The following is a 57,671-nucleotide window of genomic DNA, read 5'->3' on the forward strand; positions in this document are numbered from 1 at the left end:
GCGCCACGGCCTGGAACGAAAAACGCAAACTGGCAAGGGAGCTTTGAGATGAAAACAATCGCCAGATTTTTACCCGGTGATGCCATCATTCGTCTGCAATGCGTGATTATTGTGGTCGTCGCCCTGGTTTTCACAGCCCTGCTCGGCAGTCGTTTCTTCAGCGTCGCTAACTTCCAGTCGATTGGCTCACAGCTGCCAATCCTCGGCATGCTGGCCCTCGGGATGGGCATGACCATGCTGACTGGCGGCATTAACCTGTCGATTATTGCCGGGGCGAACGCCTGCTCGCTGGTGATGGCGGCGATTATCGTCACCCATCCGGATAACCCGCTGTTTCTGGTACTGGCGCTGCTGGCAGGCGCTGCCGTGGCGGTGGCCATCGGCACGCTCAACGGCGCGCTGATTGCCTGGGTCGGGGTCTCGCCTATTCTCGCCACGCTCGGCACGATGACGCTTATCTCCGGGCTGAATATTCTGCTTTCCAACGGGACGGTGATTTCCGGTTTCCCGACAGCCATTCAGTACCTTGGTAACGCCACGATTGCCGGTATTCCGGTGGCGCTACTGCTCTTTTTCCTGGTGGCAATCCTGCTGTGGGTGCTGCTGGAACACACCACGCTTGGGCGCAGCCTGTATCTCGTTGGTTCCAATGAACAGGCTACCCGCTACAGCGGCGTGAATACCGTACGGGTACAAATTTCGGTGTACGTGATTTCTGCCCTGCTCGGCTGGGTCGCCGCCATTTTGATGATGGCGAAATTCAACTCGGCTAAAGCCGGATACGGTGAGTCCTACCTGCTGGTCACCATCCTTGCCTCCGTCCTCGGCGGTATCAACCCGGATGGCGGCTTCGGGCGCATTATCAGCCTGGTGCTGGCACTGATTGTGCTGCAAATGCTGGAAAGCGGCCTTAACTTGCTGGGGGTCAGCAGCTATCTGACGATGGCGCTGTGGGGCGCGGTGCTGATCCTCTTTATCGCATTACAGAATCGTAAAGCCTGATTTCAGGAGAAAAAATTATGGCAAGTTACTTTATTGGTGTGGATGTCGGAACCGGAAGCGCCCGTGCTGGCGTGTTTGATCTCAACGGCAGAATGGTCGGCCAGGCCAGTCGGGCCATCGAGATTTACCGTCCGCAGGCCGATTTTGTTGAGCAGTCTTCCGATAACATCTGGCAGGCAGTGTGTAACGCGGTTCGCGATGCGATTAACCAGTCGGATATCAACCCTATCCAGGTGAAAGGTCTGGGCTTTGACGCGACCTGTTCACTGGTGGTGCTGGACAAAGAAGGTAAACCGCTGACCATCAGCCCGTCCGGGCGCAGCGAACAGAACATCATTGTGTGGATGGATCACCGCGCCATTACCCAGGCCGAACGCATCAACGCTCTGCATCATCGGGTGCTGGACTACGTTGGCGGTATTATCTCCCCGGAAATGCAGACGCCAAAACTGCTGTGGCTGAAGCAACATATGCCCAACACCTGGGCCAATGCGGGATACTACTTTGACCTGCCCGATTTCCTGACCTGGCGCGCAACGGGCGATGACACGCGCTCATTGTGTTCGACGGTGTGTAAATGGACCTATATGGGCCATGAAGACAAATGGGATGCCAGCTATTTCCGCCAGATTGGGCTGGAAGATTTGCTGGAGCATGATGCCGCCAAAATTGGTCGCTACGTGAAAACCATGGGCGAACCGCTCGGTCACGGGCTATCTGCGCGCGCCGCCAGCGAAATGGGGCTGATTCCGGGGACCGCTGTCAGCGTCTCGATCATTGATGCCCACGCCGGTACCCTCGGCACGCTCGGGGCAAGCGGTGTTTCCGGCGAGGTGGCGGATTTTGACCGTCGTATCGCGCTGATTGGCGGCACTTCCACTGGACACATGGCGATTTCCAAAGAGCCGCGTTTTATCGGTGGCGTCTGGGGTCCTTACTACTCAGCCGTGCTGCCAGAATACTGGCTCAACGAAGGTGGACAGTCGGCAACCGGGGCGTTAATCGACCACGTTATTCAGTCGCATCCTTGCTACGAAACCCTGCTGGCGCAGGCTAAATCTCAGGGGCAGACCATTTACGAAGTGCTGAATGCGCTGTTGCGTAAAATGGCCGGTGAGCCGGAAGATATCGCATTTTTAACCCGCGATATGCACATCCTGCCCTATTTCCACGGCAACCGCTCGCCGCGCGCTAACCCAACGCTCACGGGCGCAATCACCGGACTGAAACTGTCACGTACGCCGGAGGATATGGCGCTACAGTACCTTGCGACCATCCAGGCCATTGCGCTGGGAACCCGCCATATCATTGAAACGATGAATCAAAGCGGCTACACCATCGATACGATAATGGCCAGCGGCGGCGGGACGAAAAACCCAATCTTCGTTCAGGAACATGCCAACGCCACCGGCTGCGCGATGCTGCTGCCTGAAGAGAGCGAAGCCATGCTGCTGGGTGGCGCCATGATGGGAACTATCGCCGCGGGCGTTTTCGAAACCTTCCCGGAAGCGATGTTGGCGATGAGCCGGATTGGTAAAACGGTTACCCCGCAAACAAATCGCATTAAGCAGTACTACGATCGCAAATATCGGGTATTCCACGAGATGTATCAGGATCATATGAAATACCGCCAGTTGATGCAGGAGGACGCATGAGCGACTCCTGGTCTCAGGCCACCGGCGTATTTCAGCTCTATAGCGATGCCCTGGCGGGTCTGGGGCAGCATCTGACTGAACCGCTCTGGCAGTCGCTGATGGCGGAACTGCGCGGTTGTCAGGGAAAAATCGTCGTTACCGGCGTCGGCACCTCCGGCATTGCGGCGCGTAAAGTCGCGCATATGCTCGCCTGCGTGGAGCGCCCGGCGATTTATCTCAATGCCACCGATGCGGCGCACGGCGATCTGGGTTTTTTACGCGCCGACGACCTGGTTATTATGCTGTCACGCGGGGGCAATTCGGATGAACTTACCCGGCTGCTGCCTGGGCTGGCGGCGAGAAATGTGCCGATCCTGAGCGTGACGGAAAACGCTGATTCGGCCATCGCTAAAGCGTCGAGGCTGGTGATTTCCACCGGCGTCCAGCGTGAGGCCGACCCGCTGAACATGCTGGCGACGACCTCAATTCTGCTGGTACTGGCGATCTTTGACGCCGCCTGCGCCGGTTTGATGAGTGAAAGCGGCTACTCAAAGGAGACACTGCTGGCAGTGCATCCCGGCGGCGATGTGGGATTAACGCTGAGCCGTGGGCAGGCGTGATGGAGAACATGTAATTCCGGCTCAGGGTTCCGTTCACCTCAACGCTCTGACTTTCAGCTATATCCTTTTTGCTGTTCAAACATGTTCAAACATGTTCAAATAAAAATACAGATGGTCAGGCGTGGCTGGTCCGGCTGAAAATTGCCGACGTGTTTCCGTAAGGCCGGGAGAGCCAGCATGGATGCTGGCTCAGGGCGCGCTTTACAGGGACGTTACATCGCGCCCGCCCCGGTAGCCTGGAGGAATAAGCGGAGGGAACCGCGGAGCGGCAATTTTCCCGCCGGGAGCCGGGATTGTTAAGGGTGCGGCGATAGCACCCTTAACACGTTCACTGGCGTTCAGTGTACAGAAAAGCGATGAACATGAGGTGAACGGAACCTTTCTCTGCGATAGCATGTTTATACCTCCCTCCGCCGCATTCCCCCCTCTGGCATTTTTTATATCCCAACTAAAGATAAAACAGTGAAAAAGCGGATTAACGCGCTGCGTTCCACTACCGCTATCTGTTCCGCACGTTAAAAATTCTGTGACGCTCCCCAGCATTCCTGGCGTAAAGCTTTCCATTCCTCAAATCTATGCGCAAACTTTAACTATTCTTATCAAACATACTCACGGGAGATTCTACAGATGATGTCAACGCTCGCCCCGCCATCTGTACTTTCCGCTCCCCAACGCCGTTGCCAGGTGCTGCTGACGCTTTTTCTGCCGGGGCAGATAGCTACCGCGCAGACCTTCAGCAGTCTCAATGGCGTCGATGATGCCACCGTTCAGGAGGATATCATTGGCGCGGGGCTTGAAATCCAGCGTTATCATCGGCTCGCCATTATTTCCGCCCAGAATGGCGGCTATGCGATCGAAGGCGCCCCGCTGAACCAGCGTCTGTGCCTGTTGCATTGGCTGCGCCGTGGCCTGCGGATCTGCCCGACCTTTATCGCCCAACATTTCACACCCGCATTGAAAATGGCGCTGAAACAGCAGGGCATAGCGCGCACGTTGTATGATGACACCAATCTGCATGCGCTGATTAACCTCTGCTCCCGACGCTTGCAAAAGCCCTTTGAGTGTCGTGATATCCAGTTCCTGCGGCTGTTTTTACAATACTGCCTGCTGCAACATCACGCGGGGATCACCCCGGAGTTTAATCCACTCCAGCAGCGCTGGGCGCAATCCTGCGCGGAGTACGCTCTGGCTGAGGAGATCGCCCGCCACTGGCAACGTCACGTCATGCAAAGTGCGCCGCCGGGCGAATCGCTGTTTATGGCATTGCTGTTCTCAATGATTCGCATCCCCGACCCCATCCGCGATAACCACCAGCAGGATCGCCGTCTTCGTCTGGCTATCGCGCGGCTGGTGCTGCGTTTTCGCGAGTATGGCAACGTTCGCTTCAGCGATGAACAAGGGCTGAACGACCAGTTGTATATCCACCTTGCCCAGGCGCTGAACCGCAGTGTGTTTGCTATTGGCATTGATAACACGCTACCGGAAGAGTTCAGCCGACTTTATCCCCGGCTGGTACGCACCACCCGTGAGGCGATACACGGATTCGAAGCGGAATACGATGTGCAGTTTTCAGAAGAAGAGATCGGATTGGTGGCGGTGATTTTCGGTGCCTGGCTGATGCAGGAGAAGGATTTGCACGAAAAGCAGATTATCCTGCTGACCGGCAGTAATGAACAACTCGAAGCGCATATAGAACAGCAGCTACGTGAACTGACGCTATTGCCGCTCAACGTAAAACATATGCCAATGCAGGACTTTCAAAAAGAGGGCGCGCCGCGCGGCGTAACGCTGATCGTCACACCGTACACTACGCCGCTGCCGCTGTTTTCACCGCCGTTGATTCATGCGGATCTGGCGCTGACGTCTCACCAGCAGCAGCAGATCCGCAAAATCCTCGAATCATAACGTCGCAGGCTGCGCCACCACTTTCGGGCGCAGCACGATAGCCGGGAGCGCCACCAGCGCCATCACCCAGAATACGCCGCTGCCCAGGTTCTGGTACAGGTAGCCGGCGAAAACGGTCATGATGGCGATACTGCCGCCCATCGCCACCGCGGAATAGACCGCCTGCAAACGAATCACTTCGCTGCCCTGTCGCGCCGCGATATAGCGCATTGCCGCCAGGTGACAGACGGTGAAGGTACCGCAGTGCAGGATCTGCACCACAATCAACCACGGCAGCTCGGTGCTCCAGCCCATCAGCCCCCAACGCGCCACGCCGCAAACGGCGGAAAGCAACAGCAGATCGCGGGCGCTAAAGCGGCGGAACAACTTGTGACTCAGCGCGAAGATGATCACTTCCGCCACCACGCCCAATGACCATAAATAGCCCACCGCCGAGGCGGAATAACCGGCGGATTGCCAGTAAATGGCGCTAAAACCATAATAGGCGGCATGCGCGCCCTGCAGCAGACTCACGCAGGCAAGAAAACGCCAGCTTTGCGTTATTAACGCGCGCCAGGCGGGCCATCCCGCACTCTCCTGCTGACGGGTTTCACCTGCTGGCTGCACGCTCGGGCGAATCATCATGCCCAGCAGCATCGAGGCGACGCCAAGCGACAGCAGAATAAGGATCACCCGATAGTCAAACAGGCTCACCAGCTTACCGGTCAGCGCAGAGCCAATCACAAAGGCCACGGATCCCCACAGTCGAACCCGCCCATAATCCATGGTTATCTGTTTTTGCCAGGTGTTAGCCAGCGCGTCGGTCAGCGGCACCAACGGTGAGAAAAACAGGTTAAATCCGACCATCACCACCATCAGCCACGCCACGTTGGTCCCCGCCCAGAAAGCCAGCGCAAACACCAACGTCAACAGAGCCAGAATACGTAAAGCGGTAATCAGACGAGAGGGATCGCTCACGCGCGGCGCAATCAGCAAGCTACCGAGAAAACGGGCAATCAGCCCCGCGCCCAACAGTAAACCAATGGTTTCCGGCGTCAGCCCCAGCCCTTCGAGCCAGACGCTCCAGAAAGGCAGAAAAATACCGTAGCTAAAGAAATAGGTGAAATAACCGAGCGCCAGCCAGCGCGTGGAATGCAAAGCCATGAATCCCTCCCGTTTGGAGACGGTAGTCTGGCGATAAACTCTGGCTGGCGCAAGAGACCATTAACAGGCAGATAACATGATTTTCGCCCTATTCGATGCAAATTTGCATCGCAAAATGACAGCGTTCTTCCTGCGCTAAAACCTGCAATCCCGGCTGCCCCTGCATGTGGTGGGCATTCACCGGATGCGTCTGCGGCTCCAGGCACAGGAATGGTTCACCCGACATTCTGAACAGCATCAACCACGGAGTTTGCGCTAAAATCGTGACTTTCATCACATCACGCTGAATAACGGCCCGCCCGCTCCAGCCAGAATAACCCACATTCAACCAGGCATCTTCACCGTATTGCGCATGCATGAAATCTGCTGCGGGTGGAATATTACTTTGCCAGTCCAGTGGCAGATGCTGTTCCCCCTCCGGCCAGTAGCCGCTGGCGGTGAACTGGGCCGTACTGTGCGTATCAAAGGCGAAAAACGGATGGAACCCGCAGCCATAGATCATCGGTCGTTCCCCACAATGGGTGAGCGTCAATGAAGCATGCAGGCTTGACGCTTCCAGTTGGTAGCAAAGCTGCGCCGTATAGTCGTAACCACAGGGATGCCAACTGCGCAACTGTAGCAAACAACCACTTTGCGTAGCGGTGATAACCTGCCAGCGCTGCAGCCAGCCGTCACCATGCAGGAAGAAGTGTGCATCCGCCTCATGGTGCGGTAGCACAACCTCTTCCCCACGTAACATAAAACGATTGCCCGCCACCCTATTTGCCACCGGTAACATCGGGAACAGGCCGCAATCACCGAGCTGCTGACCATGACCTTCACGTAATATTGCCTGTTGATGTTGTAACGAAACCAGACTCAATAGCGAACCGCCCTGCGGATCTACGCACATCCGTAGATGTGCGTTTTGTAACATCAGCAGAGGGTTCATTAGCGGGCGCTTCGTTGCTGGCTTGATGCGCCAACTTTCGTATGCTGTGCCGCCAGCCGTTCTTCCAGCGCTTCCAGCGTCACGCCTTTGGTTTCCGGCACATTACGCAGAACATAGATAAAGCCCAGCGCACAAATCACACCATAGAGCAGGAAACTTCCCGATGCGCCCAGACTCGCATTCAGCAGTGGGAAGGTATAGGTCAGCAGGAAGCAGGCAATCCACAACGCCAGCGTGCCGAGCGACATCGCTAACCCGCGAACACGGTTGGGGAAAATTTCGGACAGCAGCACCCAGGTTACCGGGGCCAGCGTCAGGGCGTAAATGGCAATCGCCGCCAGCACCAGAACCAAAACCGGCCAGCCCAGAATACCCAACCCGTATGCCCCGGCAATGAGTACGTAGATAACCGTCAGCCCTGATGCACCAAACAGCATCAGTTTACGACGCCCAATTTTGTCCACCAGCGGCAGAGCGGCAAGGGTAAAGACCAGATTGATGATCCCGGTCGCAACGATCGATTTTAACGTGCCGTTGATGTCGAATCCGGCGGAAGCAAATATCTCCTGCGCATAGTTGAAAATAACGTTGATCCCACACCACTGCTGGAACACTGCCAGCACCATGCCAATAATCACTATCGGTTTGATCTGCGGTTGTAACAGTGATGACCACGCGACCTTGTGGTTATCTTTTTGTAGCGTATGTTCAATCTCTTTCAGCGTTTGCCCGGCATATTCCGCCGAACCAATGCGCTGCAGCATGGTGCGCGCACGTTCGGCTTTTCCTGCCTTCACCAACCAGCGCGGCGATTCAGGGACAAAGAACATCAGCACCAGGAATATTACCGCGGGCACTAATTCAGCGCCAAACATCCAGCGCCAGCCCGTCTGACCGTTCCAGCTTTCCACAATCGCCTGCTGCGTAGCGCCTGTGGCGACAGGTTCGGCAATCATCAGGTTGATAAGCTGCGCCGCCAGAACGCCAATCACGATGGTGAGCTGGTTAACGGCAACAAAGCGACCACGCTTTTCCGCCGGGCTGACCTCAGCGATATACAGCGGGCTTAGCGCGGATGCCAGACCAATCCCCACGCCGCCAACGATGCGATAGACAACAAACATGTCAAAATTGCTGGCAACTGCGGTCCCCCAGGCTGAAGCGCTAAATAGGATCGCCGAGAGAATCAGCGGCATCTTTCGGCCAAATTTATCGGCGCACCAGCCGGAAATCAGCGCACCAAAGATACAACCAACCAGCGCCGAGCTCATCGCCCAGCCAGATTGCGCCGGATCGGTAATCGAGAAATAAGCTTCATAGAAGGGCTTTGCCCCGCCGATTACCACCCAGTCATAGCCAAAGAGTAAACCACCGCAGGCGGCAACCAGGCAGATAGTCCAGACGTAACCAATCTTTAAATGTGTCTGCGCGTTATTCATTATGATTCCTCTTTCAGGGAAACGCAGGGGACAGAAGGTTTCGGGTGAGGTTGCCCCCACCCGTTTCGGGTATTACTGGAACAGCCTTACGTTAATGGCGTGACGCAGCAGTAACGCCTTGTCATGCGCCGGATTGAGTTGCAGAAGCTCATCAAGATCGCGCTGGCAAGCAGAACTATTTCCCAGCCCCAGATGCCCAAGCGCATTGATAAACAGGCAGTGTTGCTGGTGTTTTGCTTGTGCTGAGGTATCCAGTACCACCAGATCGGGCAGCGATACGGCAAAGAAATCGACATCCGGGATGTTGTCGCGATGCGACTCAACCCATTGCAGGAAGCTGTTGAACAGAGCGTCCGCCTCTGCATCATCGCCAAGTTTTCTCTGCGCCATCCCCTGCCAGAAGAGATAGTCCACCGGCTGGTCGTTGTAGTAACGTCCGGCATCCAGTGAGCTACCGCCACGTGTGGCATGGGAGAAGTAACGCTGGGATTCCTCGAAATGCCCCTGCTGCTGGGCGCAATAACCCAGCAAATACCAGATGTCATTATCCGTTTGCCCAGGCAGACGCCCCTCCCCAAGGTTTTGCGGGTAGTGCAGCGCCTGTTGCAGTTGCGTGATGGCGGTTTGCGGGTCGCCCGCCTGAACAGCCTCCAGTGCGCGATGCATCTGATTCAGCAGATATTGCCCGGTGGCTTTGCCTTCTCCCCCCTCCCACGGATGAAATACACGCTCACGTAAGATTGCCGCGGCCTCGTCGTAGCGCCCCAATCCATTCCACAGACTAAGCAGTTCCACCGTCAGATCGTCACGATGGAAGACAATATCTTTGCTGGCTTCCAGTCGCTGCAATCGCTGTTCAGCCGGTTGCGCCATCAGCTTTTTGAGATAGTCGAGTTCGAACAGGAAACGGGCATTTTGCGGCTCCAGAGCAACGGCCTGCGACAGATACTGTATCGCCTGCTGTGCATCGTGCTGTTTGTTCCAGGCATAGATCCCCAATAAGCGATGCACTGGGGCAAAATCCGGCTCCTGCGCAAGGGTAAATTGCCAGCAGGAGACCGCCTCGTCATAGCAGCGTTTGCTGTACCAGAAACAGCCGAGCAAATAGCGGGCAAAAGCGCTCTGCTCGAGGGTTTGCAGCATCTGTACTTCATCCAGCGTATTGGGAAAACGGACGCGATTTTGCAGACACTTACGCGCTCGTTCGATGAAAGGTTGCGGATTATCGCTTAACGAAGCGCGCCACAGCATCGGTAGCGTTTCCTGGCTGTCGAGCAGTTCCAGCACGCCACGGGCAGCATCTTTTTGCCCCAGTGCGTTCAGCCAGCCTGCCAGTTCACACGCGTTGGTACCGCGCCGCCCGGTAATCGAGATAAGCGCCTGTGCAGTCGCTTCATCCTGGCAAATAGCCCAGCGCGCATAGTGCAGGGTGTAACTCAGCGGATAATCAACCAGCTGTTGGCGAATGTATTCCAGCGCTTGTGCATTGCGATCAAGCTTAGCCAGCGCCAGCGCTTTCAGTCCCATCGCCAGGTTATTACTGCCGTTAAAGCGCAGGCTCTGCTCGACCTTTTCCAACGCGCCGGCATAGTCCTGACGTTTCATCGCCAGGCGCGCTAACGACCAGAAAGCCGCGTCCCGGCAGTTGCCGCTCCAGCTCGCCTTATAATAATTATCCCAGGCGCTGTCATCGTCGCCCTGGCGTTCCTGCGCGGCAGCCAGCAGCATACTCGCCTCGCCATCACGTGGATTCTTATTGAGCTTGTGCGCCCGTTCCAGCGCCTTGCCCGCACAATGGGCTGCTAATGCCCAGTCCGCGCGGTTTAGCGCCAGCGTCCCCAGCGCCACATTATTGCGATAATCCAGCGGGTCGACCTCCAGCGCGCGGCGGTAATAGTCTTCGGCATAGCGGCTGGCGTGGTTGTACTGCTCCAGATGCTGACCAATAAAATAGAGTTCATCGGTATTAGCAAGCGCTTCTGGCTGAGCTGGCGCGCTGGCCGCCGAGGGTAGTGGTAACTCTTGCGCCAGGTGCTCTTCGTACTGCAAAAGCGTGGAGCCATCGGCGCGAGTGACGGTCATCGTTACCCGGGCATGACCATTGTCAGACACATCGGCTAACCAGCTCTGCCCCGGCTCAAGGGAGAGTGTATTCTCAAAGAACGGCTGTCCGTGTGCCGCAAGCGTAACCTGAACATCGCGTAGCGGCGCTATCGCATAAACGCCCATTGAAAGCTGGCTTCCCTCACGCACCAGCCGAAGCGCCAGTTGCGTGCTGGCGTTTTGCACCATGCCAAGTTCGCTGTAGGGCAGGAAGTTTTGCACGAAAACTTTCTCTTCGTACGGCGCAAGCCAGGTAAAATCCGGTTGGTTATCGGTAAAGACGCCGGTCATCAGTTCGATATACGGACCGTTGTCATCGGTGAGATTACGATCCCAGGCAACGCCAAAGTCGCCGTATCCCCAGGTCCACTGTTTTTTCCCCGGCGAAACATGGTGGTCCGCCACGTGCAGTAATCCACCGCGTTCGCCGTGGTGCCAGGCACCGACAAAGTCATAATCCGATTTTTCCGCCATATAAGAGGTCGGAACGGGTACGTTTTTGTAGCGAGAGATATCCACACCCGCCGAGTAATCCACTTTGTAGTAGGTGCCAGTAGCGATAGGAAACGCTGAAACATCGCGCTTGCCGTGGTCGAATACCGCGGTTACATCCGGCGGAAACACGCTCTGATGATCGTCGCCGCCTTTCACCGCCGGATTCGCCCACCACAGGAAGTGGCGCGGGGTAGCGTTACCGTTAAACACCTTCCCGGTTATTTCGATCAGCGCGCGATCTGGGTACAGTGTGAACCCGGTCATCACCTGTAAACCACGCATGGGTTCAACCTCCCCCATCCACACGGTATATTCGCCCTGCTCGCCCTGCTGCTGCGTAAAATCAACCGGCATAAAGGTGGTTGGACGATGATGCTGCGGCCAGTTGAACTCAATGCCGCCAGAGATCCATGGCCCAAGCAGGCCAACCAACGCAGGTTTCACTACTTCGTTGTAGTAGACGAAATCACGCTGCTGCACTTTGTCATACGCACGATGGATGCGTCCGCCTAATTCCGGCAGCAGCATGATGCGAATGAAGTCATTCTCCATCCACACAGCCTGATAGTCGCGCATTTCACGCTTGCCGGTCAGGGTATCAATCACGCCGTAGGGATAAACCGCACCGGAGGATCCCTGATACACCCTTTTCTCCAGAAACATCGGGTTAGCGTCTTCTTCACCCACCGTCCACGTTGGGAGGGTGATCGTTTCCTGCCAGACTTTAACTGAACCGTACATGCCGCTCTCCACTCAATAAACAAAAGTAAAAATCTAACCTGAGGCTATTCTGCAGCAGTTAAGTGGCGTTAAAATGCACAATGCTCACGCAATATAGTAAAGAGAGTTAAGTGTATGCAGCGTTCGGGATTCAATAACGCCAGGGTACGTCAGGCAAATAAACAGATCTTTTTGTCGCATCTATGGCGGGAAAAACAGCTTAGCAAGTCGCAGTTGGCGCAGCTCACCAGCCTGTCAATCCCGGCGGTCAGCAATATTCTTGAAGAGCTGATGGATGAAGGGAGAATCAGCCATTCGAGAGAAACCTTAAGCCAGCGCGGTTTGAGTAGCGGCAGCTATCATTTGCCAGAAACAGGCGCCTGGACGCTCTGCATCAACGTCACCCCCACCAGCATCACCAGCCAACTGGCGGACGCGCGTCTGGTGGCCGTCGGTGACTGGCACCATGAGGTCATTAATCCTGATACGCCAAAAGCGCTGCTGACAGCATTGGCGGCACACTGGCGGGAATACCATCGGCAATTTCCAGAGGTTACGATTAATCTGGCGCTAGGCGTGCACGGCCAGGTTGATCCGATTACCGGCGCATCAAAAACCATGCCTCAGGCTCCGTGGAAAACACCAGTGGAAATAAAATATCTGCTCGAGGAGATGCTTGGTGTGCAGGTCCGACTGGACAATGACTGCGTGATGCTGGCGCTGGCGGAAAAGTGGCAAAATCCGGCGGCTAAAGGTGATTTTTGTGTGATTAACGTTGATTACGGCATTGGCTCATCGTTTGTCATTAACGATAACATCTGGCGGGGCAGTTTGTATGGCAGCGGTCAGATTGGCCATACAATAATTCATCCGGACGGCGTTGCCTGTGACTGCGGTCGTTATGGGTGTCTGGAAACGGTAGCGTCATTAAGTGCACTGAAAAAGCAGGCTCGCGTGTGGATGAAATCGCAACCGGCTTCCCTATATGATCCGGAAACGTTGACCACCGACCAGCTTATTGATGCCTGGAGGCACGGAGACGTCCGCATTCAGGCGTGGGCTGAACATGCCGCCAGCGCTATTGGCCTGAGTCTTTATAACTTTTTGAATATACTGAATATTAACCAAATATGGTTATATGGGCGGAGCTGCGCATTTGGCGAGAGCTGGCTCAATACACTGGTACAACAAACCGGATTTAATCCGTTCGATCACGGCGATAACCCGCGAGCCAGGGCAACGCAGATCGGTTTCGGTAAACTGAATCGCGCTCAGCAACTCATGGGAATTGGCTATCTGTATGTAGAATCACAACTTAGCGAGCTGTAGTCGTTAATCCACAACGCTCACGGCTAAACGTTCATGCACCGTGGCGATAAAGTCGGTCAGTGCCGGTTTTAGTGCCCCCTTTTTCCACGCCATCAGCAACGCGATGGTTGGGACATCACCAATAATGGGGCGAAAAACCACCTGTCCGGTATTAAAATTATTCATATAACCGGGTATCAAAGTCACCCCCAACCCCATGCCAACCAGGTTCATGGTCACCAGAATATTGGTCGCCACCTGCACGATATTGGGCTGGCTTTTTTGCTGCTGAAACCAGTTTTTTACAATTATTGCTAACGCGCCGGAATAAGCGGGATCGGTGCCGACAAAATTGACGCCGTGCAGTTGCTGTGCCGATATCGCTTTCTCATTAGCCAGCGGATGATTCACCGGTAACACCACCACCAGCGGCTCATGAATCAGCTCCAGATAATCCAGCTCTGGGCTGTAAACCGGATGACGCATTAAGCCAACGTCCAGCTCTCCGCGCAGGATCTTCTCCTCCTGCTCGGTGGTGATTAGACTGACCAGTTCAATGTGCGTATCCGGTTGTTTTAAACGAAACAAAGGCAGCACCTTGGGCAACAGATTTACCTCTGCGGAAGGGACAAAGCCGATAGCGAAATGGTTATCTTCCTGCCCCGTTTTACGGGCGCGAACTTTGGCATTTTCCGCCTGTTCGAGGATCACCAACGCATCCTGTAAAAAACATTCACCTGCTGCCGTTAAAGCAACTTTGCGCTTGTCCCGCACCAGCAAGGGAACCCCCACGCAGGCCTCCAGATCGCGGATCTGACTGCTTAACGAGGGCTGAGAGGTATGCAGTTTTTCTGCCGCCCGGGTGAAATTCAGCGCCTGCGCCACCGCTACAAAATAGCGTAAGTGCCTCAGTTCCATGTCCCTCTCCTTGTTATCGAAAAAACGTCTCAGCTGGTAGAAATTTACTATTTCACAGATTGATAACTAACCAGCAACATCCTTAGGGCACAAAAAAAGAAGGTCAATACATCTTAGCTTTCAGGATTAAAAAATATGACCACACCCTCAAATTTAGACATCTACCAACTGATTGATACCCAACACGGTCGCGTAACCCCACGTATTTATACCGACCCTGACATTTACCAACTGGAGCTGGAACGCATCTTCGGACGCTGCTGGCTGTTTCTGGCCCACGAAAGCCAAATCCCCAAACCGGGCGATTTCTTTAACACCTATATGGGCGAAGACGCCGTGGTGGTGGTGCGCCAGAAGGACGGCAGCATCAAAGCGTTTCTCAACCAGTGCCGCCACCGCGCGATGCGCGTGAGTTACGCCGACTGCGGTAACACCCGCGCGTTTACCTGCCCGTATCACGGCTGGTCGTACGGCATTAACGGCGAACTGATCGACGTGCCGCTGGAGCCGCGCGCCTACCCACAAGGGTTGTGCAAATCCCACTGGGGGCTGAACGAAGTGCCGTGCGTCGAGAGCTACAAAGGGCTGATTTTCGGTAACTGGGATACCACCGCGCCGAATCTGCGCGATTATCTCGGCGACATCGCCTGGTATCTCGACGGCGTGCTGGATCGCCGTGAAGGCGGCACCGAAATCGTCGGCGGCGTGCAGAAATGGACCATCGACTGTAACTGGAAATTCCCCGCTGAACAGTTCGCCAGCGACCAGTATCACGCGCTGTTCAGCCACGCTTCCGCCGTGCAGGTACTGGGCGCGAAGGATGACGGCAGCGACAAACGCCTCGGAGACGGTCAAACCGCTCGCCCGGTCTGGGAAACCGCCAAAGACGCGCTGCAGTTCGGCCAGGACGGGCACGGCAGCGGCTTCTTCTTTACCGAGAAACCGGACGCCAACGTCTGGGTCGATGGCGAAGTCTCCAGCTACTATCGCGATACTTATGAAGAGGCCGAGCAGCGTCTGGGCAAGGTACGCGCGCTGCGTCTCGCCGGTCACAATAACATTTTCCCCACGCTCTCCTGGCTGAACGGCACCGCCACGCTGCGCGTCTGGCATCCGCGCGGACCGGACAAAGTCGAAGTATGGGCGTTCTGCATCGCCGATAAAGCCGCCTCTGATGATGTCAAAGCCGCTTTTGAAAACAGCGCCACCCGCGCCTTCGGCCCGGCGGGGTTCCTTGAGCAGGACGACTCGGAAAACTGGTGTGAGATTCAAAAACTGCTGAAGGGTCATCGCGCGCGCAACACCAGGTTGTGTCTTGAAATGGGACTTGGCCAGGAGAAACGTCGTGAAGACGGCATTCCGGGGATCACCAACTACATCTTTTCGGAAACCGCCGCGCGCGGTATGTATCAGCGTTGGGCCGATTTACTCAGCAGCGAAAGCTGGCAGGAAGTGCACGAGAAAACCGCCGCTTACCAGCAGGAGGTGATGAAATGAGCGCGTTAGTCTCCCCTGAGCTGCATCACCGCATCAGCCAGTTCCTGTATGAAGAAGCGCGTCTGCTGGACGACTGGCAGTTTCGCGACTGGCTGGCGCAACTGGATGAAGGCATTCGCTACACCATGCGGACCACGGTGAATGCCCAGACGCGCGACCGCCGTAAAGGCGTACAGCCGCCGACCACCTGGATTTTCAACGACAACAAAGACCAGCTTGAGCGCCGCATCGCGCGGCTGGAAACCGGCATGGCGTGGGCGGAGGAGCCGCCTTCTCGCACCCGCCACATGATCAGCAACCTGCAGGTGAGCGAAACCGACCAGCCGGACGTATTCGCCGTGCGCCTGAACTATCTGCTGTACCGCGCACAAAAAGAGCGTGACGAGACGTTCTACGTCGGCACGCGCATGGATAAAGTCCGTCGTCTGCCGGGCGACGAATGGCGCTTACTGGAGCGTGAGATCGTGCTGGATCAAGCGGTGATCACCTCCCATAACCTGAGTGTACTGTTCTGATGAGTCGTGTTTATGCCTGCCCTGTAGGGGATTTGCCGGAGGGTGAAGCGCTCCGGCTTGATACCTCGCCCGTCATCGCGCTGTTCAACGTTGGCGGCGAGTTCTATGCCATTAACGATCGCTGTAGCCACGGTAACGCCTCGATGTCGGAAGGCTATCTGGAAGACGACGCTACGGTGGAATGCCCGCTGCATGCCGCCAGCTTCTGCCTGAAAACCGGCAAGGCGTTGTGCCTGCCCGCCACCGATCCGCTAACCACTTACGCAGTATATGTGGACGGTAGCGATGTGTTTGTTGATATTCCAGAGGACGCAAGATGAGCGATTTACGCGATAACGTGGTCTTTATCACCGGCGGTGGCTCCGGCCTTGGCCTGGCGCTGGTCGAGCGTTTCATCGAAGAAGGTGCGCGGGTCGCCACGCTGGAACTGTCGCCAGCTAAAGTTGCCAGCCTGCGTCAGCGCTTTGGCGAACATGTACTGGCAATCGAAGGCAACGTCACCTGCTACGCCGACTATCAGCGCGCGGTGGATCAAATCCTGATGCATTACGGTACGCTGGACTGTTTTATCGGTAATGCGGGGATATGGGATCACAATGCCTCGCTGGTCAATACGCCTGCGGATGCGCTGGAGAGCGGCTTTCATGAGCTATTTAACGTCAACGTACTGGGTTATCTGCTGGGGGCGAAAGCCTGTGCCGCTGCGCTTATCGCCAGCGAAGGCAGCATCATCTTTACCCTGTCCAATGCGTCATGGTATCCCGGCGGCGGTGGCCCTCTGTATACCGCCAGCAAACATGCGGCTACCGGGCTGATTCGCCAGCTGGCCTACGAGCTGGCACCAAAGGTACGTGTTAACGGTGTCGGTCCATGCGGTATGGCGACAGATCTACGCGGCCCGCAGGCGCTGGGACAAAACGATACATCGATTATGCAGTCGCTGACGCCGGAAAAAATCGCCGCTATTTTGCCGCTACAGTTTTTCCCTGAGCCTGCGGATTTTACCGGCCCGTATGTGATGCTGGCGTCAAAACGCAACAACCGCACATTAAGTGGCGTAATGATCAATGCCGACGCCGGTCTGGGTATTCGCGGTATTCGTCACGTTGCCGCCGGACTGGATCTCTGAGGAGGCGTTATGATCCAAAAAATTATCGCTATCGTCGGCGGCGGTCAGGCGGCGGCTATGGCTACCGCTGCACTGCGCCAACAAGGTTTTGACGGCGAATTACACCTGTTTTCCGATGAGCAGCATCTGCCCTATGAACGCCCACCGCTCTCCAAAGCGATGCTACTGGACGACAATCCGCAACTTCAGCCGATACTCCCCGCTGACTGGTGGCGGGAACACAACGTACAGCTGCATCTGGGGGTTACTGTGCAGACGCTCGGCCGCCAAACGCATCAGCTGGTGCTGGCTAATGGGCAGAGTTATCCATGGGATCGGCTACTGATTGCGACGGGCGCTGCGGCACGCCCCCTTCCGCAACTGGATAAGCTGGGCGATCGTTGCTTCACCCTGCGCCACGCGGGAGATGCCGAGCGCCTGCGCGACAATTTATTGCCGGGCAAGTCGATTGTCATTGTCGGTGCGGGCACCATTGGTCTGGAACTGGCGGCCAGCGCGACTCAACGCGGCTGTCAGGTGACGGTGGTGGAGCTGGCGCCAACGGTTATGGGCCGCAACGCGCCTGCTCCGGTGCGCGACTACCTGCTAGCCCGCCACCAACTTGCGGGCGTGCGGGTACTGCTTAACAGCGCTATTGAGCATGCCGAAGCGGGAGAGTGTATCTCGCTCACGCTGCAAAACGGCGAAACTCTCACCGCTGATGCGGTGATCTATGGCATTGGTATTGTGGCGAACGATATGCTGGCCCGCGAAGCGGGGCTGGAGACGGCGAACGGCATTATCGTTGATGCCGCCTGCACCACCTCCGATCCCGCGATTTTCGCCGCCGGTGACGTAGCGATAACGCGCCAGGCTGACGGTTCGTTAGTACGCGTGGAAAGCTGGGAAAACGCCAATTTTCAGGCACAGGTTGCCGCCGCCGCGATGCTCAATCAACCGCAGCCAGCAGCAACGCCGGGCTGGTTCTGGACCGATCAGTACCGTGATAATCTACAGTTTGTCGGCGAAATGCAGGGTGAGAACTGGCTCCTACGCGGCGATCCTGATGCGCAGAAAGCAATATGGTTTAACCTACAGGATGGCGTGATTGTTGGGACAGTAACGTTGAATCAGGGCCGAGAAATACGTTTATTGAGAAAATGGATTCAGGCAAAGAAAAAGCCGCCAGTGGCGGCTTTAATCGATGAAACAATCTTGCTTAAGTCAATATAACTACCGGATGGTACTTCGTTTATTCGGCCTACACGTGAGTGACCTGTAGGCCGGATAAGGTGTTTACACCGCCATCCGGCAATCTGTATTATTTACGCGTAAACCGGGAAGCGTGCGCAGATATCCAGCACTTTACCTTTGATGCGCTCAATTACCGCTTCATCATTGATATTGTCCAGAACATCACACATCCAGCCAGCCAGCTCTTTCACTTCCGCTTCTTTAAAGCCACGGCGAGTGACAGCCGGGGAACCGATACGGATACCGGAAGTCACAAACGGGCTCTTCGGATCGTTCGGTACGCTGTTTTTGTTGACGGTGATGTTAGCACGACCCAGTGCGGCGTCAGCTTCTTTACCGGTCAGGTTTTTATCAACCAGATCCAGCAGGAACAGGTGGTTTTCAGTCCCGCCGGAAACCACTTTGTAGCCGCGGTTCAGGAACACTTCCACCATCGCTTTGGCGTTTTTCGCAACCTGCTGCTGGTAGACTTTGAACTCTGGCTCCATCGCTTCTTTCAGCGCCACAGCTTTCGCCGCGATCACGTGCATCAGCGGGCCACCCTGCGCGCTTGGGAACACAGCGGAGTTCAGTTTTTTGTACAGCTCTTCGTCACCGCCTTTTGCCAGGATCAGGCCACCGCGCGGACCCGCCAGGGTTTTGTGGGTGGTGGTGGTCACAACGTGAGCGTGCGGAACCGGGTTCGGGTAAACGCCAGCGGCAATCAGACCGGCAACGTGCGCCATGTCGACGAACAGGTATGCGCCGATGCTGTCAGCGATTTCACGCATTTTTGCCCAGTCAACCACGCCGGAGTAGGCAGAGAAGCCACCGATGATCATTTTCGGCTTGTGCTCTTTGGCCTGCTTCGCCATGTCTTCGTAGTCAATTTTACCGGACTCATCAATGCCGTAAGGAATGATGTTGTACAGTTTGCCGGAAAAGTTAACCGGGGAGCCATGAGTCAGGTGGCCGCCCTGCGCCAGGTTCATACCCAGCACGGTATCGCCCGGCTGCAGCAGCGCGGTGTAGACAGCGAAGTTAGCCTGAGAGCCAGAGTGCGGCTGGACGTTAGCGTAGTCAGCGCCAAACAGCTCTTTCGCGCGATCGATAGCCAGTTGCTCAACGATATCAACGTATTCGCAACCGCCGTAGTAGCGCTTGCCCGGATACCCTTCAGCGTATTTGTTGGTCAGCTGAGAACCCTGCGCCTGCATTACACGCGGGCTGGTATAGTTTTCGGAGGCGATCAGTTCGATGTGCTCTTCCTGACGTACTTTTTCCTGCTCCATAGCCTGCCACAGTTCGGCATCATAATCGGCAATGTTCATTTCACGCTTTAACATCCGCATCTCCTGACTCAGCTAACAATAGAATTTCGGCCTAAAAAGGCAGTCCCTAGGACTTCGGCCAACAGTATAACCGAATCATTCTTCGATAACAGGTCTTGACAAAGGATTTTACGCAAACGATTACCTTCGCGGCACACAAGGCTTTGGAGAACAAAGGTCTGCTGAATTTCAACGGATTTCTTTTCAGGTTTGTGATGCAGATTTTTCACGATGTAACCTTTACAACGCAAAGTTACAAAGAACCATTTACAATGCAGGGGTATTTTTTATAAGATGCATTTGACATACATCATTAAAGTTTCAGATAAAGGAAGACCGTATGCTTGACGCACAAACCATCGCTACAGTGAAAGCCACCATTCCCCTGCTGGTTGAAACAGGCCCGAAGCTGACCGCCCATTTCTACGATCGCATGTTTACGCATAACCCAGAGCTGAAAGAAATTTTCAACATGAGTAACCAGCGCAATGGCGACCAACGTGAAGCGCTGTTTAACGCCATTGCCGCGTATGCCAGCAACATCGACAACCTGGCAGCACTGTTGCCAGCCGTTGAGAAAATCGCGCAGAAACATACCAGCTTCCAGATTAAACCAGAGCAGTACAACATCGTAGGAAGTCACCTGCTGGCCACGCTGGACGAAATGTTCAGCCCGGGCCAGGAAGTGCTGGATGCGTGGGGCAAAGCATACGGCGTGCTGGCGGGCGTGTTTATTAACCGTGAAGCGCAAATCTACAGCGAAAACGCCAGCAAAACCGGCGGTTGGGAAGGTACGCGTCCTTTCCGTATCGTGGCGAAAACGCCGCAAAGCCGCGCGATTACCAGCTTTGAGTTTGAACCCGTCGACGGCGGCGCAGTGGCTGAATACCATCCGGGTCAATACCTGGGCGTCTGGCTGAAACCAGAAGGTTTCCCGCATCAGGAAATTCGTCAGTACTCACTGACCCGTAAACCCGATGGCAAAGGCTACCGTATTGCCGTGAAGCGCGAGGATGGTGGTCAGGTTTCAACCTGGCTACATAACCACGCCAATGTCGGCGATGTAGTTCACTTAGCCGCGCCTGCAGGCGATTTCTTTATGGACGTCGCGACCGATACGCCGGTGTCGCTGATTTCCGCAGGCGTGGGTCAGACCCCGATGCTGGCGATGCTGGATACGCTGGCGAAGGCCAATCATACGGCGCAGGTAAACTGGTTCCACGCGGCGGAAAATGGCGATGTACATGCTTTCGCCGATGAAGTAAAAGCACTTGGCGAAACGCTACCACGCTTTAGCGCACATACCTGGTATCGTGAGCCAAACGAAGCCGATCGCGCGAAAGGTGCGTTTGATAGTATTGGTCTGATGGATCTGAACAAACTGGAAGGGACAATCAGCGATCCGGCAATGCAGTTTTATCTGTGCGGCCCGGTCGGCTTTATGCAGTTCGCCGCGAAGCAACTGGTCGGTCTGGGCGTGAAAAACGAGAACATTCATTACGAATGCTTTGGCCCGCATAAAGTATTGTAATTACGTCATACCGGATGGCGCTGCGCTTATCCGGCCTACGGGGTGTTGTAGGTCGGATAAGGTGACACCGCCCATCCGGCAAGCATGACGCGGCTTAGATTGCCGCGTCGTCTTCTTCACCGGTACGAATACGAATAACACGCGCCACGTCGAAAACAAAAATCTTACCGTCACCGATTTTACCGGTCTGCGCGGTACGAATAATGGTGTCAACGCAGGTATCGACGATGTCGTCGGGAACCACAATTTCAATTTTTACCTTCGGCAGAAAATCCACCATGTATTCCGCACCACGGTACAACTCGGTATGGCCTTTCTGGCGGCCAAACCCTTTCACTTCTGTCACTGTCATACCGGTAATGCCGACTTCAGCCAGCGCTTCACGGACGTCGTCCAGCTTGAAAGGTTTAATAATCGCATCAATCTTTTTCATGCTATTCCTTGAAAAGGTCGCCTGTCTTTTGATCGAATAAAACTAACATAATCCGCAGATTTATTCTTTGAAATCGTTTGCATCCAGCTCATGGCGAGAGAGCAACTTGTAGAATTCGGTGCGGTTGCGCCCCGCCATTCGCGCCGCGTGGGTCACATTGCCTTTTGTGATTTGCAGCAGCTTGCGCAGGTAGTTGAGTTCAAACTGATTGCGCGCTTCAACAAACGTCGGCAGCGCGGTGTTCTCCCCTTCCAGGGCCTGCTCCACCAGCGCATCGCTGATCACCGGCGAAGAGGTCAAGGCCACGCACTGCTCGATCACGTTGACCAACTGACGCACGTTGCCCGGCCAACTGGCGGTCATCAAGCGCTTCATGGCGTCGGTAGAAAAGGCGCGCACAAACGGCTTATGCCGTTCTGCAGACTGACGCAGCAGATGGTTTGCCAGCAACGGAATATCTTCCGTACGCTCGGCCAGCGCCGGGATCTTCAGGCTTACCACGTTGAGGCGATAATACAAATCTTCGCGAAACTCGCCCCGCGCCATCGCTTTCGGCAGGTCGCGGTGGGTAGCGGATATAATGCGCACATCAATGTCGATATCGCGGTTACTGCCCAGCGGCCTAACCTTGCGCTCCTGTAAAACGCGCAGCAATTTGACCTGTAACGGCGCGGGCATATCGCCAATCTCATCAAGAAACAGCGTCCCGCCTTCCGCCGCCTGAAACAGGCCCTCACGATTGCTTACCGCCCCGGTAAAGGCACCGCGCGCATGGCCAAACAGTTCGGACTCCAGCAGTTGTTCCGGTAACGCGCCACAGTTAATGGCAATAAAAGGCTTGTGACTACGCGGGCTGGCATTATGAATCGCCTGGGCAAACACCTCTTTCCCGGTTCCGCTCTGACCGTTAATCAATACGCTAACATCTGATTGCGCGACCATCCGCGCCTGTTCTAACAAACGCAGCATCAGCGGACTGCGGGTGACGATGGACTCACGCCAGCTGTCATCCGTGGCTGGCGCAGACTGTTCCAATGCGCCATCAATCGCCTGGTATAACGCGTCTTTATCAACTGGCTTGGTGAGAAAACTGAAAACCCCTTGCTGCGTCGCGGCAACGGCGTCAGGGATGGAACCGTGAGCAGTGAGGATAATAACCGGCATTCCAGGCTGCACTTTCTGGATTTCAGTAAACAGCTGCATGCCGTCCATTTCATCCATGCGCAGGTCACTGATAACCAGATCCACTTTTTCGCGGTTCAGCACCCGTAACCCTTCCTGCCCACTTTCTGCGGTTACGACGCTGTAGCCTTCGCTGGTCAGTCGCATACCGAGCAATTTCAACAGGCCCGGATCGTCATCCACCAGCAGCAGATGTGCGGGCTTACGGCTTATCATGGTGTGACCTCATCGGCAGATGGCGCAGTGCCATCCTCGTTATCAGGCGTGGTGAGTTTATCATTTCCGTGCGGCGCGTCAGGATTGTAGCTGCCGGCAGGTTTGCGCGTGGAAAGCTGACGTTCTATATCAGTCAGATTCTCCAGCTTACGGGTCGTGAGATCGAGCTGGGACTGCAAATGCTGCTGCTGTTGACGCAGCGTGTCCAGATCGCTGTCCGATGTTTGCTGGAGTTTACTGTAGCGCATACGCTCTTCGGCAAGCTGTAATTGTAGCGTTTGGTTGCTGAGCCAGACCTGATACAGGGGTCTGACTTGCGGCGGAATTTGTGGACTTAATGCCTCGAGGCGCGAAACAGCTTCCCGCCTTTCAGGTGGCGTAATGTTAGCGTTATCCAGCAGAATCCCGCGTCTGAAAGCCCCCTGCCAGGTATCTGGCATCATCATACTGGCTTCACTGCGCGCCTGCACCGGCATCAGGCGATTGGCGCAATCCATGGCCCGCAGCCAGTACAGTGGATTAGTCTCTGTGGGCTGGCCCGCCAGTGACCAGATATCCGTACACTCGGTTGCAAGATAGTCCGCCAGTTGGTAAGGCGGGATTTTCTCCTGCGAGGGATCGCCGGTAACATGATTCACCGCATTCGGCACGCACCCGGCCAGCGCCAGACACGGCAGGCTCATAAGCATGACTCGACGGAAAAAATGTCGTTTAAGCATTCGGACAACAACGTGTGGCATACTCACCAGACTTAGGTTTATTTTAGTGATTTTTTGCAGCAGATAGCGGCAATTCTATGCGAAAGCAAACACTTTGCGCATAGTCATCAACCAGATACAGTTTGCCTCGCATACGGCGGATGCAATCTCTGGCAATGCTCAGCCCCAACCCGCTTCCTTTTACCGCCCCTTTTCGCTGATGGCTACCCTGGAAAAAAGGCTCGAAGATCATGGTCTGTTCTGCTTCTGGGATCGGTGTGCCGGTATTCATTACATCGATGTATACCGTTGAGCCATGCAAACTGCTGCGGATCCAAATGTTACCGGATTCAGCACCATAGTGCACCGCATTGGAATAAAGATTGTCCAGCACGCTCATCAACAGCATCGGTTCTGCCAGGCAGGTGTACACCGCAAGCGCAACATCAGTATGTATCATTTTGGCGCGAGCGGGCAGGCTATGCGCAGAAACAACGCTTTCCACCAGCGGCGCGATTTCCACACTGTCAAGTTCCACCTCGTCATCAGCCAGCTTGCGGTTGTAATCAAGAAGCTGCTCAATCAGTTTTTGCAGGTTACGGCTGCTGTCATCCAGAATACCGACCACCTCTTTTTGCTCCGGCGTTAGCGGTCCCACAACCTGATCGGCCAGCAACTCCGTCCCTTCGCGCATACTCGCCAGCGGCGTTTTCAGCTCATGGGAAAGATGACGTAAAAACTGATGCCGTTGCGACTCAAGCCAGGAAAGACGTTCGCTCAACCAGATAATGCGCTGACTGACAGACCTCAGCTCACGCGGCCCGGTAAATAATACGCTGTCGCCCAGTGAACGCCCTTCCCCCAGCCGATTGATCATCCTTTCTATGCCTTTCACCGGGCCGATAATCATGCGAGTGAACAGCAGTACCATCGCCAGACTGACGAGAAACAGCACCAGCGCCTGCCAGCCAAAGAACTGCCCACGTTCGGCAATTTCCTGCTGTAGCTGCTGGCCACGAGAAAAGACCACGGTGCGCGTTGCTTGTACCATCTCGGTATTGGCATTGGCGAACGCTTCCAGCCGGGCTGCCGCTACGCTATCTGGACCGCTGTTATTGCACTGTAATTGCGCGAGGTCGTTGAGATCCTGACGTAATGCCTGATAAAGCTTGGTATCCGGCAACACGCCCGCATGCGCATCCAGCATGTCGCTATAGCGTTTACGCTGACTCTGGTAGACCTTTGCCAACGTTGAATCATCAAGCACACAATACTGCCGGTAGCTACGCTCCATCTCCAGCGCTGCGTTGGTCATCGCCTCACTGCGTCTGGCGTCAATCAGCGTGGTGCGGTTCGTCAGCGCCGCCTGCGCGCTCAAAGCATTCAGGCTTTGCCACGCCTGCCAGGCCAGAACTAACAACGGCAGCAGAATCAGCAAGAATGCCAACATAACCAATTGACGTAAAGATCGGGGGAAAACTGACCAGCGCTTCAAGGCGTTACTCTCATTGGACAGGAATAACTTGATGCTAACTGAGGGGAACGCCAGATACAACAAAGCCGGGATTAACCCGGCTTTGTTGTGGAATAAGGCGGTGCCTAACTCGACGTTTCGCCCGGAGGTTGATATGAGCCATGCTAATATCAGATGTTGGACGGCAGGCACCTTGTTGTGCGTCATTCGAAGTTTATGTAGCGCTTCCCGAAGGGGCTGACATAAGAAGGTGAATGAGCCACTGGTTAATATTATGCAGTATCTGTGCCAATATTCAAAACACTTTGTTAACACAATGATAGATATGAAAAATATCGTTATTCACGTTAAAAATGGTTCTGCCGTTTTTTTGCACTTCCTGTCGCCAATCAGCAACACCTGTAGCACATAAAAACAAAACCATTTTAAATCAAATAGTTAAACGTCTCTTTTTGGCGACAGCCTACTCCCACCTATGTCGGGGTTTCCCGACACTTTAATTTTGCGGTGCAAGCGCTGAGTTTATTGCCGGATGGCGGCGTACAGAGAGACAGGCAAAAAAAGCCCCTCACGAAGAGGGGCTTTATGGCTATCAGGCTAATTAACCGAGCTGTTTACGCGCGTTACGGAAAATACGCATCCACGGGCTGTCCTCGCCCCAGTTTTCCGGGTGCCAGGAGTTAGCCACCGTGCGGAACACACGTTCCGGGTGCGGCATCATAATGGTGACGCGGCCATTTTCAGTGGTAACGGCAGTAATACCGTTCGGTGAACCGTTCGGGTTAGCCGGGTAGGTTTCGGTCACCTTACCGAAGTTATCAACGTAGCGCAGCGCCACCAGGCCTTTGCTCTCAAGCTGAGCCAGATGCGCGTCGTCACGCACTTCCACACGGCCTTCACCGTGAGAAACGGCAATCGGCATCATTGATCCAACCATATCGCTGAGCAGTAAAGATGGGCTTTGCGTCACTTCGACCAGGCTGAAGCGGGCTTCAAAACGATCGGAGTGGTTACGCACAAAGCGCGGCCACAGGTCGCTGCCCGGGATCAGCTCGCGCAGGTTAGACATCATCTGACAACCGTTACACACCCCAAGCGCCAGCGTTTGCGGACGATGGAAGAAGGTTTCAAACTCGTCACGTACACGGTTGTTGAACAGAATCGACTTCGCCCAGCCCTCCCCGGCGCCAAGCACATCACCGTAAGAGAAGCCGCCGCAGGCTACCAACGCCTGGAAATTCCCCAGACCGATACGCCCGCCCAGCAGATCGCTCATGTGTACGTCGATAGCATCGAAGCCCGCACGGTGGAAAGCTGCCGCCATCTCGACGTGGGAGTTCACCCCCTGCTCGCGCAGTACAGCGACTTTTGGACGTGCGCCGGTGGCGATATACGGCGCGGCAACATCGTCATTGATATCGAACGTCAGTTTAACGTTGAGGCCTGGATCGGCGTCGTTGGTTTTAGCGTCGTGTTCCTGATCGGCGCATTCCGGGTTGTCGCGCAGACGCTGCATCTGCCAGGTGGTTTCTGCCCACCACATACGCAGGGTGGTACGGCTTTCGCTGAACACAGACTGTCCATTAGCGGAGAGAGTGAAGCGGTCGCCTTCGACGGCTTTGCCGAGGTAGTGTACGCAGTCTGCCAGGCCGTTGGCCGCCAGAATGGCTTCCACCGCATCACGGTCAGCGGCGCGAACCTGGATCACCGCGCCCAGTTCTTCGTTAAACAGCGCTGCCAGAAGATCGTCGCCCAGGGTGCTGATATCAGCCTCAATACCACAGTGCCCGGTGAAAGCCATTTCCGCCAGCGTCACCAGCAAGCCACCGTCGGAGCGGTCGTGGTAGGCCAGCAGCTTGCGCTGTGCGACCACCGCCTGAATGGCGTCGTAGAAGCCTTTCAACTGCGCCACGTCACGTACGTCGGCCGGTTTGTCGCCCAGTTGACGGTAAACCTGCGCCAGCGCCGTTGCGCCCAGTGCGTTGTGGCCCAGACCAAGGTCAATTAACAACAGGGCATTATCTTCAGTAGAGAGCTGTGGAGTAATAGTGTGACGCACATCTTCCACGCGGGCAAAAGCGGTGATCACCAGCGACAACGGCGAGGTCATTTCTCGCTGCTCGTTGCCTTCCTGCCAGCGGGTTTTCATCGACATCGAGTCTTTACCTACCGGAATAGTCAGGCCAAGCGCCGGACACAATTCTTCCCCGACGGCTTTTACCGCTTCGTATAGCCCAGCATCTTCACCCGGGTGACCCGCGGCCGCCATCCAGTTTGCGGAGAGTTTAATGCGTTTGATGTCGCCAATCTGCGTTGCCGCGATGTTAGTCAGCGCTTCACCTACAGCCAGACGGGCAGAAGCTGCGAAGTCCAGCAGAGCGACTGGCGCACGTTCGCCGATAGACATCGCTTCACCATAGTAGCTATCAAGGCTGGCGGTGGTCACGGCACAGTTAGCCACGGGGATCTGCCACGGCCCGACCATCTGGTCACGCGCCACCATACCGGTAACGGTACGGTCGCCGATGGTTACGAGAAACGTTTTCTCAGCGACCGTCGGCAGGTGCAGTACGCGGTTCACCGCATCTGCAATCGAGATTTCGCCACGATTCAGGGCATCGCCCTTAGCTTTCAGCGTCTGCACGTCGCGGGTCATCTTCGGCGTTTTGCCCAGCAGCACGTCCAGCGGCATATCGATCGGCTGATTGTCGAAGTGGCTGTCGCTCAGGGTCAGATGCTGCTCTTCGGTGGCTTCGCCAATCACCGCGTACGGCGCGCGCTCACGCTTACACAGCTCGTCAAACAGCGGCAACTGGTCAGCGGCAATCGCCAGCACGTAGCGCTCCTGAGATTCGTTACACCAGATTTCCAGCGGGCTCATACCCGGCTCGTCGCTGAGGATATCGCGCAACTGGAATTTACCGCCGCGACCGCCATCGCTGACCAGCTCCGGCATGGCGTTAGACAAACCGCCCGCACCGACGTCGTGAATAAACAGAATCGGGTTGGCATCGCCCATCTGCCAGCAGCGGTCGATAACTTCCTGACAGCGGCGTTCCATTTCCGGGTTATCGCGTTGTACGGAGGCGAAGTCGAGGTCGGCATCAGACTGACCAGAGGCCATAGAGGACGCGGCCCCGCCGCCGAGGCCGATGTTCATCGCCGGGCCGCCGAGAACGATCAGCTTCGCGCCGACGACGATCTCGCCTTTCTGCACGTGATCGGCACGGATGTTGCCGATCCCGCCCGCCAGCATAATCGGTTTGTGGTAGCCGCGCAGCTCTTCACCGTTGTGGCTGTTAACCTTCTCTTCGTAGGTACGGAAGTAGCCGGTCAGCGCCGGGCGACCAAATTCGTTGTTGAACGCCGCACCGCCCAGCGGGCCATCGGTCATGATATCCAGCGCGGTAACGATACGTTCCGGTTTGCCGAAATCTTCTTCCCACGGCTGTTCGAAGCCAGGAATACGCAGGTTGGAAACAGAGAAGCCCACCAGCCCGGCTTTCGGCTTCGCGCCGCGCCCGGTAGCGCCTTCATCACGAATTTCACCGCCGGATCCGGTTGCCGCGCCCGGCCATGGAGAGATGGCGGTTGGGTGGTTATGGGTTTCTACCTTCATCAGGATATGGGCTGGCTCCTGATGGAAATCGTAGCGACCGGTTTCGTGGTCGGCAAAGTAACGTCCGACTTCAGAACCTTCCATCACCGCAGCGTTGTCTTTATAGGCAGACAGCACGTGGTCCGGCGTGGTTTCAAAGGTATTTTTGATCATCTTAAACAGCGACTTCGGCTGCTGTTTACCGTCGATAACCCAGTCGGCGTTAAAAATCTTGTGGCGGCAGTGCTCAGAGTTAGCCTGCGCAAACATATACAATTCGATGTCGTTCGGGTTGCGCCCCAGTTTGCTGAACGCATCCTGCAGATAGTCGATTTCGTCTTCCGCCAGCGCCAGACCCAGACGCAGGTTAGCGTCGATCAGCGCCTGGCGTCCCTCACCCAGCAGATCGACGCTGGAGACCGGCGCAGGCTGGTGATGCGCAAACAGTTTTTCGGCATCGTTTAGCGCAGAGAAAACCGTTTCCATCATGCGGTCGTGCAGTACGTCGGCAACCTCCTGCCACTGCTCCGCAGTCAGCGTAGAAGCTTCGACATAATAAGCAACGCCACGTTCCAGGCGGCTAATCTGTTGTAGGCCGCAATTATGGGCAATATCAGTCGCTTTAGAAGACCACGGGGAGATGGTGCCCGGACGAGGGGTAACCAGCAGCAGTTTGCCCTCAGGAGCGTGACTGTGAAGAGCTGGACCATATTTCAGCAGGCGTGCAAGCTGTGCGTGCTCATCCTCATTCAATGGTGCGTTCAGATCGGCAAAATGGACGTACTCGGCGTAAATATTGTGGACCTGGAGGTTGGCAGCCTGAAAACGTGCCAGCAGTTTGTTAATACGGAATGCAGACAGTGCAGGTGAACCACGCAGAATTTCCATCATAAGTCTCTCGTCTTCTAAGCTTTCGGTGTGCCCAAGTGGGGGAAACGGGCGGTATTATAAAGAATCTACCGCGCCGACGAAACCGTTTGCGTCGAAATAAAATCGCGGTCTCGTCTTATCATCAAATGCGGTCTGTATTCTGAATAAGTTGCCAACTGACGCAAGTTTAAGCAAAATGCCGCTCATTAATGACGATTTCACTTCTTAAACAACACCACAGCAGGCAGAGACAACGTACGGTTCAGAGAATTAACTAATTGAAAAAATTAAAGATTAATTATCTGTTCATCGGCATATTAACGCTGTTGTTGGCAGCGGCCCTCTGGCCATCCATTCCTTGGTTCGGTAAAGCCGAAAATCGTATCGCCGCCATTCAGTCGCGGGGAGAACTGCGCGTCAGTACCATTGACTCGCCATTAACTTATGCAACCCTCAACGGGAAAAAATTCGGTCTGGATTATGAACTGGCCCAGGCGTTCGCCAACTACTTAGGCGTGAAGTTAAAAATCACCGTGCGCCAGAACATCAGCCAGCTGTTTGACGACCTGGATAACGGGGATGCAGATCTGTTAGCCGCAGGTCTGGTGTATAACAGCGAGCGGGTGAAAAATTACCAGCCCGGCCCGACCTATTATTCGGTTTCACAACAGTTAGTGTATCGGGTCGGGCAATATCGCCCCCGAACCCTGGCCACCGTGAACGATAACCAACTGACCATCGCCCCGGGGCACGTGGTGGTTAACGACCTCCAGCAGCTAAAAGAGAAAAAATTTCCCGATCTGAGCTGGAAAGTGGATGACAAAAAGGGCACCACTGAACTGCTGGATGATGTTATCGCCGGTAAGCTGGATTACACCATTGCCGATTCCGTCGCCATCAGCCTGTACCAACGCGTACACCCTGAGCTGGCCGTCGCGCTGGACGTCTCCGACGAACAACCGGTGACCTGGTTTAGTCGACTGGACGATGACAACACTCTGTCCGCCGCCTTGTTGGATTTCTTTAATTCCATGAATGAAGATGGCTCTCTGGCGCGACTGGAAGAGAAATACCTCGGGCATGGCGATGATTTTGACTATGTCGACACCCGCACCTTTTTGCGCGCCGTCGATAGCGTGTTGCCAGACCTTAAGCCGCTATTTGAAAAATATGCGCAAGAAATAGACTGGCGGCTGCTTGCCGCAATCTCGTATCAGGAGTCGCACTGGGACGCGCAGGCCACCTCCCCGACCGGCGTACGCGGGCTGATGATGTTGACCAAAAATACCGCCCAGAGCCTCGGGCTGACTGACCGTACCGATGCAGAACAGAGCATCAGCGGCGGCGCGCGTTATTTGCAGGATATGATGAGTAAAGTGCCGGATACTGTCCCGGAGGGAGAACGGATCTGGTTTGCGCTTGCCGCCTACAATATGGGTTATGCGCATATGCTGGACGCACGGGCGCTGACGGTCAAAACCAAAGGCAATCCGAATAGCTGGTCCGATGTAAAACAGCGGCTACCGCTGCTCAGTCAAAAGCCGTATTACAACAAGCTGACCTATGGTTATGCGCGTGGTCATGAAGCCTACGCCTATGTGGAAAATATCCGTAAATACCAGATAAGCCTGGTGGGATATCTGCAAGAAAAAGAAAAGCAGGCGCAGGAAAAGCAGCAGCTGGCGCAGGATTACCCGGCGGTGTCGCCCGCGGAGTTATTAAGTAAAGAGAAATTCCCGCTTTCCGCGTTTCTGTCTCAGACGTCGTCAAACTACCTGACGCACTCCCCTTCTCTGCTGTTTTCAGCGCAAAAGAAAGAGGAAAAGTAGTCTTATCGGCCTGATAAACATCAGGCAATCAGACCGGCATTTACGCATTGGCAGATTTTTTCAGGGCTTTAATTTCCTGACGACGCATACGAAAGAAATCGCTGAGCAGCGTGGCGCATTCATCCCGCAGGATTCCCTCTGTCACTTCAACCCGATGATTCATTCCAGGGTGATGTAGCACGTCAATTAATGAACCCGCCGCCCCCGTTTTCGCATCGCGCGCGCCAAACACCACCCGGCCGATACGACTGTGCACCATCGCGCCAGCGCACATCACGCACGGCTCCAGAGTGACGTACAACGTGGCATCCAACAGACGGTAATTTTGCAGCACCAGGCCGCCCTGACGCAGCGCCATAATTTCAGCATGGGCCGTGGGATCATGGTGACCAATCGGTCGGTTCCAGCCTTCGCCAATGACGCGGTTATTATGCACTAATACCGCGCCCACCGGGACTTCACGCTCATCCCAGGCGCGCTTAGCCAGCGTTAAAGCATGACGCATCCAGTATTCGTGGCAAAATTCAACTTCAGACAAAGGGGGTAACTCCAGTAATCAAAGCGGGCGCATTATACACAGACGCTATCGTTTACTCTATTCGAGTTGTTGCAGTTCCCCACGCGGCGTGACGCGCCAGCGATGCTGACAAAAAGAGAGCAGCGGGTTGTCCTGCTTACTGTCGCTATAACCACTATAAAGTTGCAGCGGCGTGCCAATCTGGCGTTCCAGCTGTGTCACTTTCTCATGCCCCAGACAGCGCAGAGGCAGCACCCAGCCACCGTATCCCCGCGCCATTTTACTGGCGATCAGATTGACGCGCGGTAGCCACGGAGTATCAAAGTAAACCTGCTCCACCAGCGACTGTGGGGAACCGGTGATAAGCCAGATGTCGGCGTCAGAACTCAACAGATAAGTGGTCAGCCGCTGCTGTACGAGCGGAAACGCCGTCACGTTATCGCGAAACCAACGTACAAAATCGGCCTGGTGCGCTTTCAGACGCGCCTCGCTACGACCAAAAGTGCATCCCCACAACAGCAGACTCATTGGCCAGCGGGCCGCGCGTCCTTTTATCAACAACGCCAGCGCAATCACCGGTAACAGAGGCAGCACAAGCAGCACGTTCAGCGGCTGGCGGCGCAGCAGATAACGAATAAAACTCCCGAACATATCCTGCTGATGTAACGTGCCATCCAAATCAAAAAAGACAACGCGGCGCTGGTGATTGGTCAAGCTTTATTCCTCTGGATCGTTGAACCCCAATAGCCAGGTAAACAGAAACCCGGCAATAACTGCTACCAGATAGCCTAACAGATAGAGCATCACTTTTCCGGTAACAATCGTTAATGCCAGCGGTAATCCTGAGATACCAAAGGTGATAACCGTCGCCACTTTCCAGTAGCTTATCAGCGCCCCGCCTACCGCTCCGCCAAGACAGGCACCGATAAAAGGCTTACCCAACGGCAGCGTAACGCCAAAAATCAGCGGTTCGCCAATCCCCAATAATCCAACCGGCAACGCCCCTTTGATCACCTTTTTTAGTCGTGCGTTGCGGGTTTTCATCAGCACCGCAATCGCAGCACCGATTTGCCCAACACCCGCCATTGCAAGGATTGGGAAGAGCGCGTTATAACCGTGCGCCTGCACCAGTTCGACGTGGATAGGCACTAATCCCTGATGAAGCCCGGTGAGCACCAGCGGCAGGAAGGTTCCCGCCAGTATAGCGCCGACCAGAAAACCGCCGCGATCGATAGCCCAGGATGCGCCGTGAGCGATAGATTCGGAAATCCAACCGCCCAACGGTTGCAGCGCCACTATCGCAATAGCCCCGGTAATAATGGTGGTCAGCAGTGGGTTAAGGATCAGCTCCAGTGATTCCGGCAGCAGTTCACGGAATTTGCGTTCGATCCAGCACATCAACGCTACCACCAACAGCACGGCGATTACCCCGCCGCGCCCCGGCTGCAACGTTTCGCCAAACAGGGTAATTTGCGCCAGTTGCGGGCTGGAGAGGATCCCCGCCATCACTCCGCCCATCGCCAGAGAACCGCCGAAGACTTTAGCGGTATTGACCCCGACCAGAATATTCATAATGGCAAACACGGCGCTGCCAAATATGCCCATCAGTCCAAGTAAATTCGGATAGTGGGTCGCAAAATCCCCGACGATATCCGGCCGCTTAAGGATGTTAATAATGCCGGTAATTAAACCGGAGGCGATAAACGCCGGAATAAGAGGGATAAAGACGTTCGCCAGCTTACGCAACGCATCGCTCATCGGCGCTTTGTATTTCGCTTTAGCCGCTGACTTCGTGCGCTCGATATCATGTACATCGGTGCGCTCGCCGTCATCGGCAATCAGGGAGCGCATAGCATCCACCACCCTGGCGGCTTTACCGGGGCCGACGATGATCTGGTGTTGCGCGCCCTGCTTCACGTAGCCGCTGACGCCGGACAGTTGCTTGAGCCGGGATACATCGAGCTGACCCTCATCCCGGACTTCCACCCTGACACGGGTCATACAGTTTTCCAGGCGCAGAATATTTTTCTCTCCGCCAACGCCCAGCAGAATGTCGCTGGCCAGCACCGCCGTCTTATCCATATACACCTCTTAGTGTTCTAACGCCGCGCGTAAAAAACCCTGGTGAGCGGCAAGCTTTTCGCGGGCGGCAGCGGCGTCCAGGCCGGTGAGCGCCATTAAAATGGCGGGTTTAACCTCAAAGTCAGTCTGCTTTAACAGCGCTTGCGCCTGCTCACGCGCAATACCAGTGGCTTCAACCACCATGCGACACGCCCGATCGACCAGTTTGACGTTGGTGGCCTGCATATCCACCATCAGGTTCTGATACACCTTGCCAAACTTCACCATCGCACCGGTGGAGATCATATTGAGCACCAGTTTTTGCGCGGTGCCGGATTTCAGTCGAGTAGACCCCGTCAGGGCCTCCGGCCCCACCACGGGGGAGATGGCAATATCCGCTTCATGCGCGATAGGAGAGTCCGGATTGCAGGAAATGGCCACCGTCGTACAGCCTACCGTCCGGGCATATTTCAGCCCGCCAATCACATACGGCGTACGACCTGAAGCCGCCAGACCAACCACCAGATCCTCTGTGGTAAGGTTGATCGTACGCAGATCGTCTTCACCTAACTGCGGGTTATCTTCCGCACCTTCAACCGCCTTCAGTAACGCGCCCGGTCCTCCGGCTATCAGGCCAACCACCAGACCGTGCGGTACGCCGAAAGTCGGTGGGCATTCAGACGCATCCAGAACCCCAAGACGCCCACTGGTACCCGCGCCCATGTATATAATGCGTCCGCCCGCTTTAAGCGCATCAGCCGCCGCATCGACCGCTAGCGCAACTTCAGGAAGAGTGGCTTTTACTGCTTCTGCTACCAGCGTATCCTGTTGATTAAAACGATGAACCAACTCCAGCGTGGAGAGCGCATCAAGATCCATGGTCTGAGGATTACGGGTTTCTGAAACTAATGCACCGAGATTCATTTTTTGGTCCTTAGGAATTTTTAATTCATAATAATCTGTCATAATGGAATATTATATTCATCCAGGCGAGTGAAATTTTGTTTTGTAATCGCCATCACGTTTTCGCCAGGAGACAGCATGAACTGTTTAATTCGCATTCGTCAGCGTTACCCGGATCTCGCGCAAAGCGATAAAAAACTTGCGGATTATCTCCTCGCTCAGCCGGATACCGCGCGTCATCTCAGCTCACAGCAGTTGGCTTTTGAAGCGGGCGTCAGCCAGTCCAGCGTGGTGAAGTTCGCGCAAAAATTAGGCTTTAAAGGATTTCCGGCACTCAAACTGGCGATTAGCGAAGCGCTGGCCAGCAATCCCAACCCCCATTCTGTTCCGGTGCATAATCAGATCCGAGGTGATGACCCTATGCGTCTGGTGGGTGAAAAGCTGATTAAGGAGAACGTGGCGGCGATGCATGCGACGCTGGATATTAACAGCGAAGAAAAACTGTTGGAGAGCGTCACGATGCTGCGCTCTGCCCGACGTATTATTCTGACCGGTATTGGCGCATCGGGTCTGGTAGCGCAGAATTTTGCCTGGAAGCTGTTGAAGATTGGTTTTAACGCGGTGGTTGAACGCGATATGCACGCGCTGCTGGCGACGGTGCAGGCGCTTTCGCCAGGCGATCTACTGCTGGCTATTTCGTACACCGGTGAACGCCGCGAGCTTAATCTGGCGGCAGATGAAACGCTGCGTACCGGGGCCAAAATTCTCGCCATCACCGGATTTACGCCCAATGCCCTGCAGCAACGCGCAAGTCATTGTCTGTATACGATTGCCGAGGAGCAGGCCACGCGCAGCGCCGCGATCTCCTCCACCCATGCGCAAATGATGCTCACCGATTTACTGTTTATGGCACTGGTGCAGCAGGATCTGGAGCATGCTCCGGAACGCATTCGTCACAGCGAAGCGCTGGTAAAAAAACTGGTCTGAGCAAAGAATGCGCGTATAATGCCCGCCCGATTTGTGATGTTTTGAGAGTTTCCTGATGGCCCTGTTAATCACTAAAAAATGTATCAATTGCGATATGTGCGAACCTGAATGCCCGAATGAGGCGATTTCGATGGGTGACAGCATTTACGAGATTAACAGTGACAAATGTACGGAATGCGTAGGCCATTATGACACGCCAACCTGCCAGAAGGTGTGCCCGATCCCCAATACTATTTTGAAAGATCCGGCACATTTAGAGAGTGAAGAGCAGTTGTGGGATAAATTCGTCCAGATGCATCACGCGGACAAAATCTAACTTTCAATAATCACCGTGGCGCAGGCGTAGTGACGCTCATCGGCCAGCGTCACATGCATATGTGCGACGCCGAGTTTTTCCGCCAGGCTTAACGCCTCCCCCCATAACCGCAGACGCGGCTTACCGAGTTCATCGTTAAAGACCTCGAACTGGTTAAACGCCAGGCCGTTGCGAATACCCGTACCAAAGGCTTTTGCTGCTGCCTCTTTAACCGCAAAACGCTTTGCCAGAAAACGCACCGGCTGCTGATGCGTTTCCCAGATTGCCCATTCGTTGTCGCTGAGCACGCGTCTTGCCAGACGGTCACCGGAGCGGGAGATCACCGCTTCAATGCGGGCAATCTCCACGATATCCGTACCTAATCCCAAAATCGCCATTAACCACGCGCTTCCAGCATCAGGCGTTTCATTTCTACTACCGCGTCTTTCAGACCGCTCATCACTGCGCGTCCGATAATGGCATGACCGATGTTCAGTTCGTGCATTTCCGGGATCCGCGCGATGGCCTTAACGTTGTGATACGTCAGACCGTGACCCGCATTCACCTTCAGGCCAAGGCTTGCGGCAAAAGTTGCCGCTTTCGCAATACGCGCCAGTTCGCTGGCCTGTTCCGCGTCAGTTTTCGCATCAGCGTAACAGCCGGTGTGAATTTCAATAAACGGCGCGCCAACTTCAGCAGCGGCTTTGATCTGTTCTTCATCGGCATCGATAAACAGTGAAACCAGGATGCCGGCATCCGCCAGGCGTTTACAGGCGTCACGCATCTTGTCGCGTTGACCGGCGACATCCAGACCACCTTCAGTGGTAACTTCCTGGCGCTTTTCCGGCACCAGGCAGCAAAAATGCGGCTTAGTCTCAACGGCAATCGCCAGCATCTCTTCGGTTACCGCCATTTCCAGATTCATACGCGTATCCAGCGTCTGACGCAGAATACGCACGTCTCTGTCGGTGATATGGCGACGGTCTTCACGCAGATGCACAGTAATGCCGTCTGCGCCCGCCTGTTCAACGATAAACGCCGCCTGAACCGGGTCCGGGTATGCGGTGCCGCGAGCATTACGTAAAGTGGCAATGTGGTCAATGTTGACGCCTAACAGTAATTCAGCCATGACAATCCTCGTTAATCATTTTTAATTTTTACTGCGCGTTTTGGCATAAATTGCCGGAACAGTTCCCGGCTTTTTAACGGCTTACCACCAAGATACGGCTTTAACGCCATGCGGGTAAAGCGTTTCGCAGCGCGAAGCGTATCAACATCCGGAAATTCACGCGACTCAAGCGCTTTCAGATGGCGTCCGGTAAAGGTGGCGTTATCAATCACGACGCTTGCGATAAATCCTTTCTCTTCCCGATAACGATAGGTCATGGTGTCATCTACCGGCTCGCCGCTGCCCGCGCAGTGGGTAAAATCCACGCCGTAACCCAGATGACCGAGTAAAGCCAGTTCAAAGCGGCGTAGGGCGGGTTCGGGCGACCCCGTCGCGCCTGCCAGCGCCTGAATACAGTTCAGGTAGTCGAAAAAGAGTTCAGAAAAGCGAGTCTCGTATTCAAGCACGCGCGAGATAAGCTCGTTGATATACAGGCCGCTGTATAACGTAATACCGCTTAGAGGGAGTGCCAGAGAGACGGCTTCGGCGCTACGCAAGGTTTTGACCTCACCACGCCCACCAAAGCGAAGCAGTAACGGAGTAAAAGGCTGGAGTGCGCCTTTGAGATTAGAACGTTTGGAACGCGCGCCTTTGGCAACAAGGCGCACGCGGCCCGATTCTTCCGTGAAGACGTCCAGCACGAGGCTGGTTTCGCTCCACGGGCGGCTGTGCAGGACAAAAGCGCGTTGCCATCCTTCCATCATAATACTCGTCGTCTTTCAAGTTGCAGGTGCGTTGGCTGCGCCCGTTCACCCCAGTCACTTACGAGAGTAAGCTCCCGGGGATTCACGGACTTGCCGCCTTCCTGCACCTCGAAAGCCATAGAGTATTAAAACTACTGGTCGTCGCCGTAACCGAGGCTGCGCAGCGCGCGTTCGTCATCGGCCCAGCCGGATTTCACTTTCACCCACAGTTCGAGGTGAACAGGCGCTTCGAACATTTCCTGCATGTCTTTACGCGCTTCAATACCGATGGTTTTAATTTTGGCCCCTTTGTTGCCAATCACCATCTTCTTCTGCCCTTCACGTTCGACAAGGATCAGACCGTTGATATCGTAGCCGCCGCGCTCGTTAGAAATAAAACGCTCAATCTCAACGGTGACGGAATACGGCAGTTCAGCGCCCAGAAAACGCATCAGCTTCTCACGGATGATTTCAGAGGCCATAAAGCGCTGAGAACGATCGGTGATGTAATCTTCCGGGAAGTGATGAATTGCTTCCGGCAGATGCTTACGTACGATACCCGCAATGGTATCAACATTCAGACCGGTCTCGGCAGAGATCGGCACGATGTCGAGAAAGTTCATCTGGCTGGCCAGGAACTGCAGGTGCGGCAGCAGATCGGCTTTTTCCTGAACGTTATCGACTTTGTTCACCGCCAGAATTACCGGGGCTTTACCATCACGCAGCTTGTTGAGCACCATTTCGTCGTCCGGCGTCCAGCGAGTGCCTTCCACAACGAAAATCACCAGCTCAACATCACCAATCGAGCTGCTCGCCGCCTTGTTCATCAAGCGGTTAATGGCACGTTTTTCTTCCATATGCAGGCCCGGGGTATCAACATAAATCGCCTGATACGCGCCTTCGGTATGGATGCCAACAATACGGTGACGAGTTGTCTGAGCCTTACGAGAGGTAATAGAAATCTTCTGCCCAAGCAGATTATTCAACAAGGTGGATTTGCCAACGTTCGGGCGGCCGACGATGGCAATAAATCCGCAGTAAGTTTTATCGATGCTCATTCCAGCTCCAGTTTTTTCAACGCCTGTTCGGCGGCAGCCTGCTCAGCCTTACGACGGCTCGAACCTGTGCCAACCACCGGTTCACTCAGGCCGCTGACCTGGCAGTGGATAGTAAATTCTTGATCGTGAGCTTCACCACGGACCTGCACCACCAGATAGGACGGCAGCGGCAGGTGGCGACCCTGCAAATATTCCTGCAGGCGCGTTTTCGGATCTTTTTGTTTGTCGCCTGGGCTAATTTCATCCAGACGGGTTTGATACCAATTTAGGATCAGTTGCTCAACGGTTTGAATATCGCTGTCGAGGAAGACGCCGCCGATCAAAGCTTCAACGGTGTCCGCCAGGATCGACTCACGACGGAAACCGCCGCTTTTCAGCTCGCCTGGTCCCAAACGTAAACATTCACCGAGGTCAAACTCACGGGCTAATTCTGCCAGCGTATTACCGCGAACCAGCGTCGCGCGCATGCGGCTCATATCACCTTCATCCACACGCGGGAAACGGTGATATAACGCATTAGCAATGACAAAGCTCAAAATAGAGTCGCCTAAAAATTCTAAACGCTCGTTATGTTTGCTGCTGGCGCTACGGTGAGTTAATGCCTGCTGCAACAGCTCCTGATGATTAAAAGTGTAGCCCAGCTTCCGTTGAAGCCGATTAATTACGATGGGGTTCATGCGATACCAATAAATGAATGCGTCAACAATTCAGCACACGAAACAGACCTGATATACGCCATTCATTTAGCCATCTGGCATCGTCTGAATGCTTTTGTATACAAACCAACGCTGTTTCGTGTGCCGTGGCAACCTGTCGGTGCCAACCTAAAACTTCGGGGGAATATTCTATACACAACGACAAGGGATGTCGTTAGTCTGCGGGAATTTATCCGAGAAATAATTCACGCTGTCGCCTTAGTGACGACAACGTGAACGATAATTAGCAATTAATGAATACCGCCAATACGGCTTAAACGCACGCCGGTCGGCCATTCACCCTCTTGCTTGTCGAAGCTCATCCAGATTGCAGTCGCTTTACCCACCAGATTCGCTTCCGGCACAAATCCCCAGTAACGGCTGTCCGCGCTATTGTCACGGTTATCACCCATCATGAAGTAGTGTCCCGGTGGGACGATCCAGGTCGCTAGCTGCTGGCCAGGCTGACGGTAGTACATCCCTACCTGATCCTGCGCGATTGGCACGGTCAAAATGCGGTGCGTTACCTCACCGAGCGTTTCTTTACGTTCGGTGAGGCGAATACCGTTCTCTTTCGTTTCGTTCAACGGAACTTCAAAGAAACCGCTGGTCGCTTCCCCGCCGTTACGACGAGCAAAGGTCTGCACAAAATCACTGGGCTGAACATCAGAGTAGGTTACCGGCAGCGCATTTTCACACGCCTGACCGGAGCTGCAACCAGGCTGAATAGTCACCTCTTTTGCCACCGGATCGTACGTCACTTTGTCTCCCGGTAAACCGACAGCGCGTTTGATGTAGTCCAGGCGCGGATCTTCCGGGTATTTAAACACCACGATATCACCGCGTTTCGGATGGCCGGTTTCGATCAACGTTTTCTGGTAAATCGGATCTTTAATCCCGTAGGCGAATTTCTCCACCAGAATAAAGTCGCCAATCAACAGCGTCGGCATCATCGAACCTGACGGGATCTGGAACGGTTCATAAATAAACGAACGCACCACCAGCACGATAGCTAATACCGGGAAAACGGATGCGCCCGTTTCCAGCCAGCCCGGCTTAGGGGCCACTTTTTTCAGCGTTGCTTTATCCAGTGAATCACCTGCAGCAGCTTGTGCTGCTGCCTGACGCTCCCGGCGTTTTGGCGCGAAAATGAATTTATCTACGCACCATAAAATGCCCGTCACTAGTGTGGCAATCACCAGAATCAGGGCAAACATGTTCGCCATGCCAACTCCTTAAGATTATTTGCTGTCTTTACCGACATGCAGAATGGCGAGGAACGCTTCCTGCGGCAGTTCGACGTTACCGATCTGCTTCATGCGCTTTTTACCCTCTTTCTGTTTTTGCAGCAGCTTTTTCTTACGGCTGATATCGCCACCGTAGCATTTCGCCAGAACGTTTTTACGCAGTTGCTTCACCGTTGAACGTGCGATGATGTGCGTGCCGATGGCCGCCTGGATCGCGATATCAAACTGCTGGCGCGGGATCAGATCTTTCATCTTTTCGACCAGCTCACGGCCACGGCTCTGGGAGTTGTCGCGGTGAGTGATCAGCGCCAGCGCATCAACACGTTCGTTGTTGATGAGGACATCAACACGCACCATGTCAGACGCCTGGAAGCGTTTGAAGTTATAGTCCAGCGACGCATAGCCGCGGGAGGTCGACTTCAGGCGGTCGAAGAAGTCGAGTACCACTTCCGCCATCGGAATTTCATAGGTCAGCGCGACCTGGTTACCGTGATAAACCATGTTGGTCTGTACGCCACGTTTCTCGATACACAGCGTGATGACGTTACCAAGGTACGCCTGCGGCAGCAGCATGTGACACTCGGCGATCGGCTCGCGCAGTTCGTAGATGTTGTTCAGCGGCGGCAGCTTGGACGGGCTATCGACGTAGATTGTCTCCTTCGCCGTGGTTTCCACTTCGTAAACTACGGTCGGCGCGGTAGTGATCAGATCCAGATCGTATTCACGTTCCAGACGTTCCTGAATGATCTCCATGTGCAACAGGCCGAGGAAGCCGCAGCGGAAGCCAAAGCCCAGCGCGGTTGAGCTTTCCGGCTCATAGAACAAGGAAGCGTCGTTCAGGCTCAGCTTGCCGAGCGCATCACGGAAGTTTTCGTAATCGTCAGAGCTGACCGGGAACAGACCGGCATAAACCTGCGGTTTCACCTTCTTGAAACCTGGTAGCGCTTTCTCTGCCGGGTTACGCGCAGACGTTAAGGTATCACCCACCGGGGCGCCAAGGATGTCTTTAATCGCACAAACCAACCAACCTACCTCGCCGCATTTCAGCTCGGTACGGTCAACCTGTTTTGGCGTGAAGATGCCCAGACGGTCGGCGTTGTAAACCTGACCGGTGCTCATCACTTTAATTTTGTCACCTTTACGCATGGTGCCGTTTTTAATACGCACCAGCGAAACCACGCCCAGGTAATTATCGAACCAGGAGTCGATAATCAGCGCCTGCAACGGGCCTTCCGGATCACCTTCCGGCGGCGGAATGTCGCGCACCAGACGTTCAAGAACGTCGGTCACACCTACGCCAGTTTTCGCCGAGCAGCGTACTGCGTCGGTGGCGTCGATACCGACGATATCTTCAATTTCTTCCGCTACGCGCTCAGGGTCAGCGGCCGGCAGGTCAATTTTGTTCAGTACCGGCACCACTTCCAGATCCATTTCCATGGCGGTGTAGCAGTTGGCCAGCGTTTGCGCTTCTACACCCTGCCCGGCGTCAACCACCAGCAGTGCGCCTTCACAGGCGGCAAGCGAGCGGGAAACTTCATATGAGAAGTCGACGTGGCCCGGGGTGTCGATAAAGTTAAGCTGATAGGTTTCACCATCAGATGCTTTGAAATCGAGCGTCACGCTCTGCGCTTTGATAGTAATACCGCGCTCACGCTCAAGATCCATCGAGTCGAGAACCTGCGCTTCCATTTCACGGTCAGACAGGCCACCGCAGATCTGGATAATACGGTCAGACAGCGTCGATTTACCGTGGTCGATGTGAGCTATGATTGAAAAGTTACGTATGTTCTTCATATAGAGTAATTATTGTGCCTTACGCCCGCCTGAGCAGGCTCTGAGAAGTCGCTGATCTGAGCTTAACGTCTGTTTAAGTGAAACGCCGCATTCTACACTACAACGCTGAGGCGAGGAAATGTTCATAGAGCAAGGATAGCGGGAACTGGAAACAACCTTACAAAGTCGGTGAAACTTTTGCCGGATGGCAGCATAAACGCCTTATCCGGCCTACGCCTGCATCTGAAAACGCGGTAGGCCTGATAAGCGCAGCGCCATCCGGCAAAGATATCACTGCTGGGTTTCGACGCGAATAAGATCGGGCGGGAGGGCAACGTTCAGAATGACCGGCTGCCAGGCTTCACGTTCAGCAAGCTTACGGGAATATCCGCGGGCGATCAGGAATCCGCCCACGCCACCCAGTACAGCCCCGCTTAATGCCGCCAGATCGGAGCCAAATAGCACCTGGAACAGTGCCGCGAAAAGAAAGAGACCCGCCAGTGGAGACATATAAACCAGCATCGCCGATCCCAACAAGCTCCTCTCGGCAATGCCCAGCTCAACTTTTTGACCAGGGGCCAATGGCTCATCGCTGGGTACCACAATAGTATGTGTGGTCTGCGGTCCAAGTTTATTCAGCACGCGGCTCCCACACCCGGCCCGGGAAGCACAGCTGCTACATGACGCTTTCACATCACAGCTGACCGTCGCCAGACCATTTTGCCAGGAAACGACTGTTGCCCACTCTTTGATCATTGTGCGGCCCTGAACTTGATATTGTCTGCGATACGCTTCGCCGTTTGTGGTGGAAGCTCGCCCACTATCGTAATTTCCGCGTTATCACGCACGCTGGTGCTGACCGTTCTACGCCCGGTTCGCAGCAGTTGATCGGTGCTGTTTTGCGTCGCGCGGTTTACGTTCACGGAGAAACTGAACAGGCCATCCGAATAAAGGCGTGATTCAATCGGCATGTTATCCATGGTTGGCAGCGGGCGTCGACTGCTGGAGACTTCGCTAAAGCCTTGCGGCACCCACGACGGGCTCCAGTTGAAGTTGGTTTTTTCACCCGCAGGAACCGACAGCAACGGCGGTAGATTAGCTTTCGCCAGCGTCTGCATGCTGTCGCTAACGCCGTTGTTTACGGTAAAGGCGATGACGCGGAACTGTTCCAGCGTTTCGCCATCACGATCAAGAAGATCGACACGCATCGGTAGCTTGGTCTCCGTGTCCATCCAGACGATATAGCTGTAACGGGTGCCGTCACGAGCGACAACGCGGATCACTTCACAGAGCCGATCGGCAATGCGGGTGCGGCCTACTGAGATAAAATCATAGTAGGGTGCAAGGCGTTTGAAGTCGGTGTAAATCAGGGATGGCAGAGAGTCAACGATATAGTCGCCGTTCAGCGTGAACGGTTCGAGCCCAGGCTCGAAATAGCTAATTTCATTGCCACGTTGCACCACTTCCCGGCGCGGTCCATCCAATTGCAGCAGTTGCGCTAACGGACGGTTATCCTGGCGGGCATGGCGATAACGTAGGGATTCAACGCCCTGTTTATTGATGCTGACAAATGACAGCTCATAGGTTAGCGACTGGCTGGCCAGATTCATCTGCTGCAACAACGCCCCGGACGCAGGATTGGCCGAGGCGTTTACAGAGAAAAACAGGCTACCAGCCACAAGTGACATGGCAAACCAAAGTTGCTTCATTACTGCGATTGCGTTCCTAAAGTTTGAATTCCTGGCACCTGCACAGCGGCTTGCTGTGTTTGCGCCTGCTCAAACTGAAGCTGTTCAGAGTGCAGTCGACGTTGCAGTTCGTAATCCTGCAACATGGCATTAATACGACGACGCTGCTCCTGTACCTGCTGTTGCTGACCGCCGCTGGCTGTCGCGTCAGAAGGTACACCCAGGCTTACCGGACTGGCTTTACCCATCATCGGTAATGTATTGAATACCGGCGTTTCGGGCTGCTGGGACGTTTCAGATTGACCATTATAGTGCTGGACGCCAACAATAACTGCAAGTGATACACACGCAGCCACGCCCATTTGGGTAAGCTGCGCGGCCCACGGACGCATTTTCTTCCAGAATGGCATTTTCTGCCACTGGTGCGGTGCTGGCTGGGCCTCAGGAATCAATGGCGCCGTCTGACGTACTGGCTCATCCTGGATGGCAGCCATTACGCGGGCGGAAATATCGAAATGGAGAACGTCGGCGGTATCACCTCGCATGGAATCGCGAATCAGGTGATAACTCTCCCAGGTTTTTTGCATTTCCGGGTCATGAGTTAGCTCTTTAAGCAACTCAGTATCCAGCGTTTCGCCATCCATTAAAGCGGAAAGTTTTTCTTTCTGCATGCCTAATACCTTTTCCAGTATCCCGCTATCGTCAACGCCTGATAAGCGGTTGAACTTTATTATCAATAGCTTCCCTCGCTCGGAAGATACGTGAACGCACCGTACCTACCGGACAATCCATGATAGCGGCTATCTCTTCATAGCTCAGGCCATCCAGCTCCCGCAAGGTTATTGCCATGCGTAAATCTTCCGGGAGGGACTCAATAGTTCGGAAAACTATCTGTCTCAGTTCTTCTGACAACATTAAGTTCTCAGGGTTCGAAATTTCTTTCAGTGCACCGCCACTTTCGTAGTTTTCTGCTTCAATCGCATCTATATCACTGGAAGGTGGACGACGCCCCTGAGCGACCAGGTAATTCTTCGCTGTATTGACTGCGATACGATACAGCCAGGTATAAAAAGCACTATCCCCCCGGAACGAGTCCAGCGCACGATAGGCCTTGATAAATGCTTCTTGTACTACATCGGGTACATCGCCCGACGGTACATAGCGAGAAACCAGACTCGCCACCTTATGCTGATAGCGGACTACCAGTAGGTTAAAGGCTTTCTGATCTCCCTTTTGGACCCGTTCTACCAGGACCTGGTCCGTTAACTGCTCGCTCATCCGAGGTAAAGTCTCCCCAAACCAAATTTCCACGCGCTGTCGAAACGCCACTCCATAAGCTTCACTATGAGCAAGCAAATGCTTAGAGTGCTCAAGTTTCGTAAAGTTCCGTTACGCATTTGTTTTTTGTTTGTCATGTTGTAGACAGGTCTTATCTCTCATTATAAGTCTACATAACCCGATCAACGCACTATCTGTAAGAAATGCCCATTTCACCGCTTGCAGAGTAACCCAACGGCCACTTTATTTCATCACATAATCTGATGCTAACGGCCTGCTTCACAAAATAATTTTGCTCATTTCATCCTCGTCTTACTTTTCTTTCATGTTTAGCCATTGCAACACATCTAAAAATAAAACGTGCAGTAACGCGCGTCGTGGTGCTATTGTGAGCAAACAGTGTTTAGTAAATTAAACAAAAATCATGAATACAACTCTTGAATTATCCTGTGACGTGCTGATCATTGGCAGCGGAGCTGCCGGACTCTCACTGGCGCTGCGGCTGGCTGAGAAACATCAGGTTATTGTACTGAGCAAAGGTCCTGTTAGCGAAGGCTCGACGTTTTATGCTCAGGGCGGTATTGCCGCGGTTTTCGATGAAACCGACAGTATCGACTCCCACGTTGAAGACACGCTGGTTGCCGGGGCCGGACTGTGCGATCGTCATGCGGTTGAATTTGTCGCCAGCAATGCCCGCACCTGTGTGCAGTGGCTTATCGATCAGGGCGTGTTGTTTGATACACAGGTTCAGCCCAACGGTGAAGAGAGTTATCACCTGACCCGTGAAGGTGGTCATAGCCATCGACGCATCCTGCATGCTGCGGATGCCACCGGTAAAGAAGTCGAAACCACCCTTGTCAGCCGGGCGCAAAATCATCCCAACATTCGGGTTCTTGAACGTAGCAATGCCGTAGACCTGATTGTCTCCGATAAGATCGGTCTGCCGGGAACGCGTCGGGTGGTCGGCGCCTGGATCTGGAATCGTAATAAAGAAGCTGTCGAAACCTGCCATGCGAAGTCAGTGGTGTTAGCTACCGGCGGCGCGTCAAAAGTGTATCAGTACACCACCAATCCTGATATCTCCTCGGGGGACGGGATTGCGATGGCCTGGCGCGCAGGATGTCGTGTCGCCAATCTTGAATTTAACCAGTTTCACCCAACTGCGCTGTATCATCCGCAGGCGCGCAATTTCCTGCTGACCGAGGCGCTGCGTGGCGAAGGCGCACACCTGAAGCGCCCGGACGGCTCGCGCTTTATGCCCGATTTTGACGAGCGTGGCGAACTGGCTCCCCGCGATATTGTCGCCCGTGCCATTGACCACGAGATGAAACGCCTGGGCGCTGACTGCATGTTCCTCGACATCAGCCACAAACCGGAAGCATTTGTTCGTCAGCATTTCCCGATGATTTATGAAAAACTGCTCGGACTGGGCATCGATTTGACCAAAGAGCCGGTCCCTATCGTTCCTGCCGCGCACTATACCTGCGGCGGCGTGATGGTTGATGACTTTGGCCGCACGGACGTCGACGGTCTGTATGCCATCGGCGAAGTGAGCTACACCGGCCTGCATGGCGCCAACCGTATGGCGTCGAACTCATTGCTTGAGTGCCTGGTTTACGGCTGGTCAGCCGCTGAAGATATCGACAGGCGAATGCCTTACGCACGCGGCGTCACCACACTTCCCGCCTGGGATGAAAGTCGTGTGGAAAATCCGGATGAGTTGGTGGTGATTCAGCATAACTGGCATGAGCTGCGCTTATTTATGTGGGACTACGTCGGAATTGTGCGTACAACCAAGCGCCTGGAACGCGCTCTGCGCCGTATCACCATGCTGCAACAGGAAATCGACGAGTATTACGCTCATTTCCGCGTGTCGAACAATTTGCTGGAACTGCGCAACCTGGTGCAGGTTGCCGAGCTGATTGTACGCTGCGCAATGATGCGCAAAGAGAGTCGGGGCCTGCACTACACGCTGGATTATCCTGAACAACTTCCCGAGTCAGGCCCGTCCATCCTCTCACCGCTAAGTCATCACATAAACAGATAAAACGCCTGGGTCAGCGCCGTGTAACCTTCAGAGTAACGTTGGTCTGGCCCACGGATAACCAACCTGTCGCTAAAGCACTCCCCGGCCTGCGGGGAGAATGCCAACAATACACGATGTGGTAGCCGGGCCTCAGTTTCTGCCACATCCGTACGTAAACGCAAATGCCAGCCCATACTTAATGCCTGCTGGGTAAATGCATTACCAATTTGTTCCGGCAGCACAACACAAAAAAAACCATCTTCTGTAATACTCCCCGCCGCCAGTGCCAGCAATGCTTCATGATCAAGTGCGGTCGTGTAACGTGCCTGCTCGCGCTGCGGCGTGGCGCATTCCACTCCCTGTTCATAATAGGGTGGATTGCTGATAATCAAATCAAAACGCACGGTCTGGCGCGGTATCCATTGCTGCGCATCTGCTGTATGAACGCTGACGCGATGCATCCACGGAGATTGCGCGATGTTCTCCTGCGCCTGCTGCGCGGCGTCAACATCAAGCTCCACGGCGTCAATGATGACATTTTCATCAGTGCGCTGGGCCAGCATCAGCGCCAACAGGCCGCTCCCGGTACCAATATCCAGGATCCGTTTTACGCCCGCAACGGGGGCCCAGGCCCCTAATAAAATACCGTCCGTTCCGACTTTCATTGCACAACGATCATGTGCCACAAAAAACTGCTTAAATGTAAATCCATTACGTCTAAGTACGGATGTAGACTGGGGCATGAAGAACAACCTTCCTGGGAAAAAAAACGATAGCATAGGATAAAAACAATACCTGAGAAGCTATATCCATACAAACAGATGAAGATTGCAGCCGTAACGTCTATAATCAGCGCCCCACACAGAGGTAGAACATGACTGTAACGACTTTTTCCGAACTTGAACTCGATGAAAGCCTTCTGGATGCCCTCCAGGAAAAAGGTTTCACTCGCCCGACCGCCATTCAGGCTGCCGCCATTCCGCCTGCGCTCGATGGCCGTGATGTACTCGGTTCTGCGCCGACAGGCACCGGTAAAACGGCGGCATATTTGCTGCCAGCGTTGCAGCACCTGCTCGACTTCCCGCGCAAAAAATCTGGCCCACCGCGCATTTTAATTCTGACGCCAACGCGCGAACTGGCGATGCAGGTTGCCGAACACGCCCGCGAACTGGCGAAGAATACGCATCTGGATGTCGCCACGATTACCGGCGGCGTGGCTTACATGAACCACATGGAAGTCTTTAGCGAAAACCAGGATATCGTGGTCGCCACCACCGGTCGTCTGCTGCAATACATCAAAGAAGAGAACTTCGACTGCCACGCGGTTGAAACGCTGATCCTCGATGAGGCAGACCGTATGCTGGACATGGGCTTTGCCCAGGACATCGAACATATCGCCGGTGAAACCCGCTGGCGTAAGCAGACGATGTTGTTCTCTGCCACGCTGGAAGGCGACGCGATTAAAGATTTTGCCGAGCGCCTGCTGGAAGATCCGGTCGAAGTATCGGCGGATCCATCGACCCGCGAACGCAAGAAGATCCACCAATTTTACTACCGTGCCGATGACATCGAGCACAAAACGGCTTTGCTGATCCATCTGTTAAAACAGCCGGAAGCAACCCGTTCGATTGTTTTTGTACGTAAGCGTGAGCGTGTGCACGAGCTGGCAGGCTGGCTGCGCCAGGCAGGCATTAATAACTGCTATCTCGAAGGCGAGATGGTACAGATTAAGCGTAACGAAGCGATCAAACGCCTGACCGATGGTCGTGTGAACGTGCTGGTTGCGACCGATGTTGCCGCTCGTGGGATCGATATTCCTGACGTTAGCCACGTGTTTAACTACGACATGCCGCGCAGTGGTGATGCCTATCTGCACCGCATTGGTCGCACAGGTCGCGCTGGCCGTAAAGGTACCGCGATTTCTCTGGTTGAAGCGCACGACCACCTGCTGCTTGGTAAAGCGAGCCGCTATATCGACGAACCTTTGAAGGCACGCGTTATTGACGAACTGCGTCCGACGACTCGCGCCCCAAGTGAGAAATCTAACGGCAAGCCGTCCAAGAAAGTGCTGGCTAAGCGCGCCGAGCAAAAAGCCAAAGAAAAAGAGAAACCGCGCGTGAAGAAACGTCACCGCGACGCCAAAAATATCGGCAAACGTCGTAAGCCGAGCGGAGCTGCTACCCTGCAGTCCGACAAAGAGTAAACCGAATGCCGGGCCATTTAGCCCGGCATTTTTTCACGTGATGCAAAACTCTCTTCAATACACTCAAGAAACACCCGCATCGCCGGGCTAACGACTTTTCCGGCATGATAACCACACAATGCCGTAATTAACTCAGGTTGTTCACTGAACGGTAATTCAATCAACTCCCCTGAACGTAACTCCTTCTCGACAGCAAAACGTGGCAAAAAACTGACGCCAAGATTTGCCGATACGCAGTGCTTTATGCTCTCAATACTCCATAACTCAATCGTATTTTCCAGCGTAATCTGACGCTTACGCAGTAACCCCTCGAAGCGTTGTCTGAAAATACATTGCGGCTCATTAATGATAAAGCTACAGGGAATGTGCTGGTTATGCCGGGTGAAATCAACATGCTGCAGCAGAGGCGACGCAACCAGCACCAGTGACTGATCGCCCAACGGTATCATCTCCAGCGCATCGTCATTACCAACACGATAAAACACGCCCAGATCAACCTCATCACCCAGCAACGCATCGCGAATGACATAGCAGTTGAGCGACTGTAAGGACAACCGCACATGAGGCGCGCGTTGTTTAAAACGCTGTAATACCTGCGGCATTTTATACGCCAGCAGTGTTTCACCGGTCGCAACGCGTAGATCGCCGCTCGGCTGCGTATCCTGCTGCGCTGACTGGCGAATCGATGCCATCACGCGGGTCAGGTCGTGTATATGCGGCATCAACCGTTTGCCCTCACTGGTGAGACACATTCTGCGGCCAATTTTTTCGAACAACTGCACCGAAAGCTCTTGCTCAAGCTGTTGAATATGAAACGTGACGGTCGATTGTGTACAGCAAAGTTTTTGCGACGCCCGCAGGAACGAGCCCTCTTCCACCACCGTTTTTAACGTAATAAATCGACGTAAATCCATCCGCACCAACCCATCGAAATTATCGAACTGAGAATGCAAAAACATTCATTTTTTTAAATGTTTTAACTCGGGTACTGTCTACCAAAACAGAGGAGATGACAAGTGACCCCCATGCTTTTAAGTGCATTCTGGACCTATACATTGATTACCGCGCTAACCCCCGGACCCAACAATATCCTTGCGCTCAGTGCTGCGACGTCACACGGTTTTCGCCAGAGTACGCGCGTGCTTGCCGGGATGAGTCTGGGCTTTTTAATCGTCATGTTGATGTGTGCCGGGATTTCGTTTTCGCTTGCCGCGATGGATCCGGCCATCATCCACTGGCTCAGTTGGGCAGGCGCGGCATATATCTTATGGCTGGCATTGAAAATCGCCACCAGCCCGGCGGCAAACGATAATTTGCAGTCCGAACCGATCGGCTTCTGGACGAGTTTTGGCTTGCAGTTTGTTAACGTCAAAATCATTTTGTACGGCATTACCGCGTTATCCACGTTTGTACTGCCCTATACGCAGGAAGCTCACTGGCTGATTGGGGTGAGTATTCTGCTGGCGCTGATCGGCACCTTTGGTAATGCATGTTGGGCGCTGGCTGGCCATCTTTTTCAGCGTCTCTTTCGCCGTTACGGCCGACAGTTGAATATCATTCTGGCGCTGCTGTTAGTGTATTGCGCAGTACGAATTTTTTACTAACGGATATAAAAAAGCGGAAGACGCGCTGGCATCTTCCGCTTTTGATTCTCTGCTAAACGGGGTTATTCCCCGCGAGCCTTACAGGCTCTCAGTAAAGGTACGAGCAATAACGTCGCGCTGCTGTTCTGGGGTCAGAGAGTTGAAACGTACCGCATAACCAGACACACGGATGGTCAGCTGCGGATATTTTTCCGGATGCTTAACCGCATCTTCCAGCGTTTCGCGACGCAGAACGTTCACGTTCAGGTGCTGGCCACCTTCCACGCGGACTTCCGGCTGTACATCTACCGGCACTTCACGGTATTCGATTTCACCCAGTTTGCTGACGGCAACGACGTCATCTGCATTGAAACCTGCTTTCGCAACGATGCAGCGTGCTTCGCCTTTTTCGCTGTCCAGCAGCCAGAAAGAGTTCAGCAGGTCGTCGTTTGCAGCTTTAGTAATCTGGATACCTGTAATCATTTGATGCCTCCCCGGCAAAATTATTTGATCTCGGTTGGCCGTCATCCGGCCAATTGGTAAAACCATTGTTGCTTGAGTGTATATATACCCCTCACACACCCTTGAATCTTTGATTTAAATCAACAAAAACCACACATGAAAAGTGGTGATAGGTGGATTTTATTGTTTTACATCAACTTACGCCACGTACGCAGCTAAACTTTTTACATAAATTTTCAACTATCTTTAAGACCCAGGCCGTTGAGAAACGTAGAGAATTTTGCGACGTAGTAAGAAGCAGTTAAGCTAGAGGGATTGAAAATTCGCAGGAGAGCGAGATGGCCACCGAATTAACCTGGCACGATGTGCTGGCAGATGAGAAACAGCAGCCTTATTTTGTTAACACGCTACATACTGTCGCTGGCGAGCGTCAGTCGGGTATGACAATTTACCCGCCGCAAAAAGATGTGTTTAACGCTTTTCGCTTTACCGAACTTGGCGACGTGAAAGTCGTCATCCTGGGGCAGGATCCTTACCACGGTCCAGGCCAGGCACACGGTCTCGCGTTCTCTGTTCGTCCGGGTATTTCCACTCCCCCATCGCTGCTGAACATGTACAAAGAGCTGGAAGCGACGATTCCTGGCTTCACGCGCCCAACGCACGGCTATCTGGAAAGCTGGGCACGTCAGGGGGTGCTGTTACTTAATACCGTACTCACTGTCCGCGCCGGTCAGGCACATTCTCACGCCAGCCTGGGCTGGGAAACCTTTACCGATAAAGTCATCAGCTTGATTAATCAGCATCGCGAAGGCGTCGTTTTCCTGCTCTGGGGTTCACACGCACAAAAGAAAGGCGCGATTATTGATACCCAGCGTCACCATGTGTTGAAAGCGCCGCATCCGTCACCGCTCTCAGCACATCGCGGTTTCTTTGGCTGCAATCACTTTGTACTGGCCAATGAATGGTTGGAACAACAAGGTGAAAAACCGATTGACTGGACGCCGGTGTTACCAGCAGAAAGCGAGTAAAAAAATGCCAGCGATTCGCTGGCATTTTTATTATCAGGCTTTGTTCTGACGCCACCACTCCGCGAGCAGTACGCCGGTTGCCACAGATACGTTGAGCGTTTCAACGTTACCCGTACCGTCAATCGCCACGCACAGGTCGTCAGCTGAGCATGCCGCTTCCGGCAGCGCTTCACGCTCACGCCCTAATACCAGCACCATTTTTTCCGGCAGCGTGGTAGTAAACAACGGTTTGCCTTTCACGCTTGAGGTCATCACTACCGTGTAACCTGCCTTACGGAAGTCGTCCAGCACATCGACAATGCTGTCACCGGTGATCGGCTGAACGTGCTCTGCGCCACCTTCAGCGGTACGGATAGCCGCACCTGATTCCAGCAGCGCCGCATCCTGTACCACCACGCCTTTCACACCAAAGTGGGCGCAGCTACGCATCATTCCGCCCAGGTTGTGCGGGTTAGCGATGTCTTCCAGAGCCAGTACGCAATCCTGCGCTCCAGCCTGACCCACCCACTGCTTAACGGTGGTACCGTTACGTTTTTTGATCAGGAAGCAAACACCGCCATGGTGCTCAGTACCGGAAGCTTTCGCCAGCTCTGCTTCGTCAACCACGTGGTAGGCTTTGCGGTTTGCCGCCATCCAGCGTAATGCTTCTTTAAAACGCGGGGTGACGCTCTGCACAAACCAGGCGCGAACAATAGCGTCCGGGCGACTCTGGAACAGAGCCTGACAAGCATTCTCACCGTAAACGCGGGTTTCTTCCGCGCGCTGACGACGTAAGACTTCAGGATCGATAAAACTCTTGCCGCTAATACCGCCATGATCGGCTTTATCCGCCGCATCATCATTCGGTGCGCGGGACACGGTACGCCATGGTGAATCTTCACGTCTGCGATCGCGTTCTGTATCGCGGTCACGACCACGTTCACGGCCGCGTTCGCTGTTCGGACCCTTTCTGTCATCACGGGCAGGGCGACGACCGCCTTCGGCTCGGGAAGTACCGGGGCGTCCGCCGCCTTTACCAGTACGTGGATTTTGGGTGCGTTTATCCGAGTCATCGTCACTGCGGACGTACATCACTTTGACCTTGCCGTTTTTGTTCTTCAGTTCGTCGCTCATGTTTTTCTCCACCTGCTCTGCGCGAAGCGCGCAGATTACCCGATGTGCACGTCGTTAGCCATTATTTCATTTAAAAGCTAAGGACTATTGTACTCATTGAATAAAACGCATTGTTGTTTAGAACAGACTCCCCGATAATATGTAACATAATAGAAACATACTGGCGTCACTGCCATGAAGTCCACACTACTCATCCAGAGGTTAGTTATGAATACCGTTTGTACCAGCTGCCAGGCTATCAACCGCATTCCCGACGATCGTGTCCAGGAAGCGGCGAAATGCGGACGCTGTGGTCACGACCTGTTTGATGGGGAGGTGATCAATGCGACCGGTGAAACACTGGATAAACTGTTAAAAGACGATCTCCCAGTGGTGGTTGATTTTTGGGCCCCCTGGTGCGGGCCATGCCGTAACTTTGCCCCAATTTTTGAAGATGTCGCGGAAGAGCGTAGCGGTAAAGTGCGTTTTGTTAAAGTAAATACGGAAGCCGAGCGTGAACTCAGCGCCCGCTTCGGTATCCGCAGTATTCCGACCATCATGATCTTCAGAAAAGGTGAAATCGTCGACATGCTCAATGGCGCCGTCCCTAAGGCACCGTTTGATAGCTGGCTTAACGAATCACTATAATCTCTACGGGGCGCATCTTGTGCCCCGTTTTCACCTCTGCGACAATGGCGTTTTTCAACGTGTTTCCCCATGACCGATAACGCTGTTCTTCAGTTACGCGCTGAGCGCCTCGCGCGCGCCACCCGTCCTTTCCTCGCCCGAGGTAACCGTATTCGTCGCTGCCAGCGCTGCCTGCTGCCGCTGAAACTCTGCTTGTGTGCAACATTAGTACCGTCTGAGGCAAAAAGCCGTTTTTGTCTGGTCATGTTTGATACCGAGCCAATGAAGCCCAGCAATACGGGACGTTTAATCGCCGATATTTTGCCAGATACCGCGGCTTTTCAGTGGTCACGCACCGAACCGCCGCAGGCGCTGCTTGAGCTGGTGAAGAATCCTGATTACCAGCCGATGGTCGTGTTCCCGGCTTCCTATGCGGGCGAAGAGCGCGAAGTGATTTTCGCGCCGCCAACCGGTAAACCGCCATTGTTTATTATGCTCGATGGCACCTGGCCGGAAGCGCGTAAAATGTTCCGCAAAAGCCCGTACCTCGACAACCTGCCGGTGATCTCCGTTGATTTATCGCGCCTATCTGCTTATCACCTGCGTGGTATTCACGCCGAAGGGCAATACTGTACTGCCGAAGTGGCTATCGCTTTGCTGGATCTGGCTGGTGATACGCAAGCTGCGGAAGGATTAAGCGCTCACTTCACGCGCTTTAAAACCCGTTACCTGGCAGGAAAAACCCAACATCAGGGGAGCGTCACAGCAGACTCCACAGAAAGCGTTTAAAATCATTCGGTCACTGGAGTCATTAAGGAAGCCGATATGAGTCAACGTGGTCTGGAAGCACTACTGCGACCGAAATCCATTGCGGTGATTGGGGCGTCGATGAAGCCTAACCGCGCGGGTTACCTGATGATGCGTAATCTGCTTGCCGGCGGTTTCAATGGGCCAGTTCTACCGGTGACGCCCGCCTGGAAAGCGGTATTGGGCGTACTGGCCTGGCCCAATATCAGTAGCTTGCCTTTTAGCCCCGACCTCGCCGTATTGTGCACCAATGCCAGCCGTAACCTGGCATTACTCGAAGCACTTGGCGAGAAAGGCTGTAAAACCTGCATTATTCTTTCGGCTCCCGCGGCCCAACATGCAGAACTGTTGGCCTGCGCCTCACGCTATAAAATACGCCTGCTGGGTCCCAACAGCCTGGGACTTCTCGCCCCCTGGCAGGGGCTTAACGCCAGCTTTTCCCCCGTCCCGATTAAGCGCGGCAAGCTGGCTTTTATCTCTCAATCCGCCGCCGTATCCAATACCATACTCGACTGGGCACAGCAGAGAGAAATGGGCTTTTCTTACTTCATCGCGCTGGGTGACAGCCTGGATATCGACGTTGATGAACTACTGGATTACCTGGCACGCGACAGCAAAACCAGCGCGATATTGCTCTATCTCGAACATTTGAGCGATGCCCGGCGCTTTGTCTCTGCCGCCCGTAGCGCCGCGCGCAACAAACCCATTCTGGTGATTAAGAGTGGCCGTAGCCCGGCAGCGCAGCGTTTACTGCACACCAGCGCCGGAATGGACCCAGCCTGGGACGCAGCAATCCAGCGCGCCGGTTTATTGCGAGTACAAGACACTCACGAGCTGTTCTCAGCGGTCGAAACCCTGAGTCACATGCGCCCGCTGCGTGGTGACAGGCTGATGATCATCAGTAACGGCGCCGCACCTGCCGCACTGGCATTGGATGAGCTATGGTCGAAAAATGGCAAACTCGCCACGCTGAGTGAAGATACCTGCCAGAAATTACGCGATGCGCTACCAGCCCATGTTGATATCGGCAACCCGCTGGATCTGCGTGACGATGCCAGTAGCGAACACTATGTAAAAGCGCTGGATATTTTGCTCGCCAGTCAGGACTTCGACGCGCTGATGGTGATTCATTCGCCCAGCGCCGCCGCCCCCGGGACCGAAAGCGCGCAAGCGTTGATCGAAGCAGTAAAGCAGCATCCACGAGGGAAATTTATCTCCTTACTGACCAACTGGTGCGGGGAGTTTTCTTCTCAGGAAGCCCGTAGGCTATTTAGCGAAGCAGGGTTGCCCACCTACCGTACGCCGGAAGGGACCATCACCGCGTTTATGCATATGGTCGAGTATCGGCGTAACCAGAAGCAACTGCGAGAAACGCCTGCGCTACCGGACTACCTGACCACTAATACTGCCGAGGCGCATAATCTGTTACAGCAAGCGATTGCCGAAGGAGCCACATCGCTGGACACCCATGAAGTGCAGCCGATTTTACAAGCTTATGGCTTACACACGCTCCCGACCTGGATCGCCAGCGACAGCGCGGAAGCTGTGCATATCGCAGAGCAGATCGGCTATCCGGTGGCGCTCAAGCTGCGTTCACCTGATATCCCGCATAAGTCGGAAGTTCAGGGGGTAATGCTCTACCTGAGAACGGCAACAGAGGTACAGCAGGCCGCGAACGCGATTTTTGATCGGGTGAAAATGGCCTGGCCGCAGGCGCGCATCCACGGTTTATTAGTGCAAAGCATGGCGAATCGCGC

The 57,671-nt window shown here is 54.4% G+C and carries 52 protein-coding genes and 1 pseudogene (2 of these 53 cut by a window edge); 22 read left to right on the top strand and 31 right to left on the bottom strand.

Annotation, left to right across the window (positions count from 1 at the left end):
- The 5 genes from FHD02_RS13065 to csiE form a co-directional block, all read left to right on the top strand.
- Positions 1–47, top strand: partial view of an ABC transporter permease gene (locus FHD02_RS13065; protein ID WP_008785467.1) — the final stretch only. It extends 943 nt beyond the left edge of the window; the window shows 47 of its 990 coding nt (coding positions 944–990); its start codon lies beyond the left edge, outside the window; its stop codon occupies positions 45–47.
- Position 48: 1 nt separating this feature from the next.
- Complete coding sequence (locus FHD02_RS13070; protein ID WP_220393941.1) at positions 49–1,002, top strand: ABC transporter permease; 954 nt, start codon at positions 49–51, stop codon at positions 1,000–1,002.
- A gap of 17 nt (positions 1,003–1,019) precedes the next feature.
- Entirely contained in the window at positions 1,020–2,657 is a 1,638-nt protein-coding gene (locus tag FHD02_RS13075) for an FGGY-family carbohydrate kinase (protein WP_220393942.1), read from the top strand.
- On the top strand, positions 2,654–3,256 hold the full coding sequence (locus FHD02_RS13080; protein WP_220393943.1) for an SIS domain-containing protein: 603 nt from the start codon (positions 2,654–2,656) through the stop codon (positions 3,254–3,256). Before FHD02_RS13075 ends, FHD02_RS13080 begins: the two co-directional genes overlap by 4 nt.
- 627 nt (positions 3,257–3,883) lie before the next feature.
- Positions 3,884–5,161: a stationary phase inducible protein CsiE gene (gene csiE / locus FHD02_RS13085; RefSeq protein WP_042306717.1), complete on the top strand. Its 1,278-nt coding sequence runs from the start codon at positions 3,884–3,886 to the stop codon at positions 5,159–5,161.
- On the opposite strand, the gene FHD02_RS13090 is transcribed toward csiE, so the two are convergent.
- From FHD02_RS13090 to FHD02_RS13105, 4 genes are all read right to left on the bottom strand, one after another.
- A complete protein-coding gene (locus FHD02_RS13090; RefSeq protein WP_061382198.1) occupies positions 5,156–6,304 on the bottom strand; it encodes a 3-phenylpropionate MFS transporter in 1,149 nt (382 codons plus the stop codon). The two genes, csiE and FHD02_RS13090, sit on opposite strands and share 6 nt — an antisense overlap.
- Before the next feature lie 88 nt (positions 6,305–6,392).
- Complete coding sequence (locus FHD02_RS13095; RefSeq protein WP_061382199.1) at positions 6,393–7,235, bottom strand: aldose 1-epimerase; 843 nt, start codon at positions 7,233–7,235, stop codon at positions 6,393–6,395.
- Positions 7,235–8,674, bottom strand: coding sequence for a sugar porter family MFS transporter (locus tag FHD02_RS13100; protein ID WP_220393944.1), 1,440 nt, complete (start codon positions 8,672–8,674; stop codon positions 7,235–7,237). The genes FHD02_RS13095 and FHD02_RS13100 overlap by 1 nt, the downstream gene beginning before the upstream one ends.
- A 72-nt stretch (positions 8,675–8,746) precedes the next feature.
- The gene (locus FHD02_RS13105; protein ID WP_220393945.1) at positions 8,747–12,013 is read right to left on the bottom strand and encodes a DUF5107 domain-containing protein; all 3,267 of its coding nucleotides are present in this window, start codon (positions 12,011–12,013) and stop codon (positions 8,747–8,749) included.
- 114 nt (positions 12,014–12,127) lie between these two features.
- Between FHD02_RS13105 and FHD02_RS13110 the strand changes: the two genes are divergently transcribed.
- Positions 12,128–13,321, top strand: coding sequence for an ROK family transcriptional regulator (locus FHD02_RS13110; protein ID WP_220393946.1), 1,194 nt, complete (start codon positions 12,128–12,130; stop codon positions 13,319–13,321).
- Positions 13,322–13,324: 3 nt separating this feature from the next.
- Here FHD02_RS13110 and hcaR read toward each other — a convergent pair whose 3' ends face one another.
- Positions 13,325–14,218 carry a DNA-binding transcriptional regulator HcaR gene (gene hcaR / locus FHD02_RS13115; RefSeq protein WP_220393947.1) on the bottom strand — a complete coding sequence of 298 codons (894 nt, stop codon included), beginning with the start codon at positions 14,216–14,218 and terminating at the stop codon, positions 13,325–13,327.
- A gap of 135 nt (positions 14,219–14,353) precedes the next feature.
- Between hcaR and hcaE the strand changes: the two genes are divergently transcribed.
- The 5 genes from hcaE to hcaD are packed head-to-tail and all read left to right on the top strand — an operon-like array spanning position 14,354 to position 18,571.
- Complete coding sequence (hcaE, locus tag FHD02_RS13120; RefSeq protein WP_137371399.1) at positions 14,354–15,715, top strand: 3-phenylpropionate/cinnamic acid dioxygenase subunit alpha; 1,362 nt, start codon at positions 14,354–14,356, stop codon at positions 15,713–15,715.
- Positions 15,712–16,230: a 3-phenylpropionate/cinnamic acid dioxygenase subunit beta gene (gene hcaF, locus FHD02_RS13125; protein ID WP_137371400.1), complete on the top strand. Its 519-nt coding sequence runs from the start codon at positions 15,712–15,714 to the stop codon at positions 16,228–16,230. The genes hcaE and hcaF overlap by 4 nt, the downstream gene beginning before the upstream one ends.
- On the top strand, positions 16,230–16,550 hold the full coding sequence (gene hcaC, locus FHD02_RS13130) for a 3-phenylpropionate/cinnamic acid dioxygenase ferredoxin subunit (RefSeq protein WP_003037633.1): 321 nt from the start codon (positions 16,230–16,232) through the stop codon (positions 16,548–16,550). The genes hcaF and hcaC overlap by 1 nt, the downstream gene beginning before the upstream one ends.
- The gene (hcaB, locus tag FHD02_RS13135) at positions 16,547–17,359 is read left to right on the top strand and encodes a 3-phenylpropionate-dihydrodiol/cinnamic acid-dihydrodiol dehydrogenase (protein ID WP_079939485.1); all 813 of its coding nucleotides are present in this window, start codon (positions 16,547–16,549) and stop codon (positions 17,357–17,359) included. The genes hcaC and hcaB overlap by 4 nt, the downstream gene beginning before the upstream one ends.
- 9 nt (positions 17,360–17,368) lie before the next feature.
- Positions 17,369–18,571 (top strand): phenylpropionate dioxygenase ferredoxin reductase subunit, encoded by a 1,203-nt coding sequence (gene hcaD, locus FHD02_RS13140; protein WP_220393948.1) that lies wholly within the window; start codon positions 17,369–17,371, stop codon positions 18,569–18,571.
- Between the two features lie 92 nt (positions 18,572–18,663).
- On the opposite strand, the gene glyA is transcribed toward hcaD, so the two are convergent.
- On the bottom strand, positions 18,664–19,917 hold the full coding sequence (glyA, locus tag FHD02_RS13145; RefSeq protein ID WP_032939458.1) for a serine hydroxymethyltransferase: 1,254 nt from the start codon (positions 19,915–19,917) through the stop codon (positions 18,664–18,666).
- 325 nt (positions 19,918–20,242) lie between these two features.
- Between glyA and hmpA the strand changes: the two genes are divergently transcribed.
- Positions 20,243–21,433: an NO-inducible flavohemoprotein gene (gene hmpA / locus FHD02_RS13150; protein WP_220393949.1), complete on the top strand. Its 1,191-nt coding sequence runs from the start codon at positions 20,243–20,245 to the stop codon at positions 21,431–21,433.
- Positions 21,434–21,527: 94 nt separating this feature from the next.
- Here the strand turns inward: hmpA and glnB are convergent, their stop codons facing one another.
- The 5 genes from glnB to purL form a co-directional block, all read right to left on the bottom strand.
- Entirely contained in the window at positions 21,528–21,866 is a 339-nt protein-coding gene (gene glnB / locus FHD02_RS13155) for a nitrogen regulatory protein P-II (RefSeq protein WP_000717694.1), read from the bottom strand.
- A gap of 60 nt (positions 21,867–21,926) precedes the next feature.
- Complete coding sequence (glrR, locus tag FHD02_RS13160) at positions 21,927–23,261, bottom strand: two-component system response regulator GlrR (protein WP_304701307.1); 1,335 nt, start codon at positions 23,259–23,261, stop codon at positions 21,927–21,929.
- A complete protein-coding gene (gene qseG, locus FHD02_RS13165) occupies positions 23,261–24,004 on the bottom strand; it encodes a two-component system QseEF-associated lipoprotein QseG (RefSeq protein WP_220393950.1) in 744 nt (247 codons plus the stop codon). The genes glrR and qseG overlap by 1 nt, the downstream gene beginning before the upstream one ends.
- 22 nt (positions 24,005–24,026) lie before the next feature.
- Entirely contained in the window at positions 24,027–25,457 is a 1,431-nt protein-coding gene (gene qseE / locus FHD02_RS13170; RefSeq protein WP_220393955.1) for a two component system sensor histidine kinase QseE/GlrK, read from the bottom strand.
- Positions 25,458–26,037: 580 nt separating this feature from the next.
- A complete protein-coding gene (gene purL, locus FHD02_RS13175) occupies positions 26,038–29,925 on the bottom strand; it encodes a phosphoribosylformylglycinamidine synthase (protein WP_220393951.1) in 3,888 nt (1,295 codons plus the stop codon).
- Between the two features lie 257 nt (positions 29,926–30,182).
- Here purL and mltF point away from each other — a divergent pair, with 257 nt between their 5' ends.
- Entirely contained in the window at positions 30,183–31,733 is a 1,551-nt protein-coding gene (gene mltF / locus FHD02_RS13180; RefSeq protein WP_042306672.1) for a membrane-bound lytic murein transglycosylase MltF, read from the top strand.
- Between the two features lie 40 nt (positions 31,734–31,773).
- Here mltF and tadA read toward each other — a convergent pair whose 3' ends face one another.
- Genes tadA through murQ form a run of 4 tightly spaced genes read right to left on the bottom strand, consistent with a single transcriptional unit; the run spans position 31,774 to position 35,235 of the window.
- Entirely contained in the window at positions 31,774–32,271 is a 498-nt protein-coding gene (gene tadA / locus FHD02_RS13185) for a tRNA adenosine(34) deaminase TadA (protein WP_137371292.1), read from the bottom strand.
- Positions 32,272–32,328: 57 nt separating this feature from the next.
- The gene (yfhb, locus tag FHD02_RS13190) at positions 32,329–32,964 is read right to left on the bottom strand and encodes a phosphatidylglycerophosphatase C (protein WP_137371291.1); all 636 of its coding nucleotides are present in this window, start codon (positions 32,962–32,964) and stop codon (positions 32,329–32,331) included.
- Positions 32,965–32,967: 3 nt separating this feature from the next.
- Positions 32,968–34,332, bottom strand: a complete 1,365-nt coding sequence (locus FHD02_RS13195) for a PTS transporter subunit EIIC (RefSeq protein ID WP_137349366.1) — start codon at positions 34,330–34,332, stop codon at positions 32,968–32,970.
- Between the two features lie 9 nt (positions 34,333–34,341).
- The gene (gene murQ / locus FHD02_RS13200; RefSeq protein WP_079223086.1) at positions 34,342–35,235 is read right to left on the bottom strand and encodes an N-acetylmuramic acid 6-phosphate etherase; all 894 of its coding nucleotides are present in this window, start codon (positions 35,233–35,235) and stop codon (positions 34,342–34,344) included.
- 117 nt (positions 35,236–35,352) lie between these two features.
- Between murQ and FHD02_RS13205 the strand changes: the two genes are divergently transcribed.
- Positions 35,353–36,201 carry a MurR/RpiR family transcriptional regulator gene (locus FHD02_RS13205; RefSeq protein WP_042306662.1) on the top strand — a complete coding sequence of 283 codons (849 nt, stop codon included), beginning with the start codon at positions 35,353–35,355 and terminating at the stop codon, positions 36,199–36,201.
- A 55-nt stretch (positions 36,202–36,256) separates the two neighbouring features.
- On the top strand, positions 36,257–36,517 hold the full coding sequence (locus FHD02_RS13210; protein WP_038642696.1) for a YfhL family 4Fe-4S dicluster ferredoxin: 261 nt from the start codon (positions 36,257–36,259) through the stop codon (positions 36,515–36,517).
- Here the strand turns inward: FHD02_RS13210 and acpS are convergent.
- From acpS to rseD, 12 genes and pseudogenes are all read right to left on the bottom strand, one after another.
- Entirely contained in the window at positions 36,514–36,894 is a 381-nt protein-coding gene (gene acpS, locus FHD02_RS13215; RefSeq protein ID WP_137360552.1) for a holo-ACP synthase, read from the bottom strand. The two genes, FHD02_RS13210 and acpS, sit on opposite strands and share 4 nt — an antisense overlap.
- Positions 36,894–37,625 (bottom strand): pyridoxine 5'-phosphate synthase, encoded by a 732-nt coding sequence (pdxJ, locus tag FHD02_RS13220; RefSeq protein ID WP_003838383.1) that lies wholly within the window; start codon positions 37,623–37,625, stop codon positions 36,894–36,896. The genes acpS and pdxJ overlap by 1 nt, the downstream gene beginning before the upstream one ends.
- A gap of 11 nt (positions 37,626–37,636) precedes the next feature.
- Positions 37,637–38,365: a DNA repair protein RecO gene (gene recO / locus FHD02_RS13225; RefSeq protein WP_042306658.1), complete on the bottom strand. Its 729-nt coding sequence runs from the start codon at positions 38,363–38,365 to the stop codon at positions 37,637–37,639.
- 134 nt (positions 38,366–38,499) lie between these two features.
- Positions 38,500–39,405 carry a GTPase Era gene (gene era, locus FHD02_RS13230; protein WP_110497136.1) on the bottom strand — a complete coding sequence of 302 codons (906 nt, stop codon included), beginning with the start codon at positions 39,403–39,405 and terminating at the stop codon, positions 38,500–38,502.
- A complete protein-coding gene (gene rnc / locus FHD02_RS13235; protein ID WP_003037579.1) occupies positions 39,402–40,082 on the bottom strand; it encodes a ribonuclease III in 681 nt (226 codons plus the stop codon). Before rnc ends, era begins: the two co-directional genes overlap by 4 nt.
- A 269-nt stretch (positions 40,083–40,351) precedes the next feature.
- The gene (lepB, locus tag FHD02_RS13240; RefSeq protein WP_038642704.1) at positions 40,352–41,326 is read right to left on the bottom strand and encodes a signal peptidase I; all 975 of its coding nucleotides are present in this window, start codon (positions 41,324–41,326) and stop codon (positions 40,352–40,354) included.
- 15 nt (positions 41,327–41,341) lie between these two features.
- On the bottom strand, positions 41,342–43,141 hold the full coding sequence (lepA, locus tag FHD02_RS13245; RefSeq protein WP_038642706.1) for a translation elongation factor 4: 1,800 nt from the start codon (positions 43,139–43,141) through the stop codon (positions 41,342–41,344).
- A gap of 270 nt (positions 43,142–43,411) precedes the next feature.
- The gene (rseC, locus tag FHD02_RS13250; RefSeq protein WP_042306646.1) at positions 43,412–43,876 is read right to left on the bottom strand and encodes a SoxR-reducing system protein RseC; all 465 of its coding nucleotides are present in this window, start codon (positions 43,874–43,876) and stop codon (positions 43,412–43,414) included.
- Complete coding sequence (rseB, locus tag FHD02_RS13255; protein WP_038642710.1) at positions 43,873–44,829, bottom strand: sigma-E factor regulatory protein RseB; 957 nt, start codon at positions 44,827–44,829, stop codon at positions 43,873–43,875. The genes rseC and rseB overlap by 4 nt, the downstream gene beginning before the upstream one ends.
- Positions 44,829–45,479, bottom strand: a complete 651-nt coding sequence (rseA, locus tag FHD02_RS13260) for an anti-sigma-E factor RseA (protein ID WP_008785497.1) — start codon at positions 45,477–45,479, stop codon at positions 44,829–44,831. Before rseA ends, rseB begins: the two co-directional genes overlap by 1 nt.
- Before the next feature lie 31 nt (positions 45,480–45,510).
- Positions 45,511–46,086, bottom strand: coding sequence for an RNA polymerase sigma factor RpoE (gene rpoE / locus FHD02_RS13265; protein WP_003037573.1), 576 nt, complete (start codon positions 46,084–46,086; stop codon positions 45,511–45,513).
- Positions 46,083–46,248, bottom strand: a pseudogene (gene rseD, locus FHD02_RS13270) (rpoE leader peptide RseD). Before rseD ends, rpoE begins: the two are co-directional and overlap by 4 nt.
- A 262-nt stretch (positions 46,249–46,510) precedes the next feature.
- On the opposite strand from rseD, the gene nadB reads away from it, so the two are divergent.
- On the top strand, positions 46,511–48,133 hold the full coding sequence (nadB, locus tag FHD02_RS13275) for an L-aspartate oxidase (RefSeq protein ID WP_220393952.1): 1,623 nt from the start codon (positions 46,511–46,513) through the stop codon (positions 48,131–48,133).
- Here the strand turns inward: nadB and trmN are convergent.
- Positions 48,118–48,855: a tRNA(1)(Val) (adenine(37)-N(6))-methyltransferase TrmN gene (trmN, locus tag FHD02_RS13280; RefSeq protein WP_085048976.1), complete on the bottom strand. Its 738-nt coding sequence runs from the start codon at positions 48,853–48,855 to the stop codon at positions 48,118–48,120. The genes nadB and trmN overlap by 16 nt on opposite strands.
- Positions 48,856–48,986: 131 nt before the next feature.
- Here trmN and srmB point away from each other — a divergent pair, with 131 nt between their 5' ends.
- Positions 48,987–50,315: an ATP-dependent RNA helicase SrmB gene (gene srmB / locus FHD02_RS13285; protein WP_137371289.1), complete on the top strand. Its 1,329-nt coding sequence runs from the start codon at positions 48,987–48,989 to the stop codon at positions 50,313–50,315.
- A 17-nt stretch (positions 50,316–50,332) separates the two neighbouring features.
- On the opposite strand, the gene FHD02_RS13290 is transcribed toward srmB, so the two are convergent.
- On the bottom strand, positions 50,333–51,229 hold the full coding sequence (locus tag FHD02_RS13290) for a LysR family transcriptional regulator (protein WP_220393953.1): 897 nt from the start codon (positions 51,227–51,229) through the stop codon (positions 50,333–50,335).
- 102 nt (positions 51,230–51,331) lie between these two features.
- Between FHD02_RS13290 and eamB the strand changes: the two genes are divergently transcribed.
- Positions 51,332–51,919: a cysteine/O-acetylserine transporter gene (gene eamB / locus FHD02_RS13295; RefSeq protein WP_042306633.1), complete on the top strand. Its 588-nt coding sequence runs from the start codon at positions 51,332–51,334 to the stop codon at positions 51,917–51,919.
- A gap of 78 nt (positions 51,920–51,997) precedes the next feature.
- On the opposite strand, the gene grcA is transcribed toward eamB, so the two are convergent.
- On the bottom strand, positions 51,998–52,381 hold the full coding sequence (gene grcA / locus FHD02_RS13300; RefSeq protein WP_005121223.1) for an autonomous glycyl radical cofactor GrcA: 384 nt from the start codon (positions 52,379–52,381) through the stop codon (positions 51,998–52,000).
- Positions 52,382–52,698: 317 nt separating this feature from the next.
- Here grcA and ung point away from each other — a divergent pair, with 317 nt between their 5' ends.
- Positions 52,699–53,388, top strand: coding sequence for a uracil-DNA glycosylase (gene ung, locus FHD02_RS13305; protein WP_137360548.1), 690 nt, complete (start codon positions 52,699–52,701; stop codon positions 53,386–53,388).
- A 33-nt stretch (positions 53,389–53,421) separates the two neighbouring features.
- Here ung and FHD02_RS13310 read toward each other — a convergent pair whose 3' ends face one another.
- Positions 53,422–54,501, bottom strand: a complete 1,080-nt coding sequence (locus tag FHD02_RS13310; protein WP_137360547.1) for a tRNA/rRNA methyltransferase — start codon at positions 54,499–54,501, stop codon at positions 53,422–53,424.
- 207 nt (positions 54,502–54,708) lie between these two features.
- Between FHD02_RS13310 and trxC the strand changes: the two genes are divergently transcribed.
- From trxC to pat, 3 genes are all read left to right on the top strand, one after another.
- Positions 54,709–55,128 carry a thioredoxin TrxC gene (gene trxC / locus FHD02_RS13315; RefSeq protein ID WP_003037559.1) on the top strand — a complete coding sequence of 140 codons (420 nt, stop codon included), beginning with the start codon at positions 54,709–54,711 and terminating at the stop codon, positions 55,126–55,128.
- A gap of 69 nt (positions 55,129–55,197) precedes the next feature.
- A complete protein-coding gene (gene tapT, locus FHD02_RS13320; protein WP_137360546.1) occupies positions 55,198–55,896 on the top strand; it encodes a tRNA-uridine aminocarboxypropyltransferase in 699 nt (232 codons plus the stop codon).
- Between the two features lie 36 nt (positions 55,897–55,932).
- On the top strand, positions 55,933–57,671 hold the 5' portion of the coding sequence (pat, locus tag FHD02_RS13325) for a protein lysine acetyltransferase (RefSeq protein ID WP_042306626.1). Its footprint extends 922 nt past the window's final position; 1,739 of the gene's 2,661 nt are visible here — the first part of the coding sequence; the start codon lies at positions 55,933–55,935; its stop codon lies beyond the right edge, outside the window.

The organism is Citrobacter sp. EC_71 (assembly GCF_019584005.1).
Lineage (GTDB): Bacteria > Pseudomonadota > Gammaproteobacteria > Enterobacterales > Enterobacteriaceae > Citrobacter > Citrobacter werkmanii.

Excerpts from the sequence above, each read along its gene's own strand:
- FHD02_RS13070 (WP_220393941.1), top strand. The coding sequence starts at position 49 with ATGAAAACAATCGCCAGATTTTTACCCGGTGATGCCATCATTCGTCTG.
- FHD02_RS13075 (WP_220393942.1), top strand. The coding sequence starts at position 1,020 with ATGGCAAGTTACTTTATTGGTGTGGATGTCGGAACCGGAAGCGCCCGT.
- FHD02_RS13080 (WP_220393943.1), top strand. The coding sequence starts at position 2,654 with ATGAGCGACTCCTGGTCTCAGGCCACCGGCGTATTTCAGCTCTATAGC.
- csiE (WP_042306717.1), top strand. The coding sequence starts at position 3,884 with ATGATGTCAACGCTCGCCCCGCCATCTGTACTTTCCGCTCCCCAACGC.
- FHD02_RS13090 (WP_061382198.1), bottom strand. The coding sequence starts at position 6,304 with ATGGCTTTGCATTCCACGCGCTGGCTGGCGCTCGGTTATTTCACCTAT.
- FHD02_RS13095 (WP_061382199.1), bottom strand. The coding sequence starts at position 7,235 with ATGAACCCTCTGCTGATGTTACAAAACGCACATCTACGGATGTGCGTA.
- FHD02_RS13100 (WP_220393944.1), bottom strand. The coding sequence starts at position 8,674 with ATGAATAACGCGCAGACACATTTAAAGATTGGTTACGTCTGGACTATC.
- FHD02_RS13105 (WP_220393945.1), bottom strand. The coding sequence starts at position 12,013 with ATGTACGGTTCAGTTAAAGTCTGGCAGGAAACGATCACCCTCCCAACG.
- FHD02_RS13110 (WP_220393946.1), top strand. The coding sequence starts at position 12,128 with ATGCAGCGTTCGGGATTCAATAACGCCAGGGTACGTCAGGCAAATAAA.
- hcaR (WP_220393947.1), bottom strand. The coding sequence starts at position 14,218 with ATGGAACTGAGGCACTTACGCTATTTTGTAGCGGTGGCGCAGGCGCTG.
- hcaE (WP_137371399.1), top strand. The coding sequence starts at position 14,354 with ATGACCACACCCTCAAATTTAGACATCTACCAACTGATTGATACCCAA.
- hcaF (WP_137371400.1), top strand. The coding sequence starts at position 15,712 with ATGAGCGCGTTAGTCTCCCCTGAGCTGCATCACCGCATCAGCCAGTTC.
- hcaC (WP_003037633.1), top strand. The coding sequence starts at position 16,230 with ATGAGTCGTGTTTATGCCTGCCCTGTAGGGGATTTGCCGGAGGGTGAA.
- hcaB (WP_079939485.1), top strand. The coding sequence starts at position 16,547 with ATGAGCGATTTACGCGATAACGTGGTCTTTATCACCGGCGGTGGCTCC.
- hcaD (WP_220393948.1), top strand. The coding sequence starts at position 17,369 with ATGATCCAAAAAATTATCGCTATCGTCGGCGGCGGTCAGGCGGCGGCT.
- glyA (WP_032939458.1), bottom strand. The coding sequence starts at position 19,917 with ATGTTAAAGCGTGAAATGAACATTGCCGATTATGATGCCGAACTGTGG.
- hmpA (WP_220393949.1), top strand. The coding sequence starts at position 20,243 with ATGCTTGACGCACAAACCATCGCTACAGTGAAAGCCACCATTCCCCTG.
- glnB (WP_000717694.1), bottom strand. The coding sequence starts at position 21,866 with ATGAAAAAGATTGATGCGATTATTAAACCTTTCAAGCTGGACGACGTC.
- qseG (WP_220393950.1), bottom strand. The coding sequence starts at position 24,004 with ATGCCACACGTTGTTGTCCGAATGCTTAAACGACATTTTTTCCGTCGA.
- purL (WP_220393951.1), bottom strand. The coding sequence starts at position 29,925 with ATGATGGAAATTCTGCGTGGTTCACCTGCACTGTCTGCATTCCGTATT.
- FHD02_RS13195 (WP_137349366.1), bottom strand. The coding sequence starts at position 34,332 with ATGGATAAGACGGCGGTGCTGGCCAGCGACATTCTGCTGGGCGTTGGC.
- murQ (WP_079223086.1), bottom strand. The coding sequence starts at position 35,235 with ATGAATCTCGGTGCATTAGTTTCAGAAACCCGTAATCCTCAGACCATG.
- FHD02_RS13205 (WP_042306662.1), top strand. The coding sequence starts at position 35,353 with ATGAACTGTTTAATTCGCATTCGTCAGCGTTACCCGGATCTCGCGCAA.
- FHD02_RS13210 (WP_038642696.1), top strand. The coding sequence starts at position 36,257 with ATGGCCCTGTTAATCACTAAAAAATGTATCAATTGCGATATGTGCGAA.
- acpS (WP_137360552.1), bottom strand. The coding sequence starts at position 36,894 with ATGGCGATTTTGGGATTAGGTACGGATATCGTGGAGATTGCCCGCATT.
- pdxJ (WP_003838383.1), bottom strand. The coding sequence starts at position 37,625 with ATGGCTGAATTACTGTTAGGCGTCAACATTGACCACATTGCCACTTTA.
- recO (WP_042306658.1), bottom strand. The coding sequence starts at position 38,365 with ATGGAAGGATGGCAACGCGCTTTTGTCCTGCACAGCCGCCCGTGGAGC.
- era (WP_110497136.1), bottom strand. The coding sequence starts at position 39,405 with ATGAGCATCGATAAAACTTACTGCGGATTTATTGCCATCGTCGGCCGC.
- rnc (WP_003037579.1), bottom strand. The coding sequence starts at position 40,082 with ATGAACCCCATCGTAATTAATCGGCTTCAACGGAAGCTGGGCTACACT.
- lepB (WP_038642704.1), bottom strand. The coding sequence starts at position 41,326 with ATGGCGAACATGTTTGCCCTGATTCTGGTGATTGCCACACTAGTGACG.
- lepA (WP_038642706.1), bottom strand. The coding sequence starts at position 43,141 with ATGAAGAACATACGTAACTTTTCAATCATAGCTCACATCGACCACGGT.
- rseC (WP_042306646.1), bottom strand. The coding sequence starts at position 43,876 with ATGATCAAAGAGTGGGCAACAGTCGTTTCCTGGCAAAATGGTCTGGCG.
- rseB (WP_038642710.1), bottom strand. The coding sequence starts at position 44,829 with ATGAAGCAACTTTGGTTTGCCATGTCACTTGTGGCTGGTAGCCTGTTT.
- rseA (WP_008785497.1), bottom strand. The coding sequence starts at position 45,479 with ATGCAGAAAGAAAAACTTTCCGCTTTAATGGATGGCGAAACGCTGGAT.
- rpoE (WP_003037573.1), bottom strand. The coding sequence starts at position 46,086 with ATGAGCGAGCAGTTAACGGACCAGGTCCTGGTAGAACGGGTCCAAAAG.
- nadB (WP_220393952.1), top strand. The coding sequence starts at position 46,511 with ATGAATACAACTCTTGAATTATCCTGTGACGTGCTGATCATTGGCAGC.
- trmN (WP_085048976.1), bottom strand. The coding sequence starts at position 48,855 with ATGCCCCAGTCTACATCCGTACTTAGACGTAATGGATTTACATTTAAG.
- srmB (WP_137371289.1), top strand. The coding sequence starts at position 48,987 with ATGACTGTAACGACTTTTTCCGAACTTGAACTCGATGAAAGCCTTCTG.
- FHD02_RS13290 (WP_220393953.1), bottom strand. The coding sequence starts at position 51,229 with ATGGATTTACGTCGATTTATTACGTTAAAAACGGTGGTGGAAGAGGGC.
- grcA (WP_005121223.1), bottom strand. The coding sequence starts at position 52,381 with ATGATTACAGGTATCCAGATTACTAAAGCTGCAAACGACGACCTGCTG.
- ung (WP_137360548.1), top strand. The coding sequence starts at position 52,699 with ATGGCCACCGAATTAACCTGGCACGATGTGCTGGCAGATGAGAAACAG.
- FHD02_RS13310 (WP_137360547.1), bottom strand. The coding sequence starts at position 54,501 with ATGAGCGACGAACTGAAGAACAAAAACGGCAAGGTCAAAGTGATGTAC.
- trxC (WP_003037559.1), top strand. The coding sequence starts at position 54,709 with ATGAATACCGTTTGTACCAGCTGCCAGGCTATCAACCGCATTCCCGAC.
- tapT (WP_137360546.1), top strand. The coding sequence starts at position 55,198 with ATGACCGATAACGCTGTTCTTCAGTTACGCGCTGAGCGCCTCGCGCGC.